The organism is Moorena sp. SIO4A1 (genome assembly GCF_010672065.1).
GTDB lineage: Bacteria > Cyanobacteriota > Cyanobacteriia > Cyanobacteriales > Coleofasciculaceae > Moorena.
On record NZ_JAAHHX010000006.1, the window covers coordinates 57,672 to 114,488 of the forward strand.

Genomic DNA, 56,817 nt, shown 5'->3' on the forward strand with positions numbered 1-56,817 from the left:
AGTTACTGTATATGGAGACTGGTTTCTCAGAGATTCCACAAACTGGCTAGTATTGTCCCAGACAACTTGCCCGACATTTCCCCCAGTTTTTTCTATAGCTTTAGTGGCGAGCACAGTAGCAATAGCGAAAACGGCAGCAGCGAATAATTCCATTGTTGAAGGAGATGACTCACAATTTCAGTATACAGAGGTTTTCAATTCGGTCAGGTAAAAATGTCTGGGTTTTAGGGAGTTAGTTAGTAGGGTGGGCAGTGCCTACTAATGCTATCGCCAGCTACTGTTATCTATCTTTTGCACTGCCCACCCCACATCAATATTCTCGCTTTGTGATTGATTCGCCCGGTGGGCAGTGCCTACTAATGCTATCGCCAGCTGCTGTTATCTATCTTTTGCACTGCCCACCCCACATCAATATTCTCGCTTTGTGATTGATTCGCTATTTTAAAGTTAGTAGGGTGGGCAGTGCCTACTAATGCTATCGCCAGCTGCTGTTATCTATCTTTTGCACTGCCCACCCTACATCAATATTCTCGCTTTGTGATTGATTCGCCCGGTGGGCAGTGCTTACTAATGCTATCGCCAGCTGCTGTTATTTATCTTTGGCACTGCCCACCCTACATCAATATTTTTCTTCTGTTCCCTGTTCCCTATTCCCTGTTCCCTTTGCTATGGCATACATTCAACAGTAAAGGCAAAGATTGCTCGAATTGATTCTGGAGTTAGTGTTGGATAGCTTTCCAATATCTGTAACTCTGTCCAACCAGCAGCAAACAAGCCTAAAATAAACTCAACGGATAAACGAGTGCCTTTAACCACTGGCTTCCCTAATAAAATGTTGGGATTGGAATGAATGTATTCTCTCCAATTCATGATGATTAGTTGTTTACTTAGATTTATGGTTAATCTAGTTTATAGCATTTATCGAAAAATTAGGTGTCGTCAAGGATTTCATTAAGCTCCTTAACTTGATTGGTAGCAATATCTGCTTCTGCTCTGGCAATAAGCTTGTCTAGCTTTCCAGATTTTAGGTCAGATTCTAGCTGCTGGTCCCACCTATTATCGCGCATCATCTAAATAATTTTGTAAGCGGGCTGCCAGCTCTATAATCTCGCTGTTCGGTAATTGTCGAATAGCTGTTTCGATTTCATCAAGGGTTAACATAACTAGTCTGTAAATGATGATTGATACTATCCTATAGCATTTTGAGTTTAAATGTAAACATAGGATTGATGTAAAAAGGGAGTAGGGAGTAGGGAGTAGTAAAAGGGAACAGGTAACAGGGAACAGGAAACAAAAATTATTACAATTAATTTACAATTGCTATAACCCAAAAAAACTAGCTAAATCCTACACAAATTTGAGTATAAATCCTGTTAAAAATTTTAGTTGTAAATAAATGTAAAAACTTTTAATTGCCCCTTGCTTTTTTTCGAGTAGTTATGTATAGTATAGAAAGTGACGACCGATACTAATAACCGCGCTGGTCATAACCATTAATCCACACCAGCGCGGTTTTCCTCCCACCTAAATAGGAGTTACTTCTATGATGCCAAAAATATCACGATCATTAATTCTGGCTTTTATATCAGCTAGAAGCCTATTCCACATGTCACAGGCTAGAAGCCTATTCCACATGTCACAGGCTAGAAGCCTATTCCACATGTCACAGGCTAGAAGCCTATTCCACATGTCACAGGCTAGAAGCCTATTCCACATGTCACAGGCTAGAAGCCTATTCCACATGTCACAGGCTAGAAGCCTATTCCACGGTACTTGAGCTAATTTTGAATAAAAACTGAATGCTTACCTCAAATCCCTCTAAAGACTCAAGTCAAATCTTGCTTTAACTAGAGAAAATAAAATATAATAATTGTTTTATCAAAAACTGCCAGCATCCAGAACAGGAGTCTACCACCGGTGGTTATAGAAATCCCCAAAAGCACTTACGAAGCCAAAACTCAGGAAATTGCCAGAGAACTTCTAGCCGCAACTCGGGAGAAAGGTTCCTTTCTTGCCCAAATGCGAGACCAAATGCGGTGGGATGATAAGTTACTAGCCTGGGCAATGAGTAATCCAGGACTACGGGTGCAGCTATTTCGCTTCATCGATACCCTACCGGCACTGCGTAGCCAAACGGAAGTTGCTCGTCACTTTCAAGAATACCTAGGGGATGAGTCAGTAGAACTGCCTGCTGCCCTGAAGGGAATGCTCAATTTCACCAATCCCGACTCCATACCAGGACAACTGGCAGCCAAAACCATATCTGCTGCTGTAGCCACCCTAGCCCAAAAGTATATTGCTGGGGAAAATCTCAACCAGGCCCTTAAAACCATTAAACGCCTGCGAAACCAGAAGATGGCATTTACCCTAGACTTATTGGGAGAAGCCGTAATTACAGAAGTAGAAGCTCAGTCTTACCTAGACCGCTATCTGCAACTGATCGAACAACTCACTGAGGCAGCAAAACAGTGGTCTAAGGTAGAGGAAATTGATGTTGCTGATGGTAAATCCTTGCCACTCGTCCAAGTATCGGTTAAACTGACAGCATTCTACTCTCAATTTGATTCTCTTGATCCTCAGGGTAGCCAAAATCGGGTGTGCGATCGCATCCGCAAATTGCTCCGCCGTGCCAAAGAATTGGGGGCGGCGGTTCATTTTGATATGGAGCAGTATGAGTACAAAGACATTACTTTCTCCATACTCAAAGACTTGTTAATGGAAGAAGAGTTTCGCTCTCGCACCGATATCGGTGTTACCATGCAAGCCTATCTGCGAGAGTCACAACAAGATTGTCAGGACTTGATTGCCTGGGCAAAACAGCGGGGTAATCCAGTAACCATACGCTTGGTCAAAGGAGCCTATTGGGACCAAGAGACGATAACAGCACTCCAAAACCATTGGCCCCAACCAGTATATAACCAGAAAGCCGCCACAGATGCCAATTTTGAGCGTATCACCCAACTGCTGCTAGAAAACCACGAGTATGTTTATAGCGCTATTGGTTCCCATAACGTGCGCTCCCAAGCTTATGCGATCGCAATTGCTGAAAATCTCAATATCCCCCGTCGCTGCTTTGAGATGCAAGTCCTCTACGGTATGGGAGACCAACTCGCCAAAGCCTTAGTCAATCAGGGTCATCGAGTCAGGGTTTATGCACCCTATGGAGAGCTCCTACCAGGAATGGCTTACCTGATTCGGCGGCTATTGGAAAATACCGCAAATAGTTCCTTCCTACGACAAAGCTTAGAAGATAGACCCGTAGAGGAATTGATTGCACCACCACAACAGTTACAGGAACAGTTGAATGTTGGCACGTTGAATGTTGGCACGTTGAATGTTGGAAAGTTGAATGTTGAAAGTTCACAACCGTCTTCAAACCTACCCTACGGGAACGCCAAAGGCGAACAACCTACTAACCTACCCTACGGGAACGCCAAAGGCGAACAACCTACTAACCTACCCTACGGGAACGCCAAAGGCGAACAACCTACTAACCTACCCTACGGGAACGCCAAAGGCGAACAACCTTCCAACCTACCCTACGGGAACGCCAAAGGCGAACAACCTTCCAACCTACCCTACGGGAACGCCAAAGGCGAACAACCTTCTAACCTACCCTACGGGAACGCCAAAGGCGAACAACCTGCTAACCTTCAACCTACTAACCCATTCACCAATGCTGCCAATACAGACTATGCTCAGCTAGAAGCCAGAGAAAAAGCTAAACAAGCCTTACTTACCGTTCGCCAACAACTAGGTAAGACCTATTTACCCTTAATCAATGGGGAATATCAGCCTACAACAGACACAGTAGATTCTGTTAATCCCTCTAACCCTAGGGTCGTGATCGGGAAAATTGGATTAATTTCTGTAGAACAAGCAGAATTAGCAATCGAGAAAGCTAAAGCAGTATTTCCCAGTTGGCGACGTACACCAGTAAGCGAACGTGCTGGTATTTTACGTAAAGCAGGAGACTTGATCGAACAACGCCGTGCTGAATTATCAGCCTTGGTCTGTCTGGAAGTTGGGAAACCATTACGGGAAGCGGATGCAGAAGTCTCCGAAGCGATTGACTTCTGTCATTACTACGCATCAGAGATGGAACGGCTAAGGGATGGATATAACTACGACATTGCTGGAGAAACCAATCGCTATGTCTATCAACCCCGAGGTATTGCCCTAGTCATTTCTCCTTGGAACTTCCCCATGGCCATTACTACAGGAATGACTGTAGCAGCCCTAGTGGCTGGGAATTGTACTCTACTCAAACCCGCAGAAAACTCCTCAGTGATTGCCGGGAAAATAGCTGAAATTTTAGTAGAAGCCGGGATACCCAAAGGAGTATTTCAATTCGTTCCAGGCAAAGGCTCAACCGTCGGTGCCCATATGGTCAAGCATCCCGATGTCCATCTAATTGCCTTTACCGGTTCCCAAGAAGTCGGTTGTCGTATCTACGCCGATGCCGCCATTGTGCAACCAGGTCAAAAACATCTCAAGCGAGTCATTGCGGAGATGGGAGGTAAGAATGGAATTATCGTAGATGAAAGTGCTGACCTCGACCAAGCTGTAGCTGGAGTCGTGAAATCAGCATTTGGTTACAGTGGTCAAAAGTGTTCCGCTTGCTCCCGAGTAATTGTGTTAGAGCCAGTGTATGAAAGCTTCCTAAAACGGTTAGTGGAAGCAACGCGATCGCTTAACATTGGGCCAGCAGAAGCACCCAGTACCCAGGTCGGTCCAGTGATAGATGCTACTGCACGCGATCGCATTCGGGAGTACGTTGAAAAAGGACGTCAGGAAGCTAACGTAGCATTAGAAATGCCAGCACCTGAGACCGGATACTTTATTGGTCCAGTTATCTTTAAAGATATCTCCCCCAAGGCCACCATTGCCCAAGAAGAAATCTTTGGTCCAGTAGTAGCAGTAATGGCCGCAAAGAATTTCCAAGAAGCCCTTGATATAGCCAACAGTACCAACTATGGGCTCACCGGAGGCTTATATTCTCGCACTCCATCCCATATAGAACAAGCCTCAGCCGAGCTTGAGGTCGGTAATCTATATATCAACCGCAATATTACCGGATCCATAGTATCACGGCAACCGTTTGGTGGGTTCAAGATGTCTGGAGTAGGGTCAAAAGCAGGAGGTCCCGATTATCTAGTCCAATTCCTCGAACCCCGTACTATTACTGAAAATATCCAGCGACAAGGCTTTGCCCCCATTGAAGGCATGGAATAGTTTCTAGGTAAGCTATCAGCGTGTCGCGTATCAGCTATCAGCTAATGCTTCACAGGCTAGAAGCCTGTGCCACGCTACTTGAGGTGCTATCAGCTTATGTGCGTCACAGCGTCGTTCGCACAGCGTGGCCAAACGCGCCCCGCGTGGCCTAAAGGCCAAGGCCAAAGCCTGTGCCACAAAGCTGATAGACTTTTCTCGAGACTTTCAATTCTCATTAATTTATCAATATTAAATTCTCCCAAATGAAGTTTATTTTAAGCTGACCGCTGACCGCTGACCGCTGACCGCTTACTTATGAACTTAGTAGGAAATTCCTCGATATCGCTTTTTAGACTTTTTTCGAACAAACCCTTTATCATCCGTCTGTAACTGGGATTCCGGTAACTCGATTAACATAGCTTCCACTTCATAGACAATCCCTCGATATTTTTTTTTAAACACCCGTTTACCAGATTGCTTAGTAATTTGCTGACCACTAGGATTCAGGTCGCCCTCAGCTTTTGGTGTATTAGAACTCTTGCAAAAGTAATTTTCTGATAGTGTTTGCGTCAATTCTTCTCCACTGTTCCCTGTTCCCTGTTCCCTGTTTCCGACTTCTGCAAGAAGTGTATTGTTCTGGTCACTGACTGCTGTCTCAGAAACCACTTTCTCCTTGCAAAAGTAATTTTCTGATAGTGTTTGCGTCAAATCTTCTCCACTGTTCCTTGTTCCCTGTTCCCTGTTTCCGACTTCTGCAAGAAGTGTATTGTTCTGGTCACTGACTGCTGTCTCAGAAACCACTTTCTCCTGATCGAGATTACCAGTAGGTACTTTTGGAGTTGCAGGGGAATCAGATTCTGTCGAATTGTGCCAGTCTCCGGGGTTTTGAGTTATGATTGGAGTTTCTGAAGATGTTTCAGATTTTGACAGTGAATCAGGTAAATCTGATACAGGGAGTTGGTTATGATTTGTGGTTGGTTCACCATCAAGAGTGTCAGTAACTCTCCCTTCCGGTTGGGGGCTATTGATTGGTGAAGCAGAAGCTTCATCGGTTAAACTCACCCCTTGTTGCTCAATCCAAACCGTCAGATAATGCGGATTTTCTAAAACTAAATACAGAGGCCGAAATTCCTCAGAGATTTCGCAACTACAAAGCTTTAATGATTTTTGATAAGCATTTGGAGAAATATCAAAACCTCTAGTGAATATTTTATTTTGGAAAATAATTGTAGATTCATCGAGCCACTGAATCTCTTGATTAATCTTTTCTCGATCAATTATTAACATTTGGGTAGTTTACCCCCTACTTGATCTATTTTTGGAAATAGCTGGTGAGATTGTGGCAATTTTGCTCTGGAAGTGTCAACAGAAAAATGTAGTCAATTGCGTCGCAGATTTGGCTACATCCTTGACCCAATATACTTAAAATTTATCTAATGCTGGGATTTTGGGCATCGAGCTGGAGTCTTGCCCAGTCAATTAACGGTTTCACGCCTATGTGGGTAAAGATCAAGTATTTAGGATGGACTAAATCTGGTATACCAATCTATCACAAATAAATTTAATTGTCAACCATAAAATGTAGCTAGTTTTACAATTAACCCAACCTTCCTTGTCTCCTCTTGCAGAAATCCCTACATTTCTGTCTTGGTAATTGGGGCTCTAATCACTATATACTCCGTTCAAATAATTAGTTAAGCAAGTACACAAAACTTTTCCCACTTCCGACTTCCCACTTCTGACTTGCCTACTCCCTACTGCCGCGCAACCCAGGACGAAAGTCCCTCAACCATCTGATTTTCTACAATCAAACTTATAGCATTCGCCAGGGCAGTTAGGACATGAAAAAAGTCTCAAACCTAAATAAGCGCAAGAGTTTGACTTCTGACTTCTGACTTCTGACTTCTGACTTCTGCTATAGACGGTTTTTGAGCCAATTCGTGAGGGAGATAACTGTGATTTCGGTAGCTGGGTCAAGACATGTTGCTCCTGGTAATAAATCCCTCGATATTACTTTTTAGACAGCCGTTTAAGAGATTGCTTAGTAATTTCCTGAAACCTAGGATGCAGGTGGAACTCAGATTCCGGAATCTCTTGCTCCTGATTGAGATTACCAGTAGCTAATTTTGGAGTTGCCGGGGAATAATATTCTGTGTGATTGTACCAGTATCCAAGGTTTTCAGTAACTATCGAAGCTTCGGAAGCTGAAATATCTTCGGGGAGTGAATCAGGTAAAACTTCCCTAGGAAACTGGTTAGGATTTCTGGATTGTTCACCATCAAAATATCTGGGATTTTCCCCTTTAGATATAGCTGCCATTAGTGGTAACGAATCCGTGGATTTAGGTTGATCACTATTTATTGGTGAACTATAAACTTTGTTAGCTAAACTTACCTCTTCTTGCTCAATCCAAATTGTCAAATAATGCCGATGTTCTACAAGCAAATACAAAGACGAATATTCATCAGATATTTGGGAACGACAAAACTTGAATGCTTTTTGATAAGCCTTTGGGAAAATATCAAACCATTTAGTGAATAGTTTATTCTGGAAAATAATTTGAGATTTATCCAGCAATTCAATTTTTTGAGTGGTTGCTTCTTTATTAATGAGAAACATAACATTGTTTAATTGCTTGACTTGAGTAAACCTGAACTATTGCGTTTCCTAGTAAGCTTGAGGTAAATCTAAATTTTATTTCTTGCTTCCTGCTCCCTAATCCCTGCTCCCTAAAACTAAAGAGGAAAGTACCTCACCCGATGGAGAACTGCTATAGGGTTTCTAAAGGTGCGCTTGACCCATTAAGAATTAAATTAGCCAAGGTCAAGCGCACCTTGTATTGATGCAGTCGCTCATGGGAGAAACCCCCTTTTGTGGCGCTGCATCGCTAAGTAACTTATGGGCTGAAATTATTACCCAGTAATGATTTTAGCTTGCCGGTTACCCCCCCAGAGGCTCTAGTTAATCATAAATTATAATGGCATCAATTATAATAATGGTATCAATTATAGTATTTTTAAGATAAATTACTGAGGAATACGCGAATTCTCTTAAGAAGATACCCTGATAACAAGTATTTATTTATACAAGTCTGTTAGTATTATTCTTGATTTATCCGTTATTGTTTATGAAATCAATGATAGATATCAGTATCATTACGGTAGTGATATCACCTTTAATAGAAGTCGTCGTATTAAATTAATTTTGACTAGATAAATTACAAATTATAAAACTATAAAGTGATGTGGCTACTCAAAGACCGTATCTATCCAGACAAGCAGTGGGAGCAAGAAATACCGATTGGCATCGGAATTCTTGGCTTCGGAATACTAATGCTCTACTGGGTTGCTCCCTTTATTCTGATCAGCAGTGGTTCTCAGCCTCCCTTACCCCTCGTAGCTGCTGCCATTTCCATTAATGTCATGGGAGTCTTTCTACACTATGCCAGTGATGCCCAGAAATACTATACTCTCAAGTATCGTTCTGGATTAATCACAGAAGGATTCTTTGCTCGCTGTCGAAACACAAACTACTTGGGAGAAATCCTGATCTACTCTGGTTTTGTCATGCTAGCTCAGCACTGGCTACCCTTTGTAATTTTGGCAGGTTTTATGGCAAGTATATTTATTCCCAATATGCTCAAAAAAGATAAGTCTCTCTCCCGCTATCCAGAGTTTGCTGACTACAAAGCTAATTCTGGACTACTACTACCACAGCTATTTTTAGCTACTACTTCCAATCCCAAAGATACAGATTTTGCCCAAAAAACCAGGTAGTCATAAATTATAGCATTTCTCAATTCGGTGAAGTACAAAGCCCTGGGTTGTAGGGAGTAGGGAGTAGGGAGTAGGGAGTAGGGAGTAGGGAGTAGGGAGTAGGGATTAGCCAAGCACCCATTGAAGATATGACCAAACCATCTAAGCAGTGTTTTTCCCTAAGATGGCGATTTTTGATTATCGTCCTTTTACTGCTAGGAATCTTCTTCCGCTGCTTCAATCTAAACCATAAAATCTACTGGCACGATGAGGTTTATACTTCAATTCGGAGTTCTGGCTACACCGGAGATGAAGTAATTAAGGAAGTTTTTGATGGTAGGGTAATTGGTGTTGAAGACTTACAAAAGTATCAGCATCCCAATCCTGAAAAAAACTTAGGGGATACTATTAATGCCTTAACTACAAACCCAGAACATCCACCCCTATATTATTTAATGGCCCGGTTTTGGCGGCAGCTATTTGGTGCTGCTGTCAATAACCCTAGGGGTTTATCTGTTCTGTTTAGCCTGCTGGTTTTACCAGCTATCTATTGGCTGTGCTTAGAATTATTTGAATCCCCTTTAGTGGGATCGGTAGCTGTGGCACTTTTAGCGGTATCTCCCTTTCATGTGCTCTACGCTCAAGAAGCACGGGAATATAGTCTATGGACATTGACTATTATCCTATCTTGTGCGTCTCTGTTGCGAGCTATCCGGAAAACTAAGGATAGTACAAAAGTAACAAGCTACCTCTGGTCATGGGTAATCTATGCTATCACCTTGGCACTTAGTCTTTACACGTTTCTATTTTCTATATTTGTGGCTATTGGACATGGAATTTATGTGTTTATAATAGAACGGTTTCGCTTTAATAAAACTCTTATTGCTTATTTGATATCATCTGGTGCCGGGTTTCTAGCCTTTTCCCCTTGGTTAGTTGTGGTGGTTATTAACTTAGCTATCATTCAGCATAAAACCCATTGGACAACTATTCAAGTTCCTTTATCATTTTTGGTAAAAATCTGGGGTATAAACCTCAGTTTGATATTTTTTGATATTGGAATACCACTGGAGCATCCATTTACCTATATAATCCCACCAATTTTAGTGAGTTTTGTGGGATATGCAATTTATTTTATCTGTCGTTATACTACCCCGCGAGTTTGGTTACTGGTTTTAACGTTAATCCTTATTACTGCATTAGGGTTAATTTTACCGGACTTAATTTGGGGAGGACGACGTTCAGTGGCGAGTCGGTATTTTCTACCTTGCTATATCGGAGTGCAGCTGGCTGTTGCTTATCTAATTACTATGTCCATAACTGGGTCGATAACTGGATCTCTATCCAGGGCTAATTTAATGGCTAATTTAAGAAGACAGAAAGTCTGGAAAGGAATAGTAGCTGTGTTGCTTACAGGGGGAGTTATCTCTTGTGCTATTAGTTCCCAAGCAGAAATCTGGTGGAACAAGCAAGTTGGAGGTAACAATCCTACTATCGCTAGAATAATTAATAAAGCTGAGCGACCTCTGGTAGTTAGCAATGTTTCTTCCGTGAATCCTGGGGATGTGATTTCTCTTAGTTATTTATTAAATCCTCAGGTAAAACTTCAGTTAGTCATTCCCCCTACTATTCCCGATATTCCTCAAGGGTTTAGTGATGTGTTTCTATTTTATCCATCTGATCATTTGCAACAAGGACTTGAGGAAAAGTATAGTACTAAGATAGAGTGGTTTGATGAGTCGAGTGTCAAGCCCCTCGGTAAGTTAAGGCTTTAAGTATAGCGGTTTTAAATTAGGTGAGATACAAATCTTTCTTTGGGTTTACGGGAACAGCGGATCTGGGAATCGGGAATCGGGAATCGGGAATCGGGAATCGGGAATCGGGAATCGGGAATCGGTAAGATAGAAAAAATCCTGTGTAACTCATTAGGATAGAAACCGCTATCTTATAATTTAAGCAGTTAATAATTGGGTAAGCTATCAGCTATCAGCTATCAGCTATCAGCTTATGGATCGCGATCGCTACCCGGTGATTCAGAGCGCGAGCGATTTTTTGCAACATCGAAAGGGACTGTCCCTCATAATCAGCATCTTCAAGTCGTGCAATCACAGGCTGCTTTGTACCTACAAGTTCTGCAAGCTGTTTCTGGGTTAACCCCGCTTTTGTTCTGGCTTCATAAATCAACTGTGCCACCTCTGCATTAAGAGAAGCTTCTGCTATCATTCCCTCCATTTCGGGGTCGGTACGAATCTTCTTGTCAATGATTTTAATGGCATCGCAAGTCTTCGCCATCTTCTTCCTCCTCTACATAGGTATGAACATCTGGGTTTTGTTCAAATAAACGCTTTCTCAAGATTACCCGTTCAATATCAATTTACTCAATCACTACAGGTAAGATTGTTGTAGCTAATTGATCTGAGCACCTAGCACTCACCACTATGAAAAGACGCTTTAGAGATCCAGTAATTTTAGGACTAATTTGGCTAGGGAGTGGATTTTGCGATCGCATTTGGTTTGCCCTAGATCACTCTGTCCCAGCTTGGGACCAGGCGGATTATTTGACCGGTTCCTTGAATTACTGGCAGGCGTTGCAGCATCCTGAGTGGTTCTCTGGAGAGTGGTGGAGCAGTTTTTGGGCAATTTCCTCAAAAGTCCCGCCATTGACTTATATTATTGCCGCAATGGTTCAGCAGCTGTTTGGAACCGGACCAGAGCTAGCTACGATAGCGCTAGTTTTATGCAGTGGAGTGCTAATTGCTTCAGTTTATGGATTAGGGCTAGTGTTATTTAACCGCCCGGTAGGGTTATGGGCTGCTGGTTTAGTCATGTTGTTACCAGGACTATATCGCTACCGTTTAGAATTTTTGCTGGATTATCCATTAACCACAGTAGTCAGTTTGTGTTTTTGGTCTCTGACAGTGTGGTGGAGTTTGGGAAGGGCAAAGACACCCTTATCGCGAACCAGAGGTGGGACCCGTGATGGCGAGCAATCCCTCGCCATCACGGAAAGCGCACCTAAAGTAAGACAAGGATGGTTGTGGGGGTTGGGGTTTGGGGTTTGTTTAGGATTAGCCTTGCTAGTTAAGCAAACCGCCTTATTTTTTCTATTTGTGCCAATCGTTTGGGCTGGGGTAAGGGTTCTGTGGCAGAGGCAATGGCAAAGGTTAGCTCAATTAATCGGCGGTTTGCTGGTATCAGTTTTGCTATTTGGTCCATGGTACCGGATTAATTGGTTGTTGATATTGACCTCTGGGAAGCGAGCAACCATAGATTCCGCGATCGCAGAAGGAGACCCAGCCCTCAATACCCTTGATGCTTGGGTTTACTACTGGAAAATCTTACCTTACCTGATCTCTTGGCCGCTGTTGTTAATACCGATAGTAGGACTATTAATTTATGGGCTCAAGTATGGGCTCAAGCAATCCGCGATCGCAAAATCGAACAATCTGCCATCCCCCCATCCCCCCATCTGGTCACTAACCTGGCTAGGAGTCTTCATAGTGGGTGGTTATCTATTGTGTTCATTGAATATTAATAAAGATGCTCGCTATATCTTGCCATTAGTTCCAGTGCTATCACTGTTTCTGGCTTATGGCTTAACCTGCTGGACTAATCGTTGGGGTAAACCCATGCGTTGGAGCACGGTAGGGCTAGCAACTGTACTGATGATGTTGAATCTATTTCCATTAGGAGGTAGAGGATTGACTCAATTACTTAGTCCCCGTGTACAACATTTTCCCTACTTAGGACAGCCATGGCCTCATCCGAAGGTAATTGCGGAAATCATCAAGACTCAACCTTACTTGCGCTCTAACTTAGGAGTATTACCGTCAACCCCAGACATTAACCAACATAACTTCAATTACTATGGTGCATTAGCCAATTTCCAAGTATACGGGCGTCAAGTGGGAACCCAAGCCAAACAAGTGAAACAGGATATGCGATCGCTTTCTTGGTTCCTCACTAAAACTGGTGCCCAAGGGTCAATCCCAGAATCCCAAGCAGCTATTGTTCAGGCAGTTGAGCAAGGGACAGAATTTGAGCTACACCAGACTTGGGATTTACCCGATGCTAGCCAACTGAAACTGTATCACAAGCGGCAGCCACCAATAGCCGTAAAACCATTATCGATAAAGCCTGTGGGTGACCAATCATCCATAAAACCCACTAGTTTCAATAGCAATGCTTCCCTGGCCAAAAGGCCACGCTACGCGAACAGCAATACTCTCAGCTCAAGCCCCAGAGTTAAATTAGACCAAGTCACCGTACCAGAAAAATCTCCTGCTGGAGTACCTGTACCAGTAACTTATCAGTGGACTGGTTCTTGGGAGCAATTACAATCTGGCATCGTTATCCTAACCTGGCAACCGGTAGATTTGTTCGCGAAGCGTGGCCTTTTGGCCAAGGTTGGTAAGTTGAAGGTTAACAAGTTGTTCGCGTTCGCGCAGCGTCGGCTTTGCCGAAAGCGTGGCCTTTTGGCCAAGGTTGGTAAGTTGAAGGTTAACCAGTTGAAGGTTGTTCGCGTTCGCGCAGCGTCGGCTTTGCCGAAAGCGTGGCCTTTTGGCCAAGGTTCAACCGAAACTAACCTTCAACCTTCAACCGAAACTAACCTGCAACCTTCAACCGAAACTAACCTTCAACCTTCAACCGAAACTAACCTTCAACCTTCAACCGAAACTAACCTACAACCTTCAACCGAAACTAACCTTCAACCTTCAACCGAAACTAACCTTCAACCTTCAACCGAAACTAACCTTCAACCTTCAACCGAAACTAACCTTCAACCTTCAACCGATACTAACCTTCAACCTTCAACCGATACTAACCTGCAACCTTCCACCCACGGATGGTTACACGACCATGGTATTGCCATGGGAGAACTACACTCTTCCCAATTACCACCTGCCAATGCCGAATTTGAAGTCATTGAACGGATGGCGATGTTTCCCCCAGCAGATATCCCAGCTGGAAGCTACACCTTAAAAGCAACTTACCTCAATCGACAAACTCGCGAAACCTATCCGATACAAGTACCAACGGTTACCTTGACCATCGATCCAGCAGCTACCCCCATAGCTGCACCAGAACTAGATTTAATCACCCAAATGCGGATATTGTCCACTAATTTACCTAAAGGACTCAATGGCCTAGAACCGGTTTTTGAAGAAACTGCCCGCATTAACCAGTACGATCCGATTCAGGACTACTTAGAGCAAGCAGATTTAGCCTTAAGCTATCGGCTGGAATTGGAACCGAATAACCTAGACTTGGCCTATGCTCTGGCCTTGAGTAGGGTATTGCAGCAAGATGTAGAAGGTGCGATCGCAGCATTAAAGCGAGTCACCCAACTTGACCCCCAAAATCCCTATGCTCACGCTTATCTTGCCTTCGTCTATCTCTATGATTGGGATGGAAAAAATGGAGAAAATGCCCTAAAACCTGCCCTTAAAATCAACCCGACTATTCCCGAACTACAAGCCCTATCTGGTATAGCTGCCTTGATGCAAGGTAATGTGTTCAAAGCTTGGAGTGTTATTCAGGGATTAGAACTTTAAAGCGATGGCCTTTTGGCCTTTTGGCCACGCTACGCGATCGCTAATTTTATTTAATTGTGAATTAATTGTGAATTAATCTCTCAAGAAGACTAAGTTTTTTAGTCTTCGCGTTCTTTGGGTCTTTGCGGTTACTCATATAGCGCTACGCGCAAGTCCGCAAGGTTCGAAGTTAGAAGTCAGAAGTAAGCTATGACTAAGTTTGCTGAGTTTAGGAATGTCAAACATCTTAATGGGTAGTGCTATAGCAAGTCTTATACCCATGAGGTACAAATCTCTGGGTTTTAGGGAGCAGGGACTGAGGCCGTGGGCCACGCGGGGCGCGTTCGGAGCAGGGAGCAGCGGATATGGGAAGAGTAACCCACCCCTAACCCCTCCCAGGAGGCAGGGCTGTTTCAAACTTTAGTAAGTTAACGATTATTGGAGATAGGGGGATAGGGGGATAGGGGGATAGGGAAATAAACTAAAATTTACCGAAAAATGCCCAAATTTAGTCATTAAAATCTTACGAATTAACCGCCTTCAATCAACTCAAATCACTAACAATTTGTTAACGGCCTTGGTGTAAGGGAACGATAAATTTGCCCAAAATCCCGAGTATTAGTCCAAAATTCTCCCCATCTCCCCATCTCCCCATCTCCCCATCTATTTTTTGCGAGAATGAAACAGCCCTGCTCCCAGGAGGGGAAGTGAGGGAAGTGGGAAAAAATAATGTGTACCTCATAGCTATGATAAACGCTATATACCAATTCCCGAACGCTTAAGATTTGGTAATAATTTTTTCTATATTTATTTTTATAGTTTCAGTATTTTTATTGAGGTAATTTAATTCAATTGCCTCAATAATTTAAGTAAAGTTTATTTAAACTAGGTTATTTGTTGAATAAACTAACCTGCAACTAAATTTTAATGTGTGAAAACAAACAATCTTATGAAAGCAAACTTTAAAAACAAACAACCTATTAATTTACTCAAACTGACAAAAAACCTATCACTAGCCATCCTAGGGTCTGTTTTGAGTTTCGCCGCGATTGAAGTTGCTAACCCAGCACCCTCTGACGCTTTTGTAATTTTTAACCGGTCTGGTAGCACACTCGGAGGTGGCTCCCGATGGGATGCAGCTCCAAGGACTATCCATGGAAAAGAGCGTTCCCTGGACGGCGGATTGCGATACTCACTACAGGGCGGTTCCTATCAAGCTTACCGAGATTTATTCACCTGGGATATTCTTCCTAGTGTCAACGAGTTTCAAAATGCCATTGAGGCTGCGTTCAACGCCTGGACTGTAGTTGACCCGGTTTCTGGCTTAGGTACCGATTTGTCATTTGTAGCAGATTTAGAGACACCAGTAGTAGGTACCGGTAGAGGAGGCGTTAACCGATATGGTGCCGAGATTGACCTGTTGGCCTCGACAGATGCAACGTTCTGGAATCCTGGACATACCTCACCCCAAGGTGAAGCGTTTTTTTATTACATCAACGATACTGTAACTCTCACCTCCGGAACGGAAAATTACGCAGGCTCAAGCGCCATTATCGGAGCAGATATCACCTTCAACAATAATGCCGGAACAGTATATACCCTCGACTTTTTTAGGCGATTGTTGACCCACGAGATCGGTCATGCCATTGGATTAGGGGATATCGAGGGAGACATCAGTCCTAATAGATTTATCGACGACAACTATGATGGCAGTACTAGCGCCACAGCTCTAGCTACATTGAGCAACCCGATCGCCCAACTAATCGATCCCCTCAATCCAGCTGCTTCACCATTTTCATTGTTTACAGTTCCAGATCAGGATCCTGGTGTTGACACCCCAGGCGTAGATATTCTGATGGAATCCCGGGGACTAGGTATAGCTCCAGGCAACCCAGTCACCAACCTCACCCCATTGGTTAACGATGACTACGCTGGTCGCCAGTTCCTGTATCCAGTGTTCTCTGAGGCTAGCGTTTCCTCTGAGGCTAGTGTTGATGAACCTACTGCTACATTAGGTTTACTAGCCCTTGGTATTATAGGTGCACGTTTGATTACTCAAGGGAAAAAAGCAAGCAACAGAGAGTAGATCAAGTGACCAAAAAGTTGGGTTTCAAGCCCCGTCCTTCGGCAGACGGCTTTTAAAAAATCTGTTAGAATATGCATAGTAGCCTAGCACAGACAGGATTCGTCGGTACTGTCATAACTTCACGAGCGTTTTGCGATGTTAGCACCTGAGGCGCGAAAAACCTCATTAAAAACGTATGGATCCGTGCCAGATACCGAAAACCAGTAAAGCTTGCACATTGAATACTAAAGTACCGTGGGGTTAGAAGTTACCGTAAGAAGAGTGGAGCCTTAATCAAAAAGTTTTAACCCTTTTACCCATAGCCGACTAACCATAAAGGCGACCCTCTGATAAGGTTTCGTCTCCGGCACACGGGAACTGAGGAAACTCAACGCTTAGGGAGATAAGCCCACGCTCGGTTAGTTAAATTAGGCTAAATACTTGGTTTTTAAACGGGTATTCGGCTTAAGTATTGCCTTTGACGGATAGCTAATTTTAGCGATGCAGCGCGGTCTTGGGGGTTTCCCCCATGAGCGACTGCATCAAGACAAGGCATGTCGAGGAACTAAGAATCCCCGTCCATAAGCGGGCGGGGAGTGTCAACAGATCAGCTATTTACACGAAATAGACACAGGTAGTGGTGCTGAAATCCTACCTTTTCCCAAAAAATTCTAGACTTCAAGTCTTTCTTTGGGATATAATCAGAAACTGGTGCTTTTAGGCAAAAACCATGAATGCTCAAGAAATCATTCGTTCCATTGAAGCGGAACAACTTAAGGAAAACGTCCCTACCATCTATGTCGGTGACACCGTGCGGGTGGGGGTACGGATTAAAGAAGGTAATAAGGAACGGATTCAACCCTATGAAGGCACTGTGATTGCCATGCGCAATGGTGGCATAAATGAAACGATTACAGTACGCCGGATTTTCCAAGGGATTGGTGTGGAACGGGTTTTTCTACTCCATTCTCCAAAAATTGCTAATATAAAAGTAATCCGTCGAGGCAAGGTGCGTCGAGCCAAGCTATACTACTTACGCGATCGCGTTGGTAAAGCTACTCGCATCAAACAACGCTTTGACCGTAGTTTATAGCCTTTTTTTGGTTTAGCATCAGGTTGGTGTAAATGGCAAAATTAGGGTAAACTTAGAAAAGCGAGAGGCTAGCCACTGTTGACGATTTTATCCAAATATCTTGCAGTATCTACAAAAATATGTTAGACTTTGATTATGAATCTAGTGTCAAAGAAAACATTCTGGTTCCTTGAATTGAAGCCGAAAACCAAAGCAAACCATGATAGTGGTTGCGTTTTCTATTAAACACAGATTTATGCGCCTTGAGCGGAACAAAACCTATCTTGGCCTTGGGAGATACCCCCTGGCTGCGAGAGCAGCTTGCATTAGTGGGCTAAAATCTGCAAAGTAGATTTTGGTAGCTAAAAAGTATCGGTTAACCTCTACTTCTCTAGTCCATCTGCGTCCTTAGTTCAGTTGGTAGAACGCAGGTCTCCAAAACCTGATGTCGGGGGTTCGAGTCCTCCAGGGCGCGCTCAAAATTGGTAGAATACAAAAGTGTTGGATGCCAGGGTTTACCTGAGCAAATCCAGTGGGAGTCCGTAAGTTGAGGGGGCTGAGTAGGATAGTTTGACTCAACTATCAGGACTAGTGGATTGTAGTGGCGGGGGCCCTACCAGCTAGACTATCCCCGATGCAAGGAACAGGAAATTGACATAGGTGCGCTCTTACTTGGCGAATTACATTGGCCACAGGTAGCACCTCCAGTAAAGCCGACTTGTGTCATCTAATCCCTGGCTGGATTGACCAAAAATTTTGGGTTTCAAGCCCCGTCCTAGAAGGACGGCTATTTAGGCGGTTCTGTACTAAGTGTGGTAGTATTAATAGATAAACATACACCCATGAATTAAGGATAGATATTATCTAGAAAATAAATAGACAACGTAAAAAATATGTAAAAGATACATATTGCGTAATTTGGTCTAACGACTTTAACGTCTATGAAAAATTTAGATAGAAAAAAGTATCTATCTCTAAAAAAAGTAAAGGTACGGTGGGGCACACCGGAACCTATATCTTAGATCCAAACGCTTTGGGAGACTTGGCCTCTACTCTTCCTGACTCCGGTCTGGTTAAGCAAGTCGAGTCGTTGAGCGAAGAATCCCCGTTCTTCTAGGACGGGGAGTGTCAATGCGTTGATGGGGGAAAGGAGAAGTTGTGGCAAAGAAAACAAAAGCTGAACCAGAGACTAAAGAAACTGAATCTGGGTTTAACCTAGGTAAGTTCTTCAACGAAACTAAAGAAGAACTCGCTAAAGTCGTTTGGCCTTCTCGGCAACAGTTAATTAGCGAATCAGCAGCGGTATTGTTGATGGTCATTCTGTCTGCCACCATAATTTACTTGGTAGATGGTTTATTTTCCTGGGCATCAGGACAAGTATTTTGATGAGTTTTGCTGCAGACGAATCCCAAGATGTCGATCAACAGGTATCAAAACCTGCAAGTCCACGTTGGTACGCAGTCCAGGTTGCTTCTGGCTGTGAAAAACGGGTTAAGACGAACTTGGAACAGCGCATCCAAACGATGGATGTAGCGGACCGGATTTTGAAAGTCCAGATTCCCCAAACACCTACGGTAAAAATCCGTAAGGATGGTTCTCGGCAACACGGCGAAGAAAAAGTTTTCCCCGGCTATGTGTTAGTCCAGATGGTGATGGATGATGAAGCTTGGCAAGTTGTCAAAAACACACCAAATGTGATTAATTTTGTTGGGGCAGAACAACAACGCCGCTACGGGCGTGGTAGGGGACATGTTAAACCCGTACCCCTCAGCTATGGTGAAGTAGAGCGGATCTTCAAGCAAACCGAAGAGCAAGAGCCGATTGTCAAAGTAGATATGGCAGTAGGGGACAAAATCATGGTGCTATCTGGTCCGTTTAAAGAATTTGAAGGGGAAGTGATTGAAGTTAGCCCCGAAAGGAGCAAACTCAAAGCGTTACTCTCGATCTTTGGGCGGGATACACCAGTAGAATTGGAGTTCAATCAGATTGAAAAAACAAGCTAGACCTTAGATAATGGCTAAAAAAGTTGTTGCATTGATTAAGTTAGCGCTCCCAGCTGGGAAAGCTAACCCAGCTCCCCCCGTCGGACCAGCACTCGGTCAGCACGGGGTAAATATTATGGCATTCTGTAAAGAGTACAATGCCAAAACTGCTGATCAAGCTGGTATGGTGATACCAGTAGAAATTTCAGTGTTTGAGGATCGAAGCTTTACCTTTATCCTCAAAACTCCACCAGCATCTGTACTGATTAAGAAAGCTGCTGGCATTGAGAAAGGTTCAGCACAACCCAACCGCACTAGAGTTGGCAGCCTTACTCGCTCCCAGCTGCAAGAAATCGCCCAAACTAAAATGCCTGACCTCAATGCTAATGATATAGAAGCGGCAATGAAAATTGTGGAAGGCACAGCTAGAAACATGGGTGTAGCCATAACCGATTAGAAGGATGAAAGATAATCAAGGATGAAAGATGAATTAAGGCTGTAACCTGACAACTTTCAACTTTCAACTTTCAACTTTCAACTTTCAACTTTCAACTCCAATGTATTAACGTAAACCATAGAGGGGGAGGAGTTTTACTTCGCTAAGTACCCCAGGAGATACAGATGCCCAAGAAACCATCGCGTCGATTACAAGAACTAAAAAAGAAGGTTGAAGAGCGACCTTACGAACCCATAGAAGCTCTCAAACTCCTCAAAGAAACAGCCACGGCCAAATTTCCGGAATCGGCTGAAGCCCATATTCGCTTAGGAATTGACCCAAAGTATACTGACCAGCAACTGCGCACTACAGTGGCTTTACCGAAGGGAACAGGTCAGACGATACGAGTAGCAGTGATTGCTCGGGGTGAAAAAGTCTCGGAAGCTAGTAATGCAGGGGCAGACATTGCCGGTTCTGAGGAGTTAATTGCAGAAATTCAAAACGGGATGATGGATTTTGACCGGCTCATTGCTACGCCGGACATGATGCCCAAAGTAGCGAGATTGGGTCGCCTCCTCGGACCACGGGGCTTGATGCCTTCTCCTAAAGGTGGTACAGTTACTAATGACATAGCTCAGGCAATTCAAGAATTCAAAGCTGGTAAACTAGAATTTAGGGCTGACCGTACTGGCATTGTTCATGTTATGTTTGGTAAGGCATCCTTTAGCCCCGAAGACTTACTGGTGAATCTGAAGGCTTTGCAGGAAACTATCGACCGCAATCGTCCATCTGGCGCGAAAGGTCGCTATTGGCGCACTTTATATGTGTCTGCTAGCATGGGTCCATCGATTGAAGTGGATATCGCTATCCTGCGCGAACTCAAGCTTGAGGATGCTGCTTAAAACGTAGATTAGAAATCATCCTAAAATTCGGCTAGACAAACTAGACAATTGAAGAAGGCTTGCGCTGAAGACAGCAGGAGTAACTAGCTTAATATCCTGCCGAGGTTAAAGTACTATGTATCATCTGCCCAGGCACTGATCCTACAGTGAGTGCTATAGGGGTAATGATACGACCCTTAACCCCGGCCAAGTCTCCGGGGTTTTAGTTTGGTTATTTGTTATCCGTCAGATCTATGTGCTACGCACACGCTACGCGATGAAGCGAAGCTTCCGCCAAAGGCGATCGACCGTTCAATACTTATCATTCTTGGTTGAGAGTCAATTGAAAATAAATAATATTTATTTTTATTTATTTTTATTTATTTTCAATTAACAATTAACCAATTAACACTTAACAAAATGGGTAGAACACTTGACGAAAAAAAGACAATTGTGGCGGAGCTCAAGCAAACCTTGAGTGAGTCTCAATTGGCTGTAGTGATTGATTACCAGGGGCTGTCGGTTGCTGAAATTACCGATTTACGAAATCGTCTGCGTCCCACTGGCACGATTTGCAAGGTGACCAAAAACACCTTCATGCGGCTTGCGGTGCAAGAAGACGAAAACTGGCAGCCGATGACAGAATTCCTGAGTGGTACTTCAGCCTTTCTCCTGGTCAAAGACGATGTTGGTAGTGCCATCAGAGCCTACCAGGAGTTTAAGAAAGCCGCCAAGAAGACTGAATTTCGCGGCGGCGTGATGCAAGGTCAAGCCTTGAATGAAGAGCAAGTTAAGGCAATTGCCGACTTGCCTTCTAAGGAGGAACTGATCGCGCAAGTTGCTGGAGCGATTAATTCTATTGCTAGCAAACTTGCTGTCGGGATTAATGAGGTACCAGCCTCCTTGGGTCGCAGTATTAACGAGGTGCCAGCTTCTTTGGGTCGATGCATCCAAGGGATTGCTGCCAAGGAAGAAGGCAACAGCTAGTACTCGGTTTTCCCCCTTTCGGAGATTTGTACAACACTCAAGTACAACACTCAATACATTAAACAATTCACCTAAAAGGAGTTATATCAATGTCTGCTACAACTGATGAAATTCTCGAAAAATTAAAATCTCTGACTCTGCTAGAAGCTTCTGAGCTGGTTAAGCAGATCGAAGAGGCTTTTGGTGTCAGTGCTGCTGCTCCTGCTGGCGGTATGATGATGATGCCTGGTGCTATGCCTGGTGCTCCTGGAGCTGCTGAGGCTGAGCCAGAGGAGGAGAAAACTGAATTTGATGTGGTTCTAGAAGAGTTCCCCTCTGATAAGAAGATTGCTGTACTTAAGGTGGTGCGTACCATCACTGGTTTGGGTCTCAAAGAAGCCAAAGAGTTGGTGGAATCTGCTCCTAAACCGATTAAAGAGGCCATTGCTAAAGATGCGGCTGAGGATATTAAGAAGCAACTGGAAGAGACTGGTGCTAAAGTTACCGTCAAGTAATATCTACTATCATCTCTGGTTGACTAATCATCATATCCCTTCTCGGGTAATGTAAGAGGTTGTCTGAGAAGTCTCATTTGCTACATCCAAGCCCCCTAAATCCCCCAATTTTGGGGGACTTTTAGAAGCAAATTGACTCTTGTTCCCCCCAAAGTTGGGGGGCTAGGGGGGCAAAATTCAGTATCAAAAAACTTTTCAGATATCCTCTAAGCATTCAGCGGTCAGCGGTCAGCGGTCAGCGGTCAGCTATCATGCTTATTTTATTCAAAAGCACCTCAAGTAGCCTGAGCCTACAGCCAATGGCTGTTTCTGTAGCGTGCGCGTAGCGCTTAAGCTGAAAGCTGAAAGCTGACGACTAGGGACTATTTAGTAAGTGATTAACCAGACTTGAGATAAGTTGGGAGCCGACGCAATCGGCTCCTTTTTTTGGCCTTGCTTAATAATGGAATGATTTGAATAGTTTTGTAGAACGGGCATCTTGCCCATTTCATTTGTGGTTGATACCAAGTTGCGGTCAAACGTACAACTTTCTCTTCCGCCCATCTCCCCATCTCCCCATCTCCCCATCTCCCTATCCAACCAATCTACTCTCTTTGAATGCAACTCGGTATGAGGGGGTGACAAGCCAGCTCAACTGCTGGTGATGCGATCGCATACCATCCCCTTCGGAGGAATCCCGCCTTGGGCTTGAGAAGACGCTGATTTCAATAACTCCATCCAGTCACTGAATCCAGTCTGTGAATCCAGTCACCGAATACAGTAATTAACTTCACCGGTTGATGTGATTGATATCACACCTTTATCTAACTAAATCGATAATAATGATTATTAGTGAAAGTTATAAGATTAGTCAGCCAAGTCTTAGAATTTATCATCTCAGGGCAAAGCATCTTATTATACCCTCATAATTATCAGATCAGGGTAGCGCGTCTCTGACTAATTAAATATCTTAGTCAAGAAATATAATATCAATCTCTGATTAACTAATTATCATATCCGAAATCAGGGAATTTGGAATTGGTGATTTGGAATTGGTGATTTTAAATTGGTAATTGGTAGTTTAGGATTACCCATTACCGATTACGCTTACCCAAAAATCTAGAGACTATTTTGTAAGTGATTAACTGGACTTGAACTAATAGATCAGTTCAGATCATTTCAGTAAAGCTGTATCGGTGTCTTCAGCTAAACGTGAGATGCTCATTATGCCGTGTATTTCACGTTTAACTAGATTTTACGTGCATTTCTGCTCAAACAATTCGAGCAGAGGTCGCTGTCATCAGTAACCTAGAAGCAATTCTTTGCAAACGTGAATATGAACTCGTTTGCCTATAAGCCTTAGGGTTGCCTCGCGAGTAAACTGTGAACCTCTGTATCCTAATTTAGCATGTCCAAAATAAAATCGACACCGCTTATCCCACAAGAGGAAAATAAGCAAAATAAATTTCCAGATTGTCTGACGATGGAGCTTAAAGTTGAGCCAGTCTCGACAGGGATTTTTTCATCTCGCCAGATAGAGCAATTGAAGCTATACCTGACTATACAATTTAATGAACAGTGGGTGCAGACGCCATTGGGTCGAGTTAGGTTCGGACTCAAAGGTGGAGAACTCAGGCTAAGGCTGAAAAATGGCAAGATCCCTTTGGAAGCCCGTAACTTCAGTGGCTCATTTGACCCTGATGTTGAGAAAGAGAGGAAGCAGCAAGAGAGTAAGGAAAATCACAGTAAAGTGGAGGCTTGTTGGGATAAAAATCAACCTGGAGTTAAAGCTAACCATGGTCAAAAAAATACAGGAGGCACAACCGATGAGTTTCAGTTCATTGACCCTCAGATCACAACGAAGGGGTCAGAGGAAACTCCGGCTTGGGTTTTTGAGGTAAAAACGGGTCAACCCGTGTTTAAAGGATTACTCAAGGAAGTCGAGCTGGGAACAATAGATGTAATGGCAAAGCCGTGCTACATAGAAGCTACCTTTGAAGTTTTTAAGCCAGATGTTCATCTGACTGGAGCTGAAGGGTTGTGGTCTTCCGAAATTAGTCGGGAAAAAGATGTAGTCTTAGATAGAAAGATTGCCTTACTGCTTCTAAAGCACCAATTAAAACCTTATTTAAGTAAAGTGGTACTCAAGTATGACTAACGAACAATTAAAACCGGTAAATAACGAACAATTTAACCAAGAGTTGGAAGAATTAATCAAAAGTGTTGAAAGCGCTAACACTACTAATTTTTCTAAACTGTCGGAGATAGCTGACCTAAATCTTTCTGAGGACTTGGCTAGAGTTGACTTAAGCGGGGTTAACTTAGAAAACGTGAATCTAAGGAATGCCGATTTAAGGGGAACGATTTTTAGGAATGCCAATCTGAGCGGTGCTGATCTTAGAAATGCTAATCTAACCGGTGCTGACTTTAGTAATGCTATTTTAGACAACGCTAAATTTGGTAATAATTTAGGGCTTACTGAGGATATTATATCTGCTCTCAAGGCTCAAGGGGCAATTTTTTTTGATGATTATAAGGAATTCTTGCTTCCTATAGAAAAATTACATAATGTAGAAGCTCTCTGGAAGCAGGGTATCAAAAAAACACTTTTGATGATAGAGGAATTGAGTGATAGGGATGTGGAATGGATGATTGCTACAGGAAGCAAGAAAGAAATTATTGCCGATACTACGCTTATAGAAGAAGGGAAAGAGATTGATGCACTGTATATAGTGTTGGATGGACAGTTTACAGTTTCAGTTGAGGGCAGAGATATTGCTGAATTATCGGGAGGTGAAGTAGTGGGAGAAATGTCTTTTCTAACACGAAGTTTACCTGCCGCTACTGTTACCGCTGTAAATGACTCAGTAGTTTGGTCAATTTGTCGGCAGCAATTGCAGGAAAAGCTACAGCAAAATACAGATTTTGCTTCCCGTTTTTATAAAGCTATTTCTCTTATTTTAACTGATAGATTACTCGGCCAATCTTATCAAAATCAAGCTTACCAAATTCAGCCATTACCTAACTACTATGGCAGCAATAAAAATATTAATGATCCGGCTTATTTGAATCGTTATGCTGCACAACAAAAGTTAGATTCTCTAATCAAAGGATGTCGGACAAGTGCTTGAGTTAAACCAAACTATTTACCACTAATAGCATTTATAAATTCGGTGAGGTACTTTTGTCCTAGGTTAAGCACGAGTAGGGAGTAGGAAGTAGGAAGTAGGGAGTAGCGATGGAGCGCTGCCCATTAATTCTGGATTATTATGATGACTTCAGCAATTCTGTCTACTGTCTACTCCCTCTAATTTTAATAATTAGAGGGAGTGATAAAATCCTAAAAAGGGTGTTGGACAATCCTAGCATTAGAGAATGGGATTCGGCAAAGCCGAGGCTACGCGAACGCATGATTAATTGATTTCTCTTTTATTGCCGCTAAACCTTTTGAATAGTCTATCATGGCACCTAAAGGAATATTCATCATCACGTGAATAGTAGTCTCTAATCCAGGTTTGTAAAAAATCAAAATTCGCTTCTTGTTCTTTGGGAGTCTTATACTTATGAGGCTCCCATGGTCTTCTCTTATTGTTTTCTAGGCATTTTTCAACTCCAGGATTCAAAAATATCATCTCTGATGAATAGTTGGCGGCTGTCTCAATCAAACTCCCGTAGCATCCTTCAATTATCCATTCAGGATTTTTTTGAATAAAGTCGATTAATAATCTCTCGCTTTCCGCATCTTCCCGTCTTACTCCTGGTAGATCGGGTATCCAAGTAATAGTATCTAGATCTAATATGGGTAAGCTGAACTCAACCTGCAATTTTAAGGCTAAGGTGGTTTTTCCCGCTCCAGAGTTGCCGAATATTAGTATCTTTCTCATGTTAGATTAAATAGAGAAAAGTATCCTAGTGATGAATTGTGATCAATAGGAAACAGGGAACTTTTTATAACTAATCCCTCAGCCTTCAGCCAGGGGGCTTTGAGCATTAGAGTCTTGATCAGGGAATTAGGATTACTTTTTACTTTAAATCCGCTTCCCAAACACCAATATAAATGCGATCGCTACCGTCTCGTTGAATCACACCCTCCAAGCTGTTATTGTTACCACTGGAAAATTTATAGGTCTTAGACTCGCCCTGATATACATCTTTCAGTCCCTGTTTAATGTCAGTGGAAATGTTGTTACTGAGCAGCTTGTTTAAGGTCTCTGACATGATTTCTAGGTCAACGGATTGCGAAAAAGTAACTTCCGTTTGGCGCAGACGCCCAGAACTTCGATCAAACAGGTATCCTAGGTCTACATGATTGGGCACAACGTTTTTATAAAGGAAAGCGCGAGTCTTCCACATGCCGTTTGATTGTTTTGTGGGCTTGCCTAAAGCATATTCCACTGCTCTTCGCTGAGTTCCTGGGGGAAATTTGGGAATAGCGTTGAGCTGAGCAAGATTTGGGTTACTGGTCTTGTTTTCTACGATGGGTGAAGGTTCGGTGATAGGTTTCGGTGTCGTTACTGGAACTGGTTTTACAGTAGTGTCTGATTGTGATGGGGATGTTGGTGTGACCGGATCAGTTACGGTAGTGTCTGGTTGTGATGGGGATGATGGTGTGACCGGATCAGTTACGGTCGAGTCTGGTTGTGATGGGGATGATGGTGTGACCGGATCAGTTACGGTCGAGTCTGGTTGTGATGGGGATGATGGTGTGACCGGATCAGTTACGGTCGAGTCTGGTTGTGATGGGGATGATGGTGTGACCGGATCAGTTACGGTAGTCTCTGGTTGTGATGGGGATGATCGATCCTTGGTCTGGGACTGTGATGGGTATGATGGTGTTTCTGGTTTAGTTACTGGTTGTGATGGGTTATTGGTCTGGGACTGTGATGGGTATGATGGTGTTTCTGGTAATGGGTCTTTTGATGATACTTTTTTATCTTGCGGTTCTTGAGAACTTGGCTTGTCTGGGTATGATGTTGATTTAGATTGATCATAGGATGGCACGGTCGTAGAGGGATTCAAGAATTTGTTGAATCCCGAAGCAACAGCCACCACAATCAGTAATATACCGCCTCCGATTAAACCTCCCTTTAAAACTGCCTTGTAACTATCGTTTTGTTTTACAGTGACTGGATAAGGGCCTTTAATAGTGGACACTGAACCGTTGTTGGCTGGTGGCTCACCGGGAGAAATGGGGACTGTTGCTACGGTACCTTTGTTGGCTGTTGATGGGACACCGGGAGACATGGGGACTGTGGCTTCCGTAGGTGATGCCGGGTCAGATTGGAGAGCATCAAGCATTTGTCTGGCACTAATAAAGCGATCGCGTGGATGGAATCGAATCGCTTTGTCGAGCACTATTCCTAGGTTTGAATAAAGGTGTGGGGCATCTTGACGCCATAAAATTTCACCAGTCCTCTCATCTGTGTGGAATAGCTGTGGTATTTTACCCGTTAGCAATAAAATTGCTGTCAGCCCCAAACTGTAGAGATCACTGCTATAGGTTGGGTGTCCTGCTGACTGTTCCGAAGACATATAGCCAGGAGTGCCAATTATAATTGATGCTGGGTGAGGGGTGCCAGAGTTGGTGACTACGGTACTCATTGCTTCTTTGACTGCACCAAAATCAATCAGAACTGGTACTCCATCTCGTTGGCGGATAATGATGTTATCTGGCTTAATGTCCCGATGAATGATACGGCGAGAGTGGACATACTCTAGAACTTTTAACAAACTAATTAGGAGTTCCCTAACTTCAATCTCAGTAAATTTTTTTCCCTGTCTGACCTGTGTTGTAAAGGTATTGCCTCGAATCCACTCTTGAACCAGGTAAAACTTTTCGGCTTCAGAGAAATAGGCATAAAGTCTTGGAATCTGGTCATGTGCTTCCCCTAAGGCTTCTAAAACAGCTGCTTCTCGTTGGAATCGCTCTTGGACGACCTTGTAAGCTTTAGAATTATGAGCTAATGCCTTAAGTTGCTTAATCACACACCGCCGTCTTGAGGGCATATGGATATCTTCGGCGAGAAAGGTGTCACCGAACCCACCCGAACCTAGAGTCTCAAGGACACGGTAGCGATTGTTTAAGAGTTTTGGATTCATGACGGATTCAGGGACAATTGGGTTCGAAGTGTGGTCTTCATTCTAATGTTAAGCTGCTGTCCGATTCAATTGGATGCTTGAGCAATGAGTTATTGGTAATTATTCATTGGTCATTGGTGCATAACAGGAGACTGTGCTTCCTCAAAACCGACTCAGGACTGAAAACAGGTATTTGGCATTTTAGGGGTTAATGGTATTAAACTATGCCTAAAAGTCAATGGCTATGATGAAGGGAGTAATAATTCTTAATATTAACTGAACTTAAGGTGGAAACAGATTTTACTCAACACAGTGCCAAAACCGAAAAGCCTTGTGTTTTAGTCTGCCAACATAAGTCTTGTTTAGCAGCCGGTTCAGCTGAGGTGCTGGCTGCCTTCGAGGAAGCTGATCTTTCTGACTTTAGCGTGATTGGTACAACTTGCCAGGGACAGTGTAGTTCTGGTCCAACGGTGCGGATTGTTCCAGAGGAGACTTGGTATTGCCGAGTCAAACCACAAGATGTGCCGGTAATTGTGGAAGAACATCTGCAAGGGGGTAAGTTAGTAAGGGCAAAACTCCATCCCCGCATCCATATGAGTTTTGGGTATTAGGTATAGCAGTTTTCCATGCTTTTAGGAAGTCGGGAGTCGGGAGTCGGGAGTCGGGAGTCGGGAGTCGGGAGTCGGGAGTCGGGAGTCGGGAGTCGAGAGTCGGAAGTCAGGATGGACTGATGCAATCAGGAATGATGCACTCAGGACTAATCTCGCAATACGTAGCCAACACCGCGCACGGTTTGGACTAGACGGTTTTCGTTGTTGGCTTCTAGCTTCAGGCGCAAGTAGCGAATGTAAACTTCTATGATATTAGAGTCACCCATAAAGTCATAACCCCAAACTCTTTCGAGGATTTGCTCTCGGGTGAGGACTTGTCGGGGATGGGCAAGAAGATATTCGAGTAGATCAAATTCTTTGACAGTCAGTTCAATTAATCGCTGACCTCGATAGACTTCACGGGTGCTATGGTTTAAACTTAAGTCGGCAAATTGGAGGATGTTGGGGTCTTCGGTTTGATTGCGTCGCAGATGAGCTCGGACTCTGGCTAATAATTCCTCTACGCTGAAGGGTTTGACTACGTAGTCATCAGCACCAGCATCTAAACCACTAACGCGATCGCTTACTTCATCTTTAGCGGTTAATAAGATAATCGGCACTTGATTACCAGTACTGCGCAGGCGTCGGCAAATTTCTGGTCCAGATATGCCCGGTAGCATCCAGTCGAGTATTACTAAATCTGGATTAGATTCCCGCGCTGCTCCCAAACCAGCTAACCCATCCGAGGCAACACTAACCTCATAACCTTCGTACTTCAGTTCCAGTTCAATGAACTGGGCTAGTTTGGTTTCATCTTCGACAACTAAAATATGGTGGGTCATAGCTTGATGGTGTCTAGGCCAAACAACTGTAAGTTCTTAGGACTAATACAGAAATAATAACGGCTCTAATAATTCATCATATCTTCCACAACAATAGTCTTATAAGTCTTATAGTATTTTGCTATGGATGAATTTGGGAGATAATCGGTGCGTAGAGCTACTTTACCAGTGTCTCTGAAAATCCAGTAACTAGGGAAAAGCAGCGCATCCAACTTTCCCCCCGTCAGGAAGTGGTGATGGGGTTACAAGCACGGAAATGGCGGCTCAACACGGTGGTCTTTACCCAGATAAAGCCCTTCAAGGATATATTTCTCAGGTGGGAGAGCGGATGGTCAAAAAGTCGGCAGCTTCTGGTTCACTACATCTGGCCAAGCAGAAACTTGGGGTAGCATTGGTTAATGCTGTTGGTATTGCTGCCAGTGATGATGCCCAGAGTGGTAGGCAAGCAGCACTACTTGCCCAAGCGATTAATCAAATGGTTAGCCTTAAGTATGGACGTGAGGATGAATTAGAAAGCGATCGCCTTGGTTTTCGGTTTATGACGCAAGCGGGCTATAACCCTAGGGGAATCGTTGAACTGATGCAAGTCCTTAACTCGATTCGACAGGGTGGGCAACCACCGGAGTATGTCACTACTCACCCTAACCCTAGTAATCGGATTGAACAACTCCAGAGTCTGATTACTAAAGCTTACCCTAATGGTACTCCTGCTAATCTCCAAGAGGGTCGGGAGCGCTTTGCTCGGAATGTTAAAGGGTCACGGTAAGGAGTGTGGTGCTAGATTAATCAGCCTCAAGGTATACTGCGTTAGGAGTTGGTTTGATATCTCCAGGTATAACTATGGCCGTTAATCAAGATACACTTTGGGACCGTTTCTTATCCCCGATCATCGGTAGCTTGATTGATTTTGAAAAGCTGCAGCAGTTTGACGAAACTATGAATTGGGAAGCTGAGTGCGTTCGCGTAGCGGCTCGTATCGAGCATCGCTTCCATAACCCTGATTTAATCTATCCTGACTATTACAGCACTCAGAATTTCCATGGTATTGAAGGGGGCTACTTGAATGGAAGTGCAGCCACAACCTATGACCCAATTACCCAATATGCATTGCCCCCTAATGAAGCCTGGGTGCGTCAGGGGTTGATTGATACTATAGTAGGGAAGCCACGACGAATTCTGGATTTGGGCTGTGGCACCGGTTCCACAACCTTGATGTTAAAGCAGAGGTTTCCTGATGCCGAGGTCATTGGTCTTGACTTGTCACCTTATATGCTGGTCATGGCTGAGTATAAAGCTAACAAGGCTAATCTCGATATTCAGTGGCTTCATGGTATGGCTGAACAGACGGGTTTAGATGATCAGTCTTTTGATCTAGTTACAGCATCACTGTTGTTTTACGAAACTCCACCTAAGGTAACTCAGTCGATTTTGCATGAATCCTTCCGACTGCTGCAAGGGGGAGGACAAGTTTTGATTCTAGACGGGAATCAGACTACGATCCGGGAGGCGAATTGGCTAACGGAAGTTTTTGAACAAAATGTCTCGCGCAGTCCCCACCTATAATCTTCGATTTAGGTGGGGTTAGCGAGACCAACAAAAAACACTACCTTTTCTTATTCTTTTGGCAATTCTAGATTAATCATATTTGTGTTAATATAATTTAATAGCCTCTAGAGTGGGGTGTGACTAGACCATGGGTAAAAAAAGCCAAAGAAAAACTAAAAAATCTCAACCTCAACCTCTGATTCGTACAGATGTGTGGCGTTTAGTTACTACTCCCGAACAGAAAGAGATGATGTTGATGACGGTAACCTGCTACCGTAAATATCTTTTACCTTTAGTTTTGATTGTGAATGCACAATGGTCTAATTTAGCCCCTCTAAGTAGCTTAGAATTAGTTTTGGCTGTGGAAAAAATGATTCATGTTACCACAGCTAACCCAAATCCCAAACATAGTTATTATCAGAAAATTGTCAACAAATATCCAGATCACCGTAAGTTTCCCAGCTATTTAAGAAGAGCAGCCATAGCTGAAGCAATTGGCATTGTTTCTAGTTTTCAAACCCGTTATCGTTCTTGGCAGTCGGGAAATCGTAAAAAACGTACAGCTAAAGCACCAAGACTAACAGCAATGTGTAAAACTTACCCGGCTTTGTATAAAGGTCAACAAATTTTATACGGTAAGGATTATCAAACTGTTGCTCTCAAGGTGTGGTCGGGAAAAGATTGGATTTGGTTAACTAATATAGGAGTAAAAAATCACGGAAATAATCGGCATTTAGTTGAGGGCAACAAATTAAAGTCACCTTCTTTAGTGGTGAATAAAACTAAATGTCAGCTCTCAATGCCAGTTCAAATAAAACCAGTAAAAAGAGAAGAAACCGATTATGTTTGTAGTGTTGACTTAGGGATAAATAATGCAGCAACGGCTGCTATCGTCGGGCGGGATGGTACTGTAAAGGCGAGGACTTTTATTAATCCAGCCAGAGACATAGACTATCGCAACAAACGACGAATGATGATAGCCAAAAAAGCTAAACAAACCAGTAATTTAACTGGTCAAACATTACCGAAAGGGTTTTGTGGTGGACTTAACCGCAAGTCAGCTAATCAAAATCTAGAGATTTCTCGAAAAGTAGCCAGACAAATTGTTCAATTCGCCAAGGTGCATGGCGTCAAGGTAATGGTCTTAGAAAATCTCTGGGGATGGAAAGCAAAAGCTGGGAAAAAAAGGTCATTAATGAAACAAAAATTTCACTTATGGTGTCACCGAAAAATTGTCGAAATAATCACAGATAAATGGACAGAATTAGGTGGAAAAGTTCAGACAGTTAATCCTAAATATACCAGTGCGGTAGCCTTTGATGGAAGTGGAAAAGTTAGACGAAGCCAAACAAATTATTCCCTAGCAAAATTCAAGAGTGGAAAACAATATCACGCGGATTTAAACGCTAGTTATAACATCGGTGCTAGATATTGGTATTGCTTAATAGTAGGGGATAAAAACTTTTCTAGGGTGTACGACAGCAAAAGTTCTGACGGCACATTGAGAACGCCAATTGTCCTGGGGACGTTAAGAAATTTAGCTGTTCAAGAGCGAATGAATCCCCATCCATAATCTTTGATTTGGATGGGGTGCGTTCAAGAACCCTATATCAAGGCTTACGCTAATGGTAGTGTTGACGCTTGGATGGGTGCAGCTAGTTTTGAAGCAGTGCGCACTACGCAATGGTGGTGGCTGCATCAAATAACTCAGGGTCTAAAACCTTTGTCTTTTTCACGCGCGTTATCGCTGTTCCAAGGCGTCACAACTCAGGTGGGGCTTCAGGGTCAACCTTTTGGGCATAAAACTTACCATGCTCTGTCTTAACAGTAAGTATACACCCGGATTTGATATTAGATGGAATGGAGCAAGCCATGGGTTATGTGCTCTCTCTGGAGGGAGTGCATTGTTGTATTATTGCTGCCGAATCCGTCGAGCAATTAGAATCAAATTTTAAAGTCGCCCAAGCATTTCAATCCTTGAGTTCAGCACAAATGACTGCTATTGAAACACGCACAGCTTCTGCTTGGGAAGACAATACATTTTTCCGGAAGTGGACTTAGGACTATAGCAAACTGTACCCTCGATACCTACAGATCAGCAGTAGGGTGCGTGATTGACGCACCCTACAATCTTAGCTGCATCGCCTATCAAAAATGCTGCGAGATATAGCAGTCGCCAGGGCAGGCGCGGACATGACAAAAGTCTCAAACCTAAGTAAGCGCAAGAGTTTGACTTCTGACTTCTGACTTCTGACTTCTGACTTCTGCTAGATCTAAGGCTTAACCTACTGGTCCTGACGGCTCTTCTGGCTTAGACTCAGGACAATAGATCAGATACTTGCCAGTAACATAACCTTGTAAGGGCGCAGAAATAGGAACCCAGCCATTACTACCACGATTAACAATCGTTACCTTAGAACCATCAGCGATAATGCCAATAATCTCGCCATCATTTGACGGTGATTTGCGGACATTTAAACCCTGTGGTGCTGAAACTTGCCGACAATCCTCTTCAGATGGTGGTGGTGTTGGACAAGGTTTTATTTTAACATACTTGCCAGACACATAACCGATTATGGGTTCTGAAATCTTCAGCCAGCCATCTGCACGTATACTCTCAATCTTGACCTCGGTACCATTTTTTAATGTACCGATACTTGGACCACCAGGGGTTGAACGCACTATCAGATCACTACCAGTAGTGGTAACTGTACCACACTCTTTTTTGACAGTGGGGCAGGGTTGAAGATACGCCTCAGACACATAACCTTTCTGGGGAGAAACCATCGGTACCCAACCATCACTACTAGTACCCTTGATAGTGATTGTAGTACCATTTTCTACAACACCGACAATCTTACCACCAGGGGTCGCACGCACATTGAGCGGGTTACCCTTAGTCGATACTAGACGACATTCTTCTTTCGGAGGAGGTGGTGGACAAGGTTTGAGATATCGGTCGGAAACATAACCCTTTTGGGGAGAGACAAGCTGTACCCAACCATTAGTAATGCTATTGATGATAGTGACTTTAGTGCCATTGTCCAAGTCACCAATAATCCTACCACCAGGACTCTGACGTACATTCAGACCCCTGCCAGTATTGGTAGAAACTATTCGACATTCCTGCTTAGGTGGTGGTGGACAGGATTGGAGATACCGCTGAGAAATATAACCTGACAAGGGAGAAGAAATTTTTGCCCAGTCTTGGTTTACTATTTGCTCAAGGGTAACCTCAGACCCGTTTTTGACGAAACCGATAATCCGGTAATTGCTACCGGGTCCACTGCGGACATTGAGATCACTGCCTCTAGTGACCACTTTGCGGCAATTGTCTGTAGCCACAGCAAGTTGAAATTTTGCTTGGTTCTCAAATGAGATGTTTTCTAAACGAGAGGATGGGGTAAATTGAGCGATCGCAGGACTAGTAGCATAAGATGGCGCAGGAAAAGCTGTAAACGCTAGCGCCACAGAGATGCACACCACTAGTAATCTTCGCCAACCACTAATCTTTCTGATCATATGTTGGATTTATTATTCACTATCAAAGTGGAATGGCTTTATTTTATTAGAACTGCCGATAAAACCCCAGACTCTCGATTCCTAGCTTCGTGGTGGCAAGAATAGAACAGGGTGCCAGCTGCTGCGCATTAAATCACCGGCTAAGCTACGCACTGACCAATCTAAGAATTTCCCTTTTTGATCGGAAGAGATTGCGATCGCAGTAATATCATATTCTAAGGCTGTGTCTAAAATCTCTTCACGGGGATTGCCCACTCGCACGTCTGTATTGACCTGTAAGCCAAGCTGTTCTAACTCTGCTTTTACTGGTTCTAGCTTCTCTTGAGCTTTTTGTAGCTGAGGCTCTTTAGATAATTCTCTGCGCCCCCCTTCACTGACTACCCACAACAGCATACACTGCTTTAGTGAGTCATCGGGTGCTTGTTTAGCATACTCTTTGACCCTTTCCACGACAGATTGAGACGCTGTAGTGCCGTCATAGGGAATTAGCAAATACCGGAATAGATGTTTGCAGCGTAGATCGAGTTCTTCGCAGGTGTAAGCTGAAATCAGTTGTGGTCGCAGCATTAGCAATGGTGTACTACATTCCTTGCTCAAGGTTGCTGTAGTGCTACCGAAAAGCTTTTCTTGTAATAAGCTGCGCACTGGCGTGCCAATCAGAATGACATCAGCATGGTAACGTTTGGCGATTTTAGGAATACTGTCACTAGGACGACCTGAGGTCACTTCGATGTGAACCTCTACCCCTTCAGGTATATTGGTCAAACCGTTTTCAAAGCGGCGGCGAGCTTGTTCTATTCCTTCTTCATCAATACGAGGTATTTCTCCCTCTTCCCAAAGCGGAACAAAGTGGCAGAAGATGATTTTCTTAAGCCCACCAGCCGCTAAACTGGGGACAAACTCTACTAGCCGATATAAACCGTCAGAGAAATCGGTGCAGATTAGGCAATGCTGAAACATATGCAGGGAGGATGGCTTTTTCTTAGAGTTTCTTTGAGACTAGAACACTTTACAATTACTGTGGATAGTTTTGCATTAATTTATACAAATTTATCAACTAATGATCCTGACTTGCCTAGACTGAATTGGGTTATTGCCAATCCTATTTCCTTTAAGCAAGCCTGCGGTTATAATACTTAGCCTGATAATAATAGTTAACAATAAGTTGAATCAATCAATTTTAATTTTAATTAAATCTTAATATAATTCGAGTTTACGCCCCAGCATCCCCAGCTCCTTTCCTACCTAAGGAATTGAGCAAGAGAAGGAGGTCGCGACTCAATTAAGGCGAATAACAATCAGACTAGGGCTTTAGCTATAATCCCCACTCGTGTTTTAGGACTTCTTTGTACATTGTTTCACGCATCATCATTTGCTCATAGAGTTTGATTAGGAATTCCTGAGCTTGCTCACGGCTCATTTTCTGGACCTGAGATTCAAAGGACCGCAGGTTAAATTTTTGTTCCAGGGAAAGTTCTACGGGTTTAGACATAGTTGAGCTCCTTAAAAACTAATCATGGGTTTTGGCTGGCTACAGCAGCCCTAGTTTTGATCAGGCTAGGTATCGGTAAATGTATCAACCGTTAACCTATCTGACCTTTCATGAAGAATCGTAACAATTATTTGACAAAATGACCAGGTTTTGGTCCATTATGACGTTAGATATGACCTAGACTATTTCTAGCAAGTTCCCTGGCTAGGATTGATGCTGTCGAATTCGGTATAGCAGAAGTCAGAAGTCATACCGAGTTGCATTCAAAGAGAGTAGATTAGTTGGATAGGGAGATGGGGAGATAGGGAGATGGGGAGATAGGGAGATAGGGAGATGGGGAGATAGGGAGATGGAGAGATTCGCGGAAGAGAAAGTTGTACCTTTGACCGCAACTTAGTATCAGAAGTCAGCTAGACTCACGTTTCGGAGTTTATGAATGATAGTGCTATATAATTACTTCTTATACTCGATAAAACACAATAGGTGCGCGCCTCGTGGCGAGTAAATCGCCCTTGGGTCGCACCTGTAGAATAGGCATCTTGCCGTGGAATCGGCATCAGGCGTGGAACTGGCATCAGGCGTAGAACTGGCATCAGGCGTAGAACTGGCATCAGGCGTAGAACTGGCATCAGGCGTAGAACTGGCATCAGGCGTAGAACTGGCATCAGGCGTAGAACTGGCATCTTGCCAGTTTCCTCCTTATTTTCGGGCGGGCAGGATGCCCACTCTACTGATATTCATTCAAAGACTGACGCAACGCCGATAAGACAACCAGCACCCTACCGGTATAGTAGTTAATTGACTATATTGTAATGAATACAGTTGAGTCAGTGGCTTCGTCGATGGGATTGGCCTTTGAGCCACGCTACGCTCAGGAAGCGAACGCATCCCCGAGATACAACCAGCACCCTAACGGAATAGTAGTTAATTAACTATAGTTGAGATCCCATTAGCTACTTGACCTAGACCCTAGACAGCTAACGATTCATCCTTAGTTAATTACCTGGTAAGTCTGAGTTAATCCGGAATTACCTAGCTGCTAACAAACAAGCAATCCCTACAATACCGCTACAATAGGGATATGCCCAAATCTACTTCTTCTGACAACTCTCCCCCGGTCCCTGAGGATGACCCAATGGCAGCATCCCCGCTACTGATCCTAATTGATGGTCATTCTCTGGCTTTTCGCTCCTATTTTGCTTTTGCCAAAAGTCGTCAGGGTGGATTACGCACCAAAACGGGAATTCCGACCAGTGTCTGTTTTGGCTTCATTAAATCCTTGCTAGAGGTAATGGAGTCAGAAAACCCGAATGCGATCGCAATTGCTTTCGATACCAAAGAAGCCACCTTTCGCCAACAAGCCGATGCTAGTTATAAAGCCAATCGCACCGAAACACCAGAAGATTTCCTCCCAGATGTAAAGAATCTCCAGCAGTTACTACAAGGGTTAAGAATCCCAGTAATAACCTCTCCTGGTTATGAAGCTGATGATGTATTGGCAACCTTAGCTCACCAAGCTACTGATCAAGGCTATCGGGTCAAAGTTGTATCTGGCGATCGCGATTTATTTCAACTCGTTTCTCCAGATAAAGGGATTACCGTTTTATATCTCAGTGGTGCCTTTGCGAGAGGGAGTGCTACAGTTGGCCCAACGGAATATGGCTTAGAAGAAGTAGAAGCAAAATTGGGAGTTTTACCCTCTCAAGTCGTAGATTATAAAGCCCTCTGTGGCGATCCATCCGATAATATTCCTGGAGTGAAGGGCATCGGAGCAAAGACTGCTGTTAAGTTACTCAAAGAATACCAAACCCTGGATAATATTTATGCTTCCCTTGATACTATTAAGGGTGCCGTTAAGAAAAAGCTGGAAGTAGGTAAGTTAGATGCAGAACATGCTCGCTATTTGGTTCAATTGCGATTTGATACTCCTATCGATATTGATTTAGAGCAGTGTCAGCTCCAAGGATTTGATCCTCAAGTGCTCAAACCGCTATTGGAGAAGTTAGAGTTAAAGTCATTTATCAGTCAAATAGATAAACTTCAGCAGCGTTTTGGTGGCGTAGTGCTAGAGGATATCCAAACTGATGCCCCAAATGATACTGATAGTGATACTTATAGTGAGACTGATAGCAATACTGATAGCAATACTGATACTCAGGAAGATCAGGGTATTTCCTTTTTCAGTGCAGCGGAAACGGAAGAGTTTCAAGAGCAAGGGTCTAATACTGGTTCGATTCAACCACAAATTATCGATACTGTAGACAAGCTGACTCAATTAGTTGAACAGCTGAAATACTATACCGATGCTGGAAATCCTGTAGCTTGGGATACAGAAACTAGTGATTTGGAACCACGGGATGCTCAGTTGGTAGGGATTGGCTGTTGTTGGGGAAAAGAATTTACTGATGTTGCTTATATTCCTATCGGTCATAATGATGGGACTAATTTATATCAGGATATTGTCTTAGAATCCCTACGTCCAATTTTAGAAAGCTCAGATTATCCCAAAGTCTTACAAAATAGTAAATTTGACCGACTAGTGTTCCGTTGTAACGGGATTCAGCTAGCAGGAGTGGTATTCGATACCATGCTAGCGAGTTATGTACTCAATCCCGAAACTAGCCATAAACTTAGTGACCTAGGGTTGTACTATTTAGGAATAGAAGCAAAAAGTTATGACGACTTAGTTCCGAAAGGGAAAACTATCGGAGATTTAGACATCCCCACGGTAGCCGATTACTGTGGGATGGATGCTTATACCACCTTCGGAATAGTTTCTAAATTGCGAGAAGAATTGGCGAAAATTCCAGCTTTGCAGGAATTGCTGCTAGAGGTAGAGCAACCCCTGGAACCGGTATTAGCTGAGATGGAATACCAGGGGATTAGTATTGATAAGGATTATCTGGAACAGTTCTCCCAACAGCTGGAAAAGGATTTAGTGGCAATTAAACAGCAAGCCTATCAAGATGCTGGACAAGAATTTAATTTAGGTTCCCCTAAACAGCTGAGTCAGTTACTGTTTGAGAAACTAGGGTTAGATCGTAGGAAGTCTCGTAAAACCAAAACTGGTTACTCTACCGATGCTACTATCTTAGCTAAATTACAAGGAGACCATCCAGTAGTAGATGCTGTTCTGGAATACCGTAGTTTATCGAAATTGAAGTCTACTTATGTGGATGCTTTACCAGCACTGATGCGTTCCGATACTAAACGAGTACATACGGATTTCAACCAGACCGTGACCACAACTGGTAGACTATCCTCCTCTAGTCCTAATTTACAAAATATTCCTATTCGTACTGATTTTAGTCGCCAGATTCGGAAGGGTTTTATTCCAGAATCCGGTTGGCTGTTGGTATCCGCTGACTATTCCCAAATTGAGTTACGAATCCTAGCCCACTTGAGCCAAGAGCCAGTGCTAGTGGAGGCTTACCAAACTCAAGCCGATGTCCATACCTTGACAGCGCAAATGTTATTTGATAAAGAAGACATTACTGCTGAAGAGCGGCGCTTGGGTAAAATAATTAATTTTGGCGTAATTTACGGCATGGGAGCACAACGGTTTGCTCGGGAAGCTAAGGTATCGGCAGCTGAAGGAAAAGAATTTATTGATCGATTGAACCAACGCTATCCTCTAGTGTTTGCTTATTTAGAGGAAACCAAGAAAAAAGCGATCGCACAAGGCTATGTAGAAACTATACTCGGACGCCGTCGCTACTTTAGCTTTGGTGGTAACAGTCTTAGAAAGCTACAAGGTAAGCCTCTTGATCAGATTGATCTCGATCAACTTAAGGGTATCAATCCCTATGATGCTGGATCATTAAGAGCAGCAGCTAATTCCCCAATCCAAGGCTCTAGCGCTGATATAATCAAAATTGCTATGGTTAATTTGTATCAAGTGTTACAGAAATATCAGGCGCGGTTGCTATTACAAGTCCATGATGAATTAATCTTTGAAATTCCCCCTGATGAATGGGAAGAATTGCAGGTAAAAATTCGGGAAACTATGGAATCCGCAGTTGAGTTGAGTGTTCCTTTAGTTGTTGAAATACATGCTGGGGAAAATTGGATGGAAGCGAAATAGGGTAATAGTGCGTAGGGTGCGTTAGGGGCGGACTTGTGGTTATTTTTATCCTCGCAGCCAGGGTTGGAATAGTCCGCACCGTAACGCACCACCGAGTCTAATTCAGAGTTGACACTACCCGGTCTAATGATGAAATCTTTACTGAATAAGGGTTTTGGAATTTAGAAGTGTTTGCCCTGCTTGTGGCTAGAGATACAAAACCATTCGCAAACCATCATCTACCTCCTCCTGTAAATAGTCTGGAAGTGAGCCGATGCGTTCAGTTAGAAATACTTTGTCAACTGTGAAAATCTGAGAAACATTAGCGACAGAATCTCTAGATAAGCCTGATACTTTGCTAGGCAACAATACGTTGCCTGGGGCTTCTGCTAGCTGAGTATTTGAGGTAATTATTACAACGATAACCGTATTTATAGGGCTCTGATTAAAAAGATCATCTTGAATTATCAACACAGGACGACGATATCCTGGTTCAGAACCTTTTGGGTCAGGCAGATTTGCCCACCAAATTTCCCCACGATACATTACCATTTCTCATCAGGCAGAGACATGAACTGTATCTTTGCCATCACTGGATCTAGCTCAGAAGACTCTTTAGAGTAGACTTCATTCAGCTTGTGTAAAATTTCATGGCGATTGTACTTTTTAAGATAAGCTTTTAATGCTTTTAGGTAGAGTTCACTACGTGACAAGCCCATCTCTTTAGCAAGGGCTTCTGCCTCTTCAAAAACTGAGTCTGGAAGTGAAATTGCGGTTTTCATAGTGACCTTAGGAATAAGACCTATTTCTTAATTATACTTTGGTTATACCAAGATTGCAATAGCTCCGCCTATTATGTATTTAAGTAGGTTATTTAAATTATAACTAGGTGGGTATAAATAAACGTTAAAACCTAAGCATTAAGCCCTCAGCCGTTGACCGTAGGCCACGCTACTTTAGGTCAGTCAGCTTCAAAGAAACCTAGAACGAAAGAATTTAATAGTTCCAGATTAATGAGAATTGAAAGTTTGGAGAAAAGTGCTTGGCCATTGGCCACGCTACGCGAACAGCATGCTACACGCTTCGACGCTGATAGCTGACCTCGCTAAGCCCCTGACCCCCTCAACTACTAGCTGGAAAACTACCACCAACAAAGTGAATATCACTGAAGGTTTCAATCCACAAACGAGCACCACAATCCAATGGCTGATCTGGCTGATACACAATCTTACACGGACCAAGGATTTCCACCTCATTACCGTAGAGATTAGTGCCCTTTCGTTTTACTGAAATCACTGGCTTCCGGTCTTTCGGGCTTTTCTTCATATTTGAGCCAATGTGATTGCGGTTGACATTAATCTTCGCTAAAGCAGGGGGACGACTAGTGCGCCATTTCCCCTTTGGTCCACGATTACCTTTGGTAATTTGTGGCAAATGGTTGAACAGAGGAATAATCCAGAATTTCCCGCTTTTATAGGCACCCCGCACCCGACCCTTCTCTAGGAGTTGGCGTAATCGTCGAGATGAAATTCCTAATAGAGATGCTGCTTCAGTAGTTCCAACGCACTTGTTCATCAGTGGACTCTCCCTTAACTATTCCGATAATACTAGTTTAAAGGAAAAAAGAGAAATCGACAATTTCCGGGAATCGGAAATCGGGAATCGGAAAGAAACGGAAGAGTTTAGGATACGATCAGTGGATGCGATCGCAACCGTCAGTTTCCCGGTTCCAAAATTTGCCTGTCATGCTACCCTCGCCATAGTGGATGCGGTGAGTTGGGATTTGAGTGGTACACGATTCTCGCCCTGGAGACGCTACGGGATTGACCTTGGCCAAAAGGCCGCGCTACGCAAATGGTCACGCTACCCGAACGCAACCTTTAACAGTCCAGTTTCAAAACTCGCCCATCCCTATACCTTCAACATGGTGGCGGGCGCATCTATTGCTGCATTGATGGAGTGCGATCGCATCTGTTTTACTAGGAGGATACTGATGCTGTGGGGTTGCGCAATCAAGGAATGATTTTAATATATGTCAAGAAATTCCCCTTATTTATCAATAGTTTCAACATAATGCTAAACACAGCAAACAGGGAATAGATAAAAGGGCTGATATCTACATATTGGGTATGCTCACCAGCTTCTTTACTTAAACCTAATCCCTCTTGCTGTACTAGCCGTTTAGCTAACAGTAAATTATTACCAGCACGCTTTCATGTGGCACACAGAGTAAGCGACTATTCCATAATTGAAAGATCTGGGTTATTGCATACACTACAAGGATCTAGTGGGTCTGTGTTTCCACTATTACCGCTACCAATAGTATCTTCATCAGTTAGGCAGCTGATATTCTTGCTCGAATGGAGACTACCATTGTAGTAATAATTTAGAAAACAGGAATCACCTTCTTGTTCTATAACAAAGCAATCTATATTATCACCACATGGGTCTTCCTGTGTATTGATTTCATCGGCGAGTGTTTTTACAGGTGCTAACCCGATCATTGAAAAGGCTAAAGAACTGCTCAACAAAATAGTCGAAAAATTTTTAAGCATAATACTAAGAACTTGAAATCGTTAGTCGCACACTTTAATCAGACATGATTTGTAATTGATTGTTCCCGCGCGACAAAAAAAAATGGGGGAAGAAACTTATCTCCTCCAGAACTTACCGATCAAATCTACTTGTACGGTTAATTAAAACGCACCTTACGCTATATATAGCGGATACAGCGGTTTACAATTGCTGTTAGGTACTTTCGTTTTGGGTTTTTAGGGAGCAGGGACTAAGGCTGTGGGACACGCTACGGACGGAGCAGGGAAGAGAGAAGACAATCCTGTGTACCTCATAATTATGGCTCTTCCGTACTAAGAGCAGGGAAATCTAAAGTTGTAAGGAATGGCCTTTAAGGGATCAGATCCTTTTCAATCACTTGAGGAGTGGTTAGAATCTTTAGACATATAAATACTATAGTCATCAGATGCAAAATTACAAACAAGATCAGAAGCTAGTAAACCCGGAGAATCCACCTAGATCTTTAGTTAAGAATTTTTTATGGATGGGAATCGGTATTGCAACACTTTTCATTACTGGTGAGGGAGTCATTTTTGGCTATCAGCAATGGCTATCTCATCAAGAGCAACTATTTGTGGACACTATGGAAGACCTGATCATCAATAAAGACTTTGTCGAGTGTATGAACAAAGCTCTAGAAATTCCTGAAACTTCTCACCAATCGTATAATGCTCGAGCTTTTCTAAATCAGTGTGCTCAAGGACAGTTGGCTCAAGCAGAGAAAGTGGTAAAAGATGGCCAAAAGGCCACGCTACGGGAACAGGAGTTGAAACCCGTTGATGAAAATTATAAATTAGCCATTAACTTGGCCAAACAAATTCCTTCATCAACCTCTGTCTATAATAAAGCTCAAGATGGGATCCTTAAGTGGGAAAAAAAGTGGAGACAATTAGTTGGAGTAGAAGGCTTTACTGATGGCATCTATTTTTACCAGCAGAACAAAGGTTCTAATCTATATCTGATTTTCCAGAAGCAAGGAAATACTATTTTAGGTAAAAAATATGGGTTTCACAGTGATTATATAGTTTGTTTGAGAGGAGTTGTACGGCGTAATATACTGGAAGATGTAACTGGAATTTCTTATGGCCTTGATTTTATACCACAGGTCGAAAGTGTTGACCCAATAAATTTATCGAAGTGGTATCGAATAAGTTGGGATAAAATCTCTAACTCTAGCAAGTATCCTCTACAATATGCTTATAACAATAAGCATCATCATATAGAATCTTGTCAAAAAGAATTCGATAAAAACCCTTGACAGACTTAGCTAGTAGCCGGAAAACTACCACCAATAAAGTGAATATCACAGAAGGTTTCAATCCACAAACGAGCACCACAATCCAGTGGATTATCCGGCTGATACACAATCTTACACGGACCATTATTTTCGGGAATCGGGAGTCGGGAATCGGGAATCGGGAATCGGGAATCGGGAGTCGGGAATCGGGAATCGGGAATCGGGAATCGGGAATTGGGAATGCGATCGCTTTTAGCGGAAGCGTTTCGGCAAAGCCGTTCGCTTTTAGCGTGGCCATTGGCCTCCGCTACGCGAACGCAAAGCGTGGCCATTGGCCTCAGCTTCATCGCGTAGCGTGGCCATAGGCCAATCCGGTAGCGGCTCCAAAGGAGCATAAAGAGCATGATCGTTCGCGTAGGGTGCCCGGCCAAAGTCAATTGGCCGTAGGCCACGCTTCGCGAACGCGCAGCGCCTCCAAGCTCCCATCGCACATAGCTATAAAAGCATTAATTAATACTTGAAAACACAGGATTTTTCCCCACTCCACTACTCCCTCCCTGTTCCCTTTTGTATTAATCCCACTACCGATAGCAATTCTGATCACGAGTGAGGTACACAGGATTTGTTCCCACTCCCGATTCCCGACTCCCGATTCCCGATTCCCGATTCCCGATTCCCGACTCCCGATTCCCGACTCCCGACTCCCGAAAAAATTTGTTACAAAAATTTTACAAAAAAATGTTATAATGAAAGATTATTTGTGTTATAATAAAATTACCGTGGGCGCTAAAACGTTCCACGGTAAGAGCCAGCCGACAGTTTCTCCCGGCTACAGGCTGGCTCTGGAGCCCCAGTTAAGGAGATACCTAATATTTTATGTCGTACTCTCAACGCCTATATCCATGGGCGCTCATTAGGTTATTGCCGAAGATGCAGCGGGTGGTTGTTCGTCGTTTTCGGAACCGTTCTGATGCGGAGGGTCACTTGCAGGCTCTTAAACGGCTGATGCCTGATGAAAAATTTATTATTATCTTCGATTTAGGAGACCCTATAGACGGCGATTCTATAGAGGGCGAGTCTATAGTCGAAGAATCTTAAGAAGCAGGAAGTTTGGGAAGTCTGAAAAGCCCAGCTCTTTACTAATCAAATTTTAGTTGAACCCCATAAACAGCCCTGCAAAGTGGGGTGTGTGTAAGTCAATCATTCATCTTGATTCGGTCAATTGTATTGTATGGCAAAACCTGTAGATATTGGTAGCAAACGCTTAATCAGTTTAGCACCCAATGCTTGGGTGCAATGGGTAACCGGTAATTCCCAAGTGCGGGCATCTCAGTTACTGGATGCTGAGTTTCAATGGATTAGTCGCGAAAGCGATGTAATTGTAAAAGCGTCTAGTCCTGAACACTCCGAATTTCTGATTCTCAATGAATTACAACTACGCTATGACCAGAATATGCCTCAGCGAATGCGCAATTATGTTGCCTTAGCTGAGGAGAAATACAACCTATCCGCTTATCCGGTATTAATTAACATCTTGCCACCTCCAACCACGGTTACTATTGAAAATTGCTACGACAGGGAATTCATGGGATTAAAGGCTCGTCAAGATTATCGGGTAATTAATCTGTGGGAAGTAGAGGCTGAATTAGTATTAGAACAACCATTACCTCCCCTATTTCCATTTGTCCCGATCTTATTTGGAGGTGGTAGTGAATCGAAATTGCGGTCAGCGGTGCAGGCTCTGCGGGCGGATCAAACCTTGAATCAACTAGAGCCATTGTTAGCTTTCTTCGCTAGCTTTGTTTTAGAGATACCCTTAATTCAACAAATCATGAGGTGGGATATGACAGTATTACGAGAATCACCCTGGTATCAAGAGATTTTACAAGAGGGTGTGGCTCAAGGCATTGAACAAGGCATCCAACAAGAACGTCGAGGCAGTTTAGAGCGCATCCTTAAACTGCGATTTTCAGAGATTCCTGTCGAGATATCCGTCAGAATTCAAGCCTTAACTCTCGAACAATTAGAAGAGTTGATGGCCACAGCATTAACCGTTAACTCCCTAGATGAGTTTACTCAACATTTGCCCAATTAATTAAATAAGACCACACCCCACTTCGACCGTGGGGTGGGTTTTCCTCGAATTCAACAAATCATGAGGTGGGATATGACAGTATTACGAGAATCACCCTGGTATCAAGAGATTTTACAAGAGGGTGTTGCTCAAGGGATTGAACAAGGGATTGAACAAGGCATCCAACAAGAACGTCGAGGCAGTTTAGAGCGCATCCTTAAACTGCGATTTTCAGAGATTCCTTCAGAGATATCCGTCAGAATTCAATCCTTAACTCTCGAACAATTAGAAGAGTTGATGGCCACAGCATTAACCGTTAACTCCCTAGATGAGTTTAGTCAAAATTTGCCTAATTAATTAAATAAGACCACACCCCACTTCGACCGTGGGGTGGGCGTAAGTCAATAATTAGTCTTAATTGGATCAATTGTATGACAAAACGTGCAGATATTGGTAGCAAACGCCTAATCAGTCTCGCTCCTAATGCTTGGGTGCAATGGGTAACCGGTAATTCCCAAGTGCGGGCATCTCAGTTACTCGATGCTGAGTTTCAATGGATTAGTCGCGAAAGCGATGTCATTGTAAAAGCGTCTAGTCCTGAACACTCCGAATTTCTGATTCTCAATGAATTACAACTACGCTATGACCAGAACATGCCTCAGCGAATGCGCAATTATGTTGCCTTAGCTGAGGAGAAATACAACCTATCCGCTTATCCAGTATTAATTAACATCTTGCCACCTCCAGCTACAGTCACAATCGTTGACTGTTACGACAGGGAATTCATGGGATTAAAGGCGCGTCAAGATTATCGGGTAATTAATCTGTGGGAAGTAGAGGCTGAATTAGTATTAGAACAACCATTACCTCCCCTATTTCCATTTGTCCCGATCTTATTTGGAGGTGGTAGTGAATCGAAATTGCGGTCAGCGGTGCAGGCTCTGCGGGCGGATCAAACCTTGAATCAACTAGAGCCATTGTTAGCTTTCTTCGCTAGCTTTGTTTTAGAGATACCCTTAATTCAACAAATCATGAGGTGGGATATGACAGTATTACGAGAATCACCCTGGTATCAAGAGATTTTACAAGAGGGTCTTGCTCAAGGGATTGAACAAGGGATTGAACAAGGGATTGAACAAGGGATTGAACAAGGGATTGAACAAGGGATTGAACAAGGGATTGAACAAGGGATTGAACAAGGCATCCAACAAGAACGTCGAGGCAGTTTAGAGCGCATCCTTAAACTGCGATTTTCGGAGATTCCTTCAGAGATATCCGTCAGAATTCAAGCCTTAACTCTCGAACAACTAGAAGAGTTGATGGCAACAGCATTAACGGTTAACTCCCTAGATGAGTTTACTCAACATTTGCCCAATTAATTAAATAAGACCACACCCCACTTCGACCGTGGGGTGGGTTACTCTTGCCTATTGCCTATTGCTAGCATGCCTATTGCCTAGACTCCGCAACCCTAACAAACCGGCACCATAAGCAGGCTCATAGCGAGGCCAAATCACTTTAGCATTAGGGCTAAGCCTGACAAGGGATGATTCAAATTGCTGACGGATTGAGGAAAGACCATGCCAGACACTTCCGGTGGTTACTACTTCACATTGTGAGTCAGGGGTAAAGACGCTTTCAATTACAACTTGGGTAGCTTTTGCTAGTTGATTAACTGTATCTTCGATAATGCTAATGGCTACCTGATCGCCTTCAGCCGCTGCTTGATCGACAATTGGTGCTAAGGATGCAATTTCTTTGACTCCCCACCCTGGCCGATAGATGACATCTGTGATATAATTAAACTTTGATAAGTTAAAATGGGTGGTAAAGCGCTCCTGAAGACTAGTTATTGTTAGACTAGTTACTGCAAAGCCATCATAGGCGTTGATCGCGGCTCGTAATCCAGAGACAGCAATGTGATAGGCACTGCCAACATCTCCTAGGATATGCCCCCAGCCACCAACTCGCTTGGTATTTCCTTGGGCATTGCGTCCAAAAACGATTGATCCAGTGCCTGCGATCGCAACAACTCCCACAGGCTTACCTACTCCCCCCACTAAGGCAATCAAAGCATCATCACAAATAACAACATTAGAGGGGAGTAATGCCCAAGTGACGGGAATTGTCTGACTTGACAACAACTGTTGGACGAAGCCTTGCACTACTTCTCTATCTCGTGGACGACCAACACCGGCTAATCCCAAACAAATGGCTTCCACTGTGACCGATTCTATGGATAGTTTAGCGGAAGCTTGTTGGGTGGCGAGGCGAATGGCTGATTCTATGGAGGCGAAAGCGGTTTTGATACCAACGGTGTGATAATTGGAGGCATCGGCTTCTCCTCGACCTAGGACTTGACCTTGGTGGTTGAGGACTACACAAAGGGTTTTACTGGCACCGCCATCTATTCCGATTATACAGGTGATAATATATAGTTAGTTAACTATAAGGAAACTGGCAAGATGCCAGTTCCACCAAGATGCCAGTTCCACATCAGCAAAGAAATGAAACTGGCAAGATGCCAGTTCTACCAAGATGCCAGTTTAGCGATCGCATTCAAAACTAGCCAAAAGCCTACAATTAGTTGTTATCTGAGTCTTCTGGCTTGAGAAGGGCATCGACTAATACTGTGACTTGCACAAGGGAATTGATCACATCACTGGTTTTGGTAAAGGGTTTACCTTCATACTCGGAGTAGGCTGACCAGATTACAGGAATAGCAATCAGTCCGACGAGCCAACGCTTGATGGTTTTAGGATTATACATGGGCAGGGATAAAAAACAACAGCCTCATCTGTTTTTGTTAACTATCTCCAAATAGCCATTCCATGCCAAATCCTGCTAGAGAGCCCATTTCAAAAATTTTTTCCGACTTTGCATAGAATCCGGGGTTGGCCACCGTTAGTTATTTAGAAAGGTAAATCCAGGAGATGGATTGAGATGGAGTTAACCTATGAACCAACTGGAGGAACGACTACAACAGCTAGCTATAGAAGCTCAACAGCATTCCCCAAAAAGCCGTGGCCGTCGTCTAGCCCTGACTCGGCTGATTCAAATTATTCAAGCATCCGGCAGATTATCTCGCAGGAGATATGACACTCCTCAGGAGGTTTACGATGAAGCACTTCAAGAGACTTGGTTGTATGTGTTCAAAAAAATTGATACTTATCAACCGAGAGCTCCGGTGATTAACTGGGTCAATTACGTCCTCAAGAGGCGGTTGATTGATGCCAAGAAACGACATACCAAAGGGGTAAAGGAGTGCTCACTAGATGCACCAATAAACTCTTCCGATAGGGGTAAAGTCAATCAATCAGGTATGACTTATTTAGATACTATTCCGCAACCAGAAGACACTCCGTTACCTTCACAGCTTATACGTCAGTGTATTGAAGAAGACTCTGATGGGCTGTTTGCCAGCAAACACGTTAAGGGACATCCTAAAGCCAACTTCAGAACTATAGCTCTTTTATACCTAGACCGGAAGAGTTGGAAAGAGACTGCTGTCGCGGTTGGGTTAGAGCCAAAGCAATGGTCAACGGTGCAAAGTTTCTACTGGCGCTCTTGCAAGTATTTTGCTGACACGTTTAAGGAATACTTACAGGAATAACTGACCAAGAAGATTCAATTTATCGAGAGAGTAACAATGAATAACTTAACGGAAAAATTAGCATTTTCTGTGCCTATTACCAGAGATTGGTATCAACTAGCAGAAACCTTTAGTCAGGAACAGCACGAACCAGATAAAGCTCAAGACGTTTACCTAAATACATTAGCGGTTTATGCAGTAAATTTCTACTTACAACAGTGTCTGGAAGTAGAAACCGATTTAGCAGCAAGTGATAGCAGCAATCCAGCCCTGCGATCGCTAATGAATGTATCCGACTTGATGGTTAAAGGTTGGGGTAAATTGGAATGTCGTCCTGTTTTAGCTGGTGACCAAGTTTGTCACATCCCACCAGAAAGTCGGCAAGACCGAGTTGGTTATGTGGTAGTAGAAATTAATCAACCAAGTAATCAAGCTAAACTGCTAGGATTTGCCAAAACTGCACTGGGAGGAAGCTTGGAGATTAGTAAAATCGATTCTCTTGAACAGTTAATTAACCAATTACCAGAGCCGGAGTCAGATGTCGTGAACTTACGGGAATGGTTGAAGGGTAATTTTCAAGTAGGTTGGCAGTCGGTTAGCGATTTGCTGCCTCCACAACAACTGAGACCAGCATTTAGAAATACCGAATACCAGCAAGAACGAGCTAAACCAATTGATTTATTTGATTTAGGGCTAGAACTAGCGGGTAATCCTGTCGTTTTAATTATTACTGTTGGAAAAATTGATAAGGAAACTGCCAGCGTTCGAGCACAGGTTTATCCCAAGGGTGAAGCACTAACCTTGCCTCCGAATTTGAAACTATCGGTACTAACTGCAACCGGTGATGTTTTTACCGAAGTAACCGCCAGAAGTAATGATGAATTCATCCAATATCAGTTTAATGCCCAACAGGGAGATGACTTCGGAATTAAGGTTTCTTTAGGTGAAGCTAGTGTAACCGAAAGGTTTCAGGTTTGAGCTAAAGTCAGGCGGACTATCCCAATGCTGGTGGTGCGTTACGGGGCGGACTATCCCAATGTTGGCTATGAGGGGAAAAATCTGGGCAAGTCCGCCCCTAACGCACCCTACGTGCTGACTGCTTATTAAATCAAAAATAGATCAATGAAGAGGCTGTTAACGTTAATATTAGACGGAGAAATTGAGCAGGGGTTTGATGCCACCCTGGAAATTCGGCAAGGGGATCTTCATTCTCCGTCCCAAACTCGGATTAAAGGGCGGTTGTCGGGGAATCGAGACTTACTCAACTGTTATCGCCATTGGCAGCAACGGTATCTGAGTTTGGAAATGCTATTTCGTGCTCTGAGTGCCAATCCCGAACAGGTGACCAATTCATCCCAGCGGGGGGAAGCCTTTGCGGCTTGTCGGCAAGGGGCTGAGGTTTTGGAAGGGAGTCTTAATCACTGGCTCAATACTGACCCAGAGTTTCGCTCGATTCGGGATAAGTTATTGGGCTCGGGGAAAAAATTTCAACTGCTGTTACAGACCAATAATCCCTGGCTGCGTCGGTTTCCCTGGCACCGCTGGGATTTACTGGCGGAAGCCCAAGCCGACGTTGCCCTGAGTGCCATTGAATACGATTGTCCCAACCCTGTTAAGCGCCAGATTACCCCCAAGGGCAAGGTGAAAATTCTGGCAATTTTGGGTCAGGGTGCCAATCTTAACCAGCAAGCAGATCAGCAGGCGTTGGAGGAGTTGGCGGGTCAGGCGGGAGCACAAATTACCTGGCGGCAGGAACCCCAGGCATCGGAGTTGAATCAGCAGTTATGGGAGCAGGGGTGGGATATTCTGTTTTTTGCTGGTCACAGTGGCACTTCCCAAGAGGGGCAGCGGGGGGAAATTCAACTCAATCAGACGGAACGGTTGACTATCGATGATCTGCGGTTTGCCTTGAAGAATGCGATCGCACGAGGGTTGCAGTTAGCTATCTTTAATTCCTGTGATGGTCTAGGCTTAGCCTACCAGTTGGCAGCACAGCAGGATTTGTATTTGCCCCAGGTGATTGTGATGGCCGAGAAAGTGCCAGACCCAGTATCACCCAAGTTTTTGCGGTATTTTCTGGACGCTTACATCCGGGGTGAGTCTCTGTATAGCTCCGTGGCAGAAGCACGGGAAAAATTACATGGCTGGGAACAACAGTATCCCTGTGCGAGTTGGTTACCGGTGGTTTGCCAAAACCCTACCGTTCAACCCCCCACTTGGAAAGAATTACGCTATGGTCCGATCAACCAGTCTCCTTGGCAGTTACCCCGCACGGCTGTGATTGCGAGTTTTATGGTTACCCTTGCCCTGATGGTGGTGCGGCCATTGGGGGTAATCCAACCCTGGGAGTTACAGGCTTATGACCAATTTATGCGCTGGCGACCCGATCAAGGGGTTGACCCGAGGCTGTTAGTGGTTGAAATAACTGAGGAGGATTTTCAGTATCAGGATGACCAGGGTATGAAGCGTAAGTGGTCCCTGTCTGATGCGGCTTTGGCTCAACTGTTGGATAAATTACAGGCTCATCACCCTCGTGCCATTGGCTTGGATATCTATCGGGATTTTCCGGTCAGTGAGGAGTATCAGGATTTGGCGAATCGCTTGCCAAGGATGGATAACTTTTTTGCTGTCTGTCAAGCTAGTAACCCCACTGATAACAATCCTGGTATTGCCCCACCCCCAGAAGTGCCACCGGAACGTTTGGGCTTTACGGATGTGGTGATTGACTCCGATGGCGTACTGCGCCGTTATCTTTGGTATGCTACCTTTAACAGCGATTCCCCTTGTCAGACTGAGACGTCTCTAAGTTTGCAGTTAGCACTACATTACTTAGCTGCAGACGGGATTGACCCTAAGGTCACACCAGAGGGTGAGGTGCAATTAGGGGAAACCACGTTAAGGTCGTTGCCTGGTTATGCTGGTAATTACTCCGGAACGAGTAATGCTGGCTATCAGATGCTACTGGATTATCGCACTCCTGGTGATATCGCCCAAAGAGTTACCCTAAAACAGATTCTAACGGATCAATTTGAACCGAGTTGGGTTAAAGACCGGGTAGTTTTGATTGGTGTTACTGCCCCTAGCGTTCGAGATGATTTTTCCACTCCTTTTACTCGGAATTCAAACCAGACTATAGAGATGCGTGGTGTCTTTATTCAGGCTCAGATGGTGAGTCAGATTCTGAGTGCGGTCAAAGATGGACGAAAACTTTTATGGGTATGGTCTCAGTGGGGAGAATTTTTCTGGATTTGGGCTTGGGGGAGTCTAGGGGGTTTCTTGGTCTTGGTCTGTAAACGACTTGTTTATGGGCTGGGAGTGGGTATCGCCAATCTGGTAGTTTTATCTGGTGTTTGCTTTGTTGTCTTTATTCAAAGTTGGTGGATACCTTTAGTGCCTTCAGGTTTAGCTTTTGTGGCTACAGGGATGATTGTTGGTTACAAGAGGACTGTATTGGTTAGTTGCTCGGTTTTGGGTAATTGACAAAAGTAATTCCAGTGCTTTGAATAGTAGATAAGATGTTAAAAACCGAAATACCCTAAATTTTATTTATGGGGATGAGTAGGTGGGTAATTTATTGCCCTTCAGGTATTTTTATTTTTTTTTCCGGAATGCTTATAGTGGCTATGTAGTCTAAGGTATAGACAAAAATAATTCCAGTCCTTTGCATAGTTTTCGATTTTAGGACTGTTAAATAAATAGATTAATATTTTTAATCTTTTCCAGCCTCAAACTTGCAGATGGTTTTGATTGCTGGTTGATTAGTTTCAGGTTTGCATCTTCATTAAATAGCTTGATTACAGACTTTATATATCAACTATTTGGAGATATTTAATGCATCGTACTAAATGGCGTCTAGAACAGATAGTTATTGGTCTAACTCTCAGTTGTTTATTTAGTTTTGAATCTAACCCAGTGACAGCGGTAGAGACAATTAAACCACTAACTAACTTCCTGAAAGGATTAAACCTTACTCTACCTCCTAAAGGAGCCCCTGGTCAACGTCGAAGTGCAGGAACTCGTCGTGACTGTCCCTTTGAGGAATTTATTGCTTTAGTACCTGGTACTAATTTCGGCTTAACGACTAGTGAACGTCCTACCTTTTGGTTTTATGTGCCCGATTCCAATAAGCCGAAACTCCAAGCAGAGTTTTGGTTGCGGAATAAAGAACATAAGGACGTCTACAAAGAAACGTTCAGGCTCCAAAATACGCCGGGAATTGTAAAGATTACTCTACCGGAAACGGTTTTACCACTTGTTGTTGAAGATTTATATCGTTGGCGTTTCTCTGTAATTTGCAATCCCGGAGAAAAAAGATATAAGGCTTTCGTTTATGGTGGTGTTGAAAGAATCTCTATCACTTCTGATTTAGAGAAGCAGTTAGAAGGCACGAATTCCCGGGAGCGTATTGCTGTTTATGCTCAACAAGGGTTGTGGTTTGATGCCCTAACTACTCTCGGTGAACTGCGTTTGGCTAATCCCCAGGATAAAAGACTGGCTCAGGATTGGGCAGATTTATTAGAGCAGGTGGGTTTGAAAGAGATTGAATCACAGCCTTTAGTTGATTGTTGCACAGTTGAAAATCAACGGTTAATGAGGGAACTGTTTAACATAAAAATTCGCTATTTAGTGTTTCCTGTTCTCTGTTTACTTTTCCTTTATTTTATATGTTATTGCTATGAAAATTACAAGAAAATTTAAATTAATTATTATTTCATTGGCTTTATTAGGTAGTTCATCACCACTGTTTATACGTAATCTTTCAACTCTATTCCCAGTTTCTCCAGCACTACCTCAAACTATAGAAAGCCGTGAAGCGGAAGCTGACCGACTTTTTGAACAAGGTAGTAAGCAGTATAAAGTGAGTCAATTTCGGGAAGCATTGCAGTCTTGGCAGAGGGCACTCACTATTTATCGAGAAATAGGAGATAGGCTTGGTGAGGCTAAGTCTCTCAATCGTCTCGGTAATGCTTATAGAAACCTGGGGAACTACGCAAAAGCCATGGAAAACCACCAGAAAAGTTTAAAGATTGCACGAGCCATAGGAGACCGCCAAGTTGAGGCTAAGTCTCTCAATGGTCTCGGTCATGCTTACAAAATCCTGGGGAAATACCCAAAAGCCATGGAAAACCACCAGAAAAGTTTAAAGATTGCACGAGAAATAGGCGATCGCCAAGTTGAAGCTAAGTCTCTCAATGGTCTCGGCAATGTTTACCTTTCCCAGGGGGACTACCCAAAGGCCTTTGAAAAATTCCAGCAGAGTTTAACCATTGCACGACAAATAGGCGATCGCAAACTTGAGACTACATCTGTGGGCAATCTAGGCAATGCTTACTATTACCTGGGAAAGTACCGAAAGGCCATTGAAAACTACCAGCAAAGTTTAACTATTGACCGAGCCATAGGAGACCGGCAAGGTGAGGCTAGCTCTCTCAATGCTCTCGGTGTTGCTTACGATTCCATGGGGGACTACCCAAAGGCTATTAATTTCCATCAGCAGAGTTTAACCATGGCACGAGCAATAGGCGATCGCCGAGGTGAGGCTCAATCTCTGAACAATCTTGGCAATATTGATTATTTGCTGGGGAACTACCAAAAGGCTATTGAAAACTACCAGCAGAGTTTAAAGATTGCACAAAAAATAGGCGATCGCTCAGGTGAAGCTGCATCTTTTGGCAATCTCGGCAGTGTTTACGATACCCTAAGTGACTATCGAAAAGCTATTGATTTCCATCAGCAAAGTTTAACCATTGATAAAGAAATAGGAAATCAAAGAGGTGAGGCTGCATCTCTGAACAATCTCGGCAATGTTTATTATTTGCTGGGGAACTACCCAAACGCTATTGAAAAGTACCAGCAAAGTTTAACCATTGCAAAAGAAATAGGAAATCCGCTAGGTGAGGCTTACTCTCTCAGCAATCTCGGTGCTTCTTACTATTCCCAGGGGGACTACCCAAAGGCTATTAATTTCCATCAGCAAAGTTTAACCATTATAGAAGAAATAGGAAATCAAAGAGGTGAGGCTGCATCTCTGAACAATCTTGCTAATGCTTACTATTCCCAGGGGGACTACCAAAAGGCTATTGAAAACTACCAGCAGAGTTTAACCATTGCACAAGCAATAGGCGATCGTTCAGGTGAGGCTAAATCTCTGAACAATCTTGGCAATGTTGACCTTTACCAGGGGGACTACCGAAAGGCCATTAAAAAATTCCAGCAGAGTTTAACCATTGCACAAGCAATAGGCGATCGCTCAGGTGAGGCTGCATCTTTGGGCAATCTTGGTAGTGTTGACCTTTCCCAGGGGGACTACCGAAAGGCCATTGAAAAATTCCAGCAGAGTTTAACCATGGCACGAGAAATAGGAGATCCCAGAGGTGAGGCTTCCTCTCTGAACAATCTCGGCATTGTTTACGGTGCCCAAGGGGACTACCGAAAGGCCATTAAAAAGTACCAGCAGAGTTTAACCATGGCACGAGAAATAGGAGATCCCAGAGGTGAGGCTTCCTCTCTGAACAATCTCGGCATTGTTTACGAAAATCTGGGGGACTACCGAAAGGCCATTGAACACCATCAGCAAAGTTTAACCATTGCACGAGAAATAGGTGATCGCTCAGGTAAGGCTAAATCTCTGAACAATTTCGGCAATGTTTACAACAACCTGGGGGACTACCAAAAGGCCATTGAACACCACCAGCAGAGTTTGGCTATTAACCGAAAAATAGGAAATCGCCGAGGTGAGGCTGCATCTCTGGGCAATCTTGGTAATGTTTACGAAAATCTGGGGGACTACCGAAAGGCCATTGAACACT

General features: G+C 43.5%; 62 protein-coding genes, 1 tRNA gene, 1 pseudogene and 1 other annotated feature (2 of these 65 running past the window's edge). Of the genes and pseudogenes, 38 read left to right on the forward strand and 26 right to left on the reverse strand.

Annotation, left to right across the window (positions count from 1 at the left end; translation table 11 throughout):
- Positions 1-153, reverse strand: partial view of a hypothetical protein gene (locus tag F6K53_RS05735; protein WP_293018690.1) — the 5' portion only. Its footprint begins 51 nt before the window's first position; 153 of the gene's 204 nt are visible here — the first part of the coding sequence; its start codon is at positions 151-153; the stop codon falls past the left edge of the window.
- A 407-nt stretch (positions 154-560) separates the two neighbouring features.
- Here F6K53_RS05735 and F6K53_RS05740 point away from each other — a divergent pair, with 407 nt between their 5' ends.
- Positions 561-689, forward strand: a complete 129-nt coding sequence (locus tag F6K53_RS05740; protein WP_293018688.1) for a hypothetical protein — start codon at positions 561-563, stop codon at positions 687-689.
- On the opposite strand, the gene F6K53_RS05745 is transcribed toward F6K53_RS05740, so the two are convergent.
- The 3 genes from F6K53_RS05745 to F6K53_RS05755 all read right to left on the reverse strand — a co-directional run bounded on the left by F6K53_RS05745 (position 667) and on the right by F6K53_RS05755 (position 1,331).
- Positions 667-870 (reverse strand): DUF433 domain-containing protein, encoded by a 204-nt coding sequence (locus F6K53_RS05745; RefSeq protein ID WP_293018686.1) that lies wholly within the window; start codon positions 868-870, stop codon positions 667-669. The two genes, F6K53_RS05740 and F6K53_RS05745, sit on opposite strands and share 23 nt — an antisense overlap.
- A 59-nt stretch (positions 871-929) precedes the next feature.
- Positions 930-1,070: a hypothetical protein gene (locus tag F6K53_RS05750; RefSeq protein WP_293018684.1), complete on the reverse strand. Its 141-nt coding sequence runs from the start codon at positions 1,068-1,070 to the stop codon at positions 930-932.
- A 138-nt stretch (positions 1,071-1,208) separates the two neighbouring features.
- Positions 1,209-1,331, reverse strand: coding sequence for a hypothetical protein (locus tag F6K53_RS05755; RefSeq protein WP_293018682.1), 123 nt, complete (start codon positions 1,329-1,331; stop codon positions 1,209-1,211).
- A 586-nt stretch (positions 1,332-1,917) separates the two neighbouring features.
- Here F6K53_RS05755 and pruA point away from each other — a divergent pair.
- Positions 1,918-5,235, forward strand: a complete 3,318-nt coding sequence (pruA, locus tag F6K53_RS05760) for an L-glutamate gamma-semialdehyde dehydrogenase (RefSeq protein ID WP_293080112.1) — start codon at positions 1,918-1,920, stop codon at positions 5,233-5,235.
- 30 nt (positions 5,236-5,265) lie between these two features.
- Here pruA and F6K53_RS05765 read toward each other — a convergent pair whose 3' ends face one another.
- The 3 genes from F6K53_RS05765 to F6K53_RS05775 all read right to left on the reverse strand — a co-directional run bounded on the left by F6K53_RS05765 (position 5,266) and on the right by F6K53_RS05775 (position 7,833).
- Positions 5,266-5,412: a hypothetical protein gene (locus F6K53_RS05765; protein WP_293018678.1), complete on the reverse strand. Its 147-nt coding sequence runs from the start codon at positions 5,410-5,412 to the stop codon at positions 5,266-5,268.
- Positions 5,413-5,535: 123 nt separating this feature from the next.
- Positions 5,536-6,501, reverse strand: a complete 966-nt coding sequence (locus tag F6K53_RS05770) for a hypothetical protein (protein ID WP_293070831.1) — start codon at positions 6,499-6,501, stop codon at positions 5,536-5,538.
- A 723-nt stretch (positions 6,502-7,224) separates the two neighbouring features.
- Positions 7,225-7,833, reverse strand: a complete 609-nt coding sequence (locus F6K53_RS05775) for a hypothetical protein (RefSeq protein WP_293070829.1) — start codon at positions 7,831-7,833, stop codon at positions 7,225-7,227.
- A 623-nt stretch (positions 7,834-8,456) separates the two neighbouring features.
- Between F6K53_RS05775 and F6K53_RS05780 the strand changes: the two genes are divergently transcribed.
- Both F6K53_RS05780 and F6K53_RS05785 read left to right on the forward strand, forming a co-directional pair.
- Positions 8,457-8,990, forward strand: a complete 534-nt coding sequence (locus F6K53_RS05780) for a DUF1295 domain-containing protein (RefSeq protein WP_293070835.1) — start codon at positions 8,457-8,459, stop codon at positions 8,988-8,990.
- A 128-nt stretch (positions 8,991-9,118) separates the two neighbouring features.
- Entirely contained in the window at positions 9,119-10,744 is a 1,626-nt protein-coding gene (locus F6K53_RS05785; protein WP_293070827.1) for a glycosyltransferase family 39 protein, read from the forward strand.
- A gap of 16 nt (positions 10,745-10,760) precedes the next feature.
- Here F6K53_RS05785 and F6K53_RS05790 read toward each other — a convergent pair whose 3' ends face one another.
- Both F6K53_RS05790 and F6K53_RS05795 read right to left on the reverse strand, forming a co-directional pair.
- Positions 10,761-10,895 (reverse strand): hypothetical protein, encoded by a 135-nt coding sequence (locus tag F6K53_RS05790; RefSeq protein WP_293018670.1) that lies wholly within the window; start codon positions 10,893-10,895, stop codon positions 10,761-10,763.
- 60 nt (positions 10,896-10,955) lie between these two features.
- Positions 10,956-11,261 carry a helix-turn-helix transcriptional regulator gene (locus tag F6K53_RS05795; protein WP_293070823.1) on the reverse strand — a complete coding sequence of 102 codons (306 nt, stop codon included), beginning with the start codon at positions 11,259-11,261 and terminating at the stop codon, positions 10,956-10,958.
- A 146-nt stretch (positions 11,262-11,407) separates the two neighbouring features.
- Between F6K53_RS05795 and F6K53_RS05800 the strand changes: the two genes are divergently transcribed.
- Entirely contained in the window at positions 11,408-14,524 is a 3,117-nt protein-coding gene (locus F6K53_RS05800; RefSeq protein ID WP_293070821.1) for a phospholipid carrier-dependent glycosyltransferase, read from the forward strand.
- Positions 14,525-15,071: 547 nt separating this feature from the next.
- On the opposite strand, the gene F6K53_RS05805 is transcribed toward F6K53_RS05800, so the two are convergent.
- The gene (locus F6K53_RS05805; protein ID WP_293070819.1) at positions 15,072-15,245 is read right to left on the reverse strand and encodes a hypothetical protein; all 174 of its coding nucleotides are present in this window, start codon (positions 15,243-15,245) and stop codon (positions 15,072-15,074) included.
- Positions 15,246-15,452: 207 nt separating this feature from the next.
- Here F6K53_RS05805 and F6K53_RS05810 point away from each other — a divergent pair, with 207 nt between their 5' ends.
- The 10 genes from F6K53_RS05810 (at position 15,453) to rplL (ending at position 22,420) form a co-directional block, all read left to right on the forward strand.
- On the forward strand, positions 15,453-16,589 hold the full coding sequence (locus F6K53_RS05810; RefSeq protein ID WP_293018664.1) for a hypothetical protein: 1,137 nt from the start codon (positions 15,453-15,455) through the stop codon (positions 16,587-16,589).
- Positions 16,590-17,298: 709 nt separating this feature from the next.
- Entirely contained in the window at positions 17,299-17,661 is a 363-nt protein-coding gene (gene rplS, locus F6K53_RS05815) for a 50S ribosomal protein L19 (protein WP_293018662.1), read from the forward strand.
- A gap of 381 nt (positions 17,662-18,042) precedes the next feature.
- Positions 18,043-18,115, forward strand: a tRNA-Trp gene (locus F6K53_RS05820).
- A 519-nt stretch (positions 18,116-18,634) separates the two neighbouring features.
- Entirely contained in the window at positions 18,635-18,757 is a 123-nt protein-coding gene (locus F6K53_RS05825) for a hypothetical protein (protein WP_293036963.1), read from the forward strand.
- A gap of 41 nt (positions 18,758-18,798) precedes the next feature.
- Entirely contained in the window at positions 18,799-19,026 is a 228-nt protein-coding gene (secE, locus tag F6K53_RS05830; RefSeq protein WP_008188891.1) for a preprotein translocase subunit SecE, read from the forward strand.
- Complete coding sequence (nusG, locus tag F6K53_RS05835; RefSeq protein ID WP_293018741.1) at positions 19,026-19,643, forward strand: transcription termination/antitermination protein NusG; 618 nt, start codon at positions 19,026-19,028, stop codon at positions 19,641-19,643. Before secE ends, nusG begins: the two co-directional genes overlap by 1 nt.
- Positions 19,644-19,653: 10 nt before the next feature.
- On the forward strand, positions 19,654-20,079 hold the full coding sequence (gene rplK, locus F6K53_RS05840) for a 50S ribosomal protein L11 (RefSeq protein WP_071105455.1): 426 nt from the start codon (positions 19,654-19,656) through the stop codon (positions 20,077-20,079).
- Positions 20,080-20,243: 164 nt separating this feature from the next.
- On the forward strand, positions 20,244-20,960 hold the full coding sequence (gene rplA / locus F6K53_RS05845; protein ID WP_293039763.1) for a 50S ribosomal protein L1: 717 nt from the start codon (positions 20,244-20,246) through the stop codon (positions 20,958-20,960).
- A gap of 46 nt (positions 20,961-21,006) precedes the next feature.
- Positions 21,007-21,175, forward strand: a sequence feature (ribosomal protein L10 leader region).
- A gap of 184 nt (positions 21,176-21,359) precedes the next feature.
- The gene (gene rplJ, locus F6K53_RS05850; protein ID WP_293039765.1) at positions 21,360-21,926 is read left to right on the forward strand and encodes a 50S ribosomal protein L10; all 567 of its coding nucleotides are present in this window, start codon (positions 21,360-21,362) and stop codon (positions 21,924-21,926) included.
- 89 nt (positions 21,927-22,015) lie between these two features.
- Complete coding sequence (gene rplL / locus F6K53_RS05855; RefSeq protein WP_293018656.1) at positions 22,016-22,420, forward strand: 50S ribosomal protein L7/L12; 405 nt, start codon at positions 22,016-22,018, stop codon at positions 22,418-22,420.
- Between the two features lie 377 nt (positions 22,421-22,797).
- Here the strand turns inward: rplL and F6K53_RS05860 are convergent, their stop codons facing one another.
- The gene (locus F6K53_RS05860; protein WP_293018654.1) at positions 22,798-22,971 is read right to left on the reverse strand and encodes a hypothetical protein; all 174 of its coding nucleotides are present in this window, start codon (positions 22,969-22,971) and stop codon (positions 22,798-22,800) included.
- Positions 22,972-23,807: 836 nt separating this feature from the next.
- Here F6K53_RS05860 and F6K53_RS05865 point away from each other — a divergent pair.
- Together F6K53_RS05865 and F6K53_RS05870 are read left to right on the forward strand one after the other, a co-directional pair.
- Entirely contained in the window at positions 23,808-24,557 is a 750-nt protein-coding gene (locus F6K53_RS05865) for a hypothetical protein (protein WP_293070814.1), read from the forward strand.
- Positions 24,550-25,530: a pentapeptide repeat-containing protein gene (locus F6K53_RS05870; RefSeq protein ID WP_293070812.1), complete on the forward strand. Its 981-nt coding sequence runs from the start codon at positions 24,550-24,552 to the stop codon at positions 25,528-25,530. Before F6K53_RS05865 ends, F6K53_RS05870 begins: the two co-directional genes overlap by 8 nt.
- A gap of 282 nt (positions 25,531-25,812) precedes the next feature.
- Here the strand turns inward: F6K53_RS05870 and F6K53_RS05875 are convergent, their stop codons facing one another.
- Both F6K53_RS05875 and F6K53_RS05880 read right to left on the reverse strand, forming a co-directional pair.
- Positions 25,813-26,283, reverse strand: a complete 471-nt coding sequence (locus F6K53_RS05875; protein ID WP_293070808.1) for a shikimate kinase — start codon at positions 26,281-26,283, stop codon at positions 25,813-25,815.
- 139 nt (positions 26,284-26,422) lie between these two features.
- Entirely contained in the window at positions 26,423-28,498 is a 2,076-nt protein-coding gene (locus F6K53_RS05880; protein ID WP_293080116.1) for a serine/threonine protein kinase, read from the reverse strand.
- Between the two features lie 266 nt (positions 28,499-28,764).
- Here F6K53_RS05880 and F6K53_RS05885 point away from each other — a divergent pair, with 266 nt between their 5' ends.
- Positions 28,765-29,088, forward strand: coding sequence for a (2Fe-2S) ferredoxin domain-containing protein (locus F6K53_RS05885; protein ID WP_293029561.1), 324 nt, complete (start codon positions 28,765-28,767; stop codon positions 29,086-29,088).
- Here F6K53_RS05885 and F6K53_RS05890 read toward each other — a convergent pair.
- The gene (locus F6K53_RS05890; RefSeq protein ID WP_293029558.1) at positions 29,085-29,213 is read right to left on the reverse strand and encodes a hypothetical protein; all 129 of its coding nucleotides are present in this window, start codon (positions 29,211-29,213) and stop codon (positions 29,085-29,087) included. The two genes, F6K53_RS05885 and F6K53_RS05890, sit on opposite strands and share 4 nt — an antisense overlap.
- Before the next feature lie 21 nt (positions 29,214-29,234).
- The gene (locus tag F6K53_RS05895; protein ID WP_293029555.1) at positions 29,235-29,909 is read right to left on the reverse strand and encodes a response regulator transcription factor; all 675 of its coding nucleotides are present in this window, start codon (positions 29,907-29,909) and stop codon (positions 29,235-29,237) included.
- A gap of 256 nt (positions 29,910-30,165) precedes the next feature.
- Here F6K53_RS05895 and F6K53_RS05900 point away from each other — a divergent pair, with 256 nt between their 5' ends.
- From F6K53_RS05900 to F6K53_RS05920, 5 genes and pseudogenes are all read left to right on the forward strand, one after another.
- Positions 30,166-30,675, forward strand: coding sequence for a M48 family metalloprotease (locus F6K53_RS05900; RefSeq protein ID WP_364303831.1), 510 nt, complete (start codon positions 30,166-30,168; stop codon positions 30,673-30,675).
- 74 nt (positions 30,676-30,749) lie between these two features.
- Positions 30,750-31,445: pseudogene (locus F6K53_RS05905) on the forward strand (class I SAM-dependent methyltransferase); the annotation flags it as partial.
- 157 nt (positions 31,446-31,602) lie between these two features.
- Positions 31,603-33,027, forward strand: coding sequence for a transposase (locus F6K53_RS05910; RefSeq protein ID WP_293031068.1), 1,425 nt, complete (start codon positions 31,603-31,605; stop codon positions 33,025-33,027).
- A 12-nt stretch (positions 33,028-33,039) separates the two neighbouring features.
- Positions 33,040-33,279 carry a hypothetical protein gene (locus F6K53_RS05915; RefSeq protein WP_293080118.1) on the forward strand — a complete coding sequence of 80 codons (240 nt, stop codon included), beginning with the start codon at positions 33,040-33,042 and terminating at the stop codon, positions 33,277-33,279.
- Positions 33,280-33,299: 20 nt separating this feature from the next.
- Entirely contained in the window at positions 33,300-33,515 is a 216-nt protein-coding gene (locus F6K53_RS05920) for a hypothetical protein (protein ID WP_364304737.1), read from the forward strand.
- 219 nt (positions 33,516-33,734) lie between these two features.
- Here the strand turns inward: F6K53_RS05920 and F6K53_RS05925 are convergent, their stop codons facing one another.
- The 4 genes from F6K53_RS05925 to F6K53_RS05940 form a co-directional block, all read right to left on the reverse strand.
- Complete coding sequence (locus F6K53_RS05925) at positions 33,735-34,976, reverse strand: SH3 domain-containing protein (protein WP_293071982.1); 1,242 nt, start codon at positions 34,974-34,976, stop codon at positions 33,735-33,737.
- Positions 34,977-35,057: 81 nt separating this feature from the next.
- On the reverse strand, positions 35,058-35,936 hold the full coding sequence (locus F6K53_RS05930) for a universal stress protein (protein ID WP_293071983.1): 879 nt from the start codon (positions 35,934-35,936) through the stop codon (positions 35,058-35,060).
- 355 nt (positions 35,937-36,291) lie between these two features.
- On the reverse strand, positions 36,292-36,468 hold the full coding sequence (locus tag F6K53_RS05935; protein ID WP_008178810.1) for an NblA/ycf18 family protein: 177 nt from the start codon (positions 36,466-36,468) through the stop codon (positions 36,292-36,294).
- Between the two features lie 416 nt (positions 36,469-36,884).
- The gene (locus F6K53_RS05940; RefSeq protein ID WP_293025233.1) at positions 36,885-37,151 is read right to left on the reverse strand and encodes a hypothetical protein; all 267 of its coding nucleotides are present in this window, start codon (positions 37,149-37,151) and stop codon (positions 36,885-36,887) included.
- A gap of 398 nt (positions 37,152-37,549) precedes the next feature.
- Between F6K53_RS05940 and polA the strand changes: the two genes are divergently transcribed.
- Positions 37,550-40,552 carry a DNA polymerase I gene (polA, locus tag F6K53_RS05945; RefSeq protein ID WP_366511326.1) on the forward strand — a complete coding sequence of 1,001 codons (3,003 nt, stop codon included), beginning with the start codon at positions 37,550-37,552 and terminating at the stop codon, positions 40,550-40,552.
- A 186-nt stretch (positions 40,553-40,738) separates the two neighbouring features.
- On the opposite strand, the gene F6K53_RS05950 is transcribed toward polA, so the two are convergent.
- Both F6K53_RS05950 and F6K53_RS05955 read right to left on the reverse strand, forming a co-directional pair.
- On the reverse strand, positions 40,739-41,083 hold the full coding sequence (locus F6K53_RS05950) for a type II toxin-antitoxin system PemK/MazF family toxin (protein WP_293025231.1): 345 nt from the start codon (positions 41,081-41,083) through the stop codon (positions 40,739-40,741).
- Complete coding sequence (locus tag F6K53_RS05955; RefSeq protein WP_293080121.1) at positions 41,077-41,313, reverse strand: hypothetical protein; 237 nt, start codon at positions 41,311-41,313, stop codon at positions 41,077-41,079. Before F6K53_RS05955 ends, F6K53_RS05950 begins: the two co-directional genes overlap by 7 nt.
- 153 nt (positions 41,314-41,466) lie before the next feature.
- Between F6K53_RS05955 and F6K53_RS05960 the strand changes: the two genes are divergently transcribed.
- Complete coding sequence (locus tag F6K53_RS05960; protein ID WP_293071985.1) at positions 41,467-41,631, forward strand: hypothetical protein; 165 nt, start codon at positions 41,467-41,469, stop codon at positions 41,629-41,631.
- Positions 41,632-41,653: 22 nt separating this feature from the next.
- Here the strand turns inward: F6K53_RS05960 and F6K53_RS05965 are convergent, their stop codons facing one another.
- On the reverse strand, positions 41,654-42,106 hold the full coding sequence (locus F6K53_RS05965; protein ID WP_293025227.1) for a helix-turn-helix domain-containing protein: 453 nt from the start codon (positions 42,104-42,106) through the stop codon (positions 41,654-41,656).
- Between F6K53_RS05965 and F6K53_RS05970 the strand changes: the two genes are divergently transcribed.
- The gene (locus F6K53_RS05970; RefSeq protein WP_293025225.1) at positions 42,099-42,554 is read left to right on the forward strand and encodes a hypothetical protein; all 456 of its coding nucleotides are present in this window, start codon (positions 42,099-42,101) and stop codon (positions 42,552-42,554) included. The genes F6K53_RS05965 and F6K53_RS05970 overlap by 8 nt on opposite strands.
- Before the next feature lie 214 nt (positions 42,555-42,768).
- Here the strand turns inward: F6K53_RS05970 and F6K53_RS05975 are convergent, their stop codons facing one another.
- Complete coding sequence (locus F6K53_RS05975) at positions 42,769-43,086, reverse strand: hypothetical protein (protein WP_293071986.1); 318 nt, start codon at positions 43,084-43,086, stop codon at positions 42,769-42,771.
- A gap of 503 nt (positions 43,087-43,589) precedes the next feature.
- Between F6K53_RS05975 and F6K53_RS05980 the strand changes: the two genes are divergently transcribed.
- Entirely contained in the window at positions 43,590-44,363 is a 774-nt protein-coding gene (locus F6K53_RS05980) for a hypothetical protein (RefSeq protein ID WP_293080124.1), read from the forward strand.
- Positions 44,364-44,368: 5 nt separating this feature from the next.
- Here F6K53_RS05980 and F6K53_RS05985 read toward each other — a convergent pair whose 3' ends face one another.
- Positions 44,369-44,794 (reverse strand): hypothetical protein, encoded by a 426-nt coding sequence (locus tag F6K53_RS05985; RefSeq protein WP_293080127.1) that lies wholly within the window; start codon positions 44,792-44,794, stop codon positions 44,369-44,371.
- Positions 44,795-44,948: 154 nt separating this feature from the next.
- On the opposite strand from F6K53_RS05985, the gene F6K53_RS05990 reads away from it, so the two are divergent.
- The 5 genes from F6K53_RS05990 (at position 44,949) to F6K53_RS06010 (ending at position 47,795) form a co-directional block, all read left to right on the forward strand.
- A complete protein-coding gene (locus tag F6K53_RS05990; RefSeq protein ID WP_293072216.1) occupies positions 44,949-45,089 on the forward strand; it encodes a hypothetical protein in 141 nt (46 codons plus the stop codon).
- A 129-nt stretch (positions 45,090-45,218) separates the two neighbouring features.
- Complete coding sequence (locus tag F6K53_RS05995; protein WP_293072215.1) at positions 45,219-45,440, forward strand: hypothetical protein; 222 nt, start codon at positions 45,219-45,221, stop codon at positions 45,438-45,440.
- A gap of 133 nt (positions 45,441-45,573) precedes the next feature.
- Complete coding sequence (locus F6K53_RS06000) at positions 45,574-46,437, forward strand: DUF4351 domain-containing protein (protein ID WP_293072214.1); 864 nt, start codon at positions 45,574-45,576, stop codon at positions 46,435-46,437.
- A 72-nt stretch (positions 46,438-46,509) separates the two neighbouring features.
- Positions 46,510-46,773 (forward strand): DUF4351 domain-containing protein, encoded by a 264-nt coding sequence (locus F6K53_RS06005; protein WP_293031499.1) that lies wholly within the window; start codon positions 46,510-46,512, stop codon positions 46,771-46,773.
- Between the two features lie 74 nt (positions 46,774-46,847).
- Entirely contained in the window at positions 46,848-47,795 is a 948-nt protein-coding gene (locus F6K53_RS06010; protein WP_293072213.1) for a DUF4351 domain-containing protein, read from the forward strand.
- 48 nt (positions 47,796-47,843) lie between these two features.
- Here F6K53_RS06010 and F6K53_RS06015 read toward each other — a convergent pair whose 3' ends face one another.
- Positions 47,844-48,848 (reverse strand): BadF/BadG/BcrA/BcrD ATPase family protein, encoded by a 1,005-nt coding sequence (locus F6K53_RS06015; protein ID WP_366511327.1) that lies wholly within the window; start codon positions 48,846-48,848, stop codon positions 47,844-47,846.
- Positions 48,849-48,881: 33 nt separating this feature from the next.
- Here F6K53_RS06015 and F6K53_RS06020 point away from each other — a divergent pair, with 33 nt between their 5' ends.
- Positions 48,882-49,028 (forward strand): hypothetical protein, encoded by a 147-nt coding sequence (locus F6K53_RS06020; RefSeq protein ID WP_293072212.1) that lies wholly within the window; start codon positions 48,882-48,884, stop codon positions 49,026-49,028.
- On the opposite strand, the gene F6K53_RS06025 is transcribed toward F6K53_RS06020, so the two are convergent.
- Positions 49,000-49,185 carry a hypothetical protein gene (locus F6K53_RS06025; protein ID WP_293072211.1) on the reverse strand — a complete coding sequence of 62 codons (186 nt, stop codon included), beginning with the start codon at positions 49,183-49,185 and terminating at the stop codon, positions 49,000-49,002. The two genes, F6K53_RS06020 and F6K53_RS06025, sit on opposite strands and share 29 nt — an antisense overlap.
- 187 nt (positions 49,186-49,372) lie before the next feature.
- Between F6K53_RS06025 and F6K53_RS06030 the strand changes: the two genes are divergently transcribed.
- The 5 genes from F6K53_RS06030 to F6K53_RS06050 all read left to right on the forward strand — a co-directional run.
- Entirely contained in the window at positions 49,373-50,029 is a 657-nt protein-coding gene (locus F6K53_RS06030; protein ID WP_293072210.1) for a hypothetical protein, read from the forward strand.
- Positions 50,030-50,065: 36 nt separating this feature from the next.
- A complete protein-coding gene (locus F6K53_RS06035) occupies positions 50,066-50,986 on the forward strand; it encodes a DUF1822 family protein (protein ID WP_293072209.1) in 921 nt (306 codons plus the stop codon).
- A gap of 144 nt (positions 50,987-51,130) precedes the next feature.
- On the forward strand, positions 51,131-53,488 hold the full coding sequence (locus tag F6K53_RS06040) for a CHASE2 domain-containing protein (protein ID WP_293080130.1): 2,358 nt from the start codon (positions 51,131-51,133) through the stop codon (positions 53,486-53,488).
- Positions 53,489-53,839: 351 nt separating this feature from the next.
- On the forward strand, positions 53,840-54,706 hold the full coding sequence (locus tag F6K53_RS06045) for a DUF928 domain-containing protein (RefSeq protein WP_293080133.1): 867 nt from the start codon (positions 53,840-53,842) through the stop codon (positions 54,704-54,706).
- Positions 54,684-56,817, forward strand: partial view of a tetratricopeptide repeat protein gene (locus F6K53_RS06050; RefSeq protein WP_293080136.1) — the start only. 2,822 nt of this gene lie beyond the right edge of the window; the window shows 2,134 of its 4,956 coding nt (coding positions 1-2,134); its start codon is at positions 54,684-54,686; its stop codon lies off the right edge, out of view. Before F6K53_RS06045 ends, F6K53_RS06050 begins: the two co-directional genes overlap by 23 nt.

Coding starts and splice junctions, on each gene's coding strand:
- F6K53_RS05745 (WP_293018686.1), bottom strand. CDS start 870: ATGAATTGGAGAGAATACATTCATTCCAATCCCAACATTTTATTAGGG.
- F6K53_RS05750 (WP_293018684.1), bottom strand. CDS start 1,070: ATGATGCGCGATAATAGGTGGGACCAGCAGCTAGAATCTGACCTAAAA.
- F6K53_RS05770 (WP_293070831.1), bottom strand. CDS start 6,501: ATGTTAATAATTGATCGAGAAAAGATTAATCAAGAGATTCAGTGGCTC.
- F6K53_RS05775 (WP_293070829.1), bottom strand. CDS start 7,833: ATGTTTCTCATTAATAAAGAAGCAACCACTCAAAAAATTGAATTGCTG.
- F6K53_RS05780 (WP_293070835.1), top strand. CDS start 8,457: ATGTGGCTACTCAAAGACCGTATCTATCCAGACAAGCAGTGGGAGCAA.
- F6K53_RS05785 (WP_293070827.1), top strand. CDS start 9,119: ATGACCAAACCATCTAAGCAGTGTTTTTCCCTAAGATGGCGATTTTTG.
- F6K53_RS05790 (WP_293018670.1), bottom strand. CDS start 10,895: ATGAGTTACACAGGATTTTTTCTATCTTACCGATTCCCGATTCCCGAT.
- F6K53_RS05795 (WP_293070823.1), bottom strand. CDS start 11,261: ATGGCGAAGACTTGCGATGCCATTAAAATCATTGACAAGAAGATTCGT.
- F6K53_RS05800 (WP_293070821.1), top strand. CDS start 11,408: ATGAAAAGACGCTTTAGAGATCCAGTAATTTTAGGACTAATTTGGCTA.
- F6K53_RS05805 (WP_293070819.1), bottom strand. CDS start 15,245: ATGAGGTACACATTATTTTTTCCCACTTCCCTCACTTCCCCTCCTGGG.
- F6K53_RS05810 (WP_293018664.1), top strand. CDS start 15,453: ATGAAAGCAAACTTTAAAAACAAACAACCTATTAATTTACTCAAACTG.
- rplS (WP_293018662.1), top strand. CDS start 17,299: ATGAATGCTCAAGAAATCATTCGTTCCATTGAAGCGGAACAACTTAAG.
- nusG (WP_293018741.1), top strand. CDS start 19,026: ATGAGTTTTGCTGCAGACGAATCCCAAGATGTCGATCAACAGGTATCA.
- rplK (WP_071105455.1), top strand. CDS start 19,654: ATGGCTAAAAAAGTTGTTGCATTGATTAAGTTAGCGCTCCCAGCTGGG.
- rplA (WP_293039763.1), top strand. CDS start 20,244: ATGCCCAAGAAACCATCGCGTCGATTACAAGAACTAAAAAAGAAGGTT.
- rplJ (WP_293039765.1), top strand. CDS start 21,360: ATGGGTAGAACACTTGACGAAAAAAAGACAATTGTGGCGGAGCTCAAG.
- rplL (WP_293018656.1), top strand. CDS start 22,016: ATGTCTGCTACAACTGATGAAATTCTCGAAAAATTAAAATCTCTGACT.
- F6K53_RS05860 (WP_293018654.1), bottom strand. CDS start 22,971: ATGGGGAGATGGGCGGAAGAGAAAGTTGTACGTTTGACCGCAACTTGG.
- F6K53_RS05865 (WP_293070814.1), top strand. CDS start 23,808: ATGTCCAAAATAAAATCGACACCGCTTATCCCACAAGAGGAAAATAAG.
- F6K53_RS05870 (WP_293070812.1), top strand. CDS start 24,550: ATGACTAACGAACAATTAAAACCGGTAAATAACGAACAATTTAACCAA.
- F6K53_RS05875 (WP_293070808.1), bottom strand. CDS start 26,283: ATGAGAAAGATACTAATATTCGGCAACTCTGGAGCGGGAAAAACCACC.
- F6K53_RS05880 (WP_293080116.1), bottom strand. CDS start 28,498: ATGAATCCAAAACTCTTAAACAATCGCTACCGTGTCCTTGAGACTCTA.
- F6K53_RS05895 (WP_293029555.1), bottom strand. CDS start 29,909: ATGACCCACCATATTTTAGTTGTCGAAGATGAAACCAAACTAGCCCAG.
- F6K53_RS05900 (WP_364303831.1), top strand. CDS start 30,166: ATGGCGGCTCAACACGGTGGTCTTTACCCAGATAAAGCCCTTCAAGGA.
- F6K53_RS05910 (WP_293031068.1), top strand. CDS start 31,603: ATGGGTAAAAAAAGCCAAAGAAAAACTAAAAAATCTCAACCTCAACCT.
- F6K53_RS05915 (WP_293080118.1), top strand. CDS start 33,040: ATGGGGTGCGTTCAAGAACCCTATATCAAGGCTTACGCTAATGGTAGT.
- F6K53_RS05925 (WP_293071982.1), bottom strand. CDS start 34,976: ATGATCAGAAAGATTAGTGGTTGGCGAAGATTACTAGTGGTGTGCATC.
- F6K53_RS05930 (WP_293071983.1), bottom strand. CDS start 35,936: ATGTTTCAGCATTGCCTAATCTGCACCGATTTCTCTGACGGTTTATAT.
- F6K53_RS05935 (WP_008178810.1), bottom strand. CDS start 36,468: ATGTCTAAACCCGTAGAACTTTCCCTGGAACAAAAATTTAACCTGCGG.
- F6K53_RS05940 (WP_293025233.1), bottom strand. CDS start 37,151: ATGCCAGTTCTACGCCTGATGCCAGTTCTACGCCTGATGCCAGTTCTA.
- polA (WP_366511326.1), top strand. CDS start 37,550: ATGCCCAAATCTACTTCTTCTGACAACTCTCCCCCGGTCCCTGAGGAT.
- F6K53_RS05950 (WP_293025231.1), bottom strand. CDS start 41,083: ATGGTAATGTATCGTGGGGAAATTTGGTGGGCAAATCTGCCTGACCCA.
- F6K53_RS05955 (WP_293080121.1), bottom strand. CDS start 41,313: ATGAAAACCGCAATTTCACTTCCAGACTCAGTTTTTGAAGAGGCAGAA.
- F6K53_RS05965 (WP_293025227.1), bottom strand. CDS start 42,106: ATGAACAAGTGCGTTGGAACTACTGAAGCAGCATCTCTATTAGGAATT.
- F6K53_RS05975 (WP_293071986.1), bottom strand. CDS start 43,086: ATGCTTAAAAATTTTTCGACTATTTTGTTGAGCAGTTCTTTAGCCTTT.
- F6K53_RS05980 (WP_293080124.1), top strand. CDS start 43,590: ATGGGAATCGGTATTGCAACACTTTTCATTACTGGTGAGGGAGTCATT.
- F6K53_RS05995 (WP_293072215.1), top strand. CDS start 45,219: ATGTCGTACTCTCAACGCCTATATCCATGGGCGCTCATTAGGTTATTG.
- F6K53_RS06000 (WP_293072214.1), top strand. CDS start 45,574: ATGGCAAAACCTGTAGATATTGGTAGCAAACGCTTAATCAGTTTAGCA.
- F6K53_RS06005 (WP_293031499.1), top strand. CDS start 46,510: ATGACAGTATTACGAGAATCACCCTGGTATCAAGAGATTTTACAAGAG.
- F6K53_RS06010 (WP_293072213.1), top strand. CDS start 46,848: ATGACAAAACGTGCAGATATTGGTAGCAAACGCCTAATCAGTCTCGCT.
- F6K53_RS06020 (WP_293072212.1), top strand. CDS start 48,882: ATGCCAGTTCCACCAAGATGCCAGTTCCACATCAGCAAAGAAATGAAA.
- F6K53_RS06025 (WP_293072211.1), bottom strand. CDS start 49,185: ATGTATAATCCTAAAACCATCAAGCGTTGGCTCGTCGGACTGATTGCT.
- F6K53_RS06030 (WP_293072210.1), top strand. CDS start 49,373: ATGAACCAACTGGAGGAACGACTACAACAGCTAGCTATAGAAGCTCAA.
- F6K53_RS06035 (WP_293072209.1), top strand. CDS start 50,066: ATGAATAACTTAACGGAAAAATTAGCATTTTCTGTGCCTATTACCAGA.
- F6K53_RS06040 (WP_293080130.1), top strand. CDS start 51,131: ATGAAGAGGCTGTTAACGTTAATATTAGACGGAGAAATTGAGCAGGGG.
- F6K53_RS06045 (WP_293080133.1), top strand. CDS start 53,840: ATGCATCGTACTAAATGGCGTCTAGAACAGATAGTTATTGGTCTAACT.